This is a genomic window from Pontibacter locisalis (assembly GCF_042684605.1).
Classification (GTDB): Bacteria; Bacteroidota; Bacteroidia; order Cytophagales; family Hymenobacteraceae; genus Pontibacter; species Pontibacter locisalis.
Map to the genome: position 1 here is coordinate 12,961 of NZ_JBHULU010000009.1, position 57,671 is coordinate 70,631.

The 57,671-nt window shown below is 43.7% G+C and carries 53 protein-coding genes (1 of these 53 running past the window's edge); 30 read left to right on the forward strand and 23 right to left on the reverse strand.

The genetic code is table 11. The features are described 5' to 3' along the window. Positions 1-112: 112 nt before the first annotated feature. From ACFSRY_RS05730 to ACFSRY_RS05740, 3 genes are all read left to right on the forward strand, one after another. Entirely contained in the window at positions 113-1,060 is a 948-nt protein-coding gene (locus ACFSRY_RS05730; RefSeq protein ID WP_377504415.1) for a bile acid:sodium symporter family protein, read from the forward strand. A 103-nt stretch (positions 1,061-1,163) separates the two neighbouring features. Further along, positions 1,164-1,895, forward strand: a complete 732-nt coding sequence (locus ACFSRY_RS05735) for a GLPGLI family protein (RefSeq protein WP_377503954.1) — start codon at positions 1,164-1,166, stop codon at positions 1,893-1,895. Between the two features lie 24 nt (positions 1,896-1,919). Further along, a complete protein-coding gene (locus ACFSRY_RS05740) occupies positions 1,920-4,688 on the forward strand; it encodes an outer membrane beta-barrel protein (protein WP_377503956.1) in 2,769 nt (922 codons plus the stop codon). A 74-nt stretch (positions 4,689-4,762) separates the two neighbouring features. Here ACFSRY_RS05740 and ACFSRY_RS05745 read toward each other — a convergent pair whose 3' ends face one another. The 5 genes from ACFSRY_RS05745 to hemG all read right to left on the reverse strand — a co-directional run bounded on the left by ACFSRY_RS05745 (position 4,763) and on the right by hemG (position 9,884). Next, positions 4,763-5,089, reverse strand: coding sequence for a DUF3817 domain-containing protein (locus tag ACFSRY_RS05745; RefSeq protein WP_377503958.1), 327 nt, complete (start codon positions 5,087-5,089; stop codon positions 4,763-4,765). A gap of 202 nt (positions 5,090-5,291) precedes the next feature. Next, positions 5,292-6,383, reverse strand: coding sequence for a chorismate mutase (locus tag ACFSRY_RS05750; protein WP_377503960.1), 1,092 nt, complete (start codon positions 6,381-6,383; stop codon positions 5,292-5,294). 262 nt (positions 6,384-6,645) lie between these two features. Beyond that, positions 6,646-7,620 carry a TerC family protein gene (locus tag ACFSRY_RS05755; RefSeq protein WP_377503962.1) on the reverse strand — a complete coding sequence of 325 codons (975 nt, stop codon included), beginning with the start codon at positions 7,618-7,620 and terminating at the stop codon, positions 6,646-6,648. 159 nt (positions 7,621-7,779) lie between these two features. After that, complete coding sequence (locus ACFSRY_RS05760; protein WP_377503964.1) at positions 7,780-8,520, reverse strand: polyprenol monophosphomannose synthase; 741 nt, start codon at positions 8,518-8,520, stop codon at positions 7,780-7,782. A 17-nt stretch (positions 8,521-8,537) separates the two neighbouring features. Further along, positions 8,538-9,884, reverse strand: a complete 1,347-nt coding sequence (gene hemG / locus ACFSRY_RS05765; RefSeq protein WP_377503966.1) for a protoporphyrinogen oxidase — start codon at positions 9,882-9,884, stop codon at positions 8,538-8,540. 150 nt (positions 9,885-10,034) lie between these two features. On the opposite strand from hemG, the gene ACFSRY_RS05770 reads away from it, so the two are divergent. Both ACFSRY_RS05770 and ACFSRY_RS05775 read left to right on the forward strand, forming a co-directional pair. Next, positions 10,035-10,550 carry a D-glycero-alpha-D-manno-heptose-1,7-bisphosphate 7-phosphatase gene (locus tag ACFSRY_RS05770; RefSeq protein WP_377503968.1) on the forward strand — a complete coding sequence of 172 codons (516 nt, stop codon included), beginning with the start codon at positions 10,035-10,037 and terminating at the stop codon, positions 10,548-10,550. Positions 10,551-10,812: 262 nt separating this feature from the next. Beyond that, entirely contained in the window at positions 10,813-12,204 is a 1,392-nt protein-coding gene (locus ACFSRY_RS05775) for a vanadium-dependent haloperoxidase (protein ID WP_377503970.1), read from the forward strand. Positions 12,205-12,332: 128 nt separating this feature from the next. Here ACFSRY_RS05775 and ACFSRY_RS05780 read toward each other — a convergent pair whose 3' ends face one another. The 5 genes from ACFSRY_RS05780 to ACFSRY_RS05800 all read right to left on the reverse strand — a co-directional run bounded on the left by ACFSRY_RS05780 (position 12,333) and on the right by ACFSRY_RS05800 (position 16,719). Continuing rightward, positions 12,333-13,040, reverse strand: coding sequence for a LytR/AlgR family response regulator transcription factor (locus ACFSRY_RS05780; protein WP_377503972.1), 708 nt, complete (start codon positions 13,038-13,040; stop codon positions 12,333-12,335). Positions 13,041-13,063: 23 nt separating this feature from the next. Continuing rightward, positions 13,064-14,110, reverse strand: coding sequence for a sensor histidine kinase (locus ACFSRY_RS05785; RefSeq protein ID WP_377503974.1), 1,047 nt, complete (start codon positions 14,108-14,110; stop codon positions 13,064-13,066). Positions 14,111-14,789: 679 nt separating this feature from the next. Then, a complete protein-coding gene (locus ACFSRY_RS05790) occupies positions 14,790-15,392 on the reverse strand; it encodes a hypothetical protein (protein WP_377503976.1) in 603 nt (200 codons plus the stop codon). Continuing rightward, positions 15,379-15,870, reverse strand: a complete 492-nt coding sequence (locus ACFSRY_RS05795) for an RNA polymerase sigma factor (RefSeq protein WP_377503978.1) — start codon at positions 15,868-15,870, stop codon at positions 15,379-15,381. The genes ACFSRY_RS05790 and ACFSRY_RS05795 overlap by 14 nt, the downstream gene beginning before the upstream one ends. Positions 15,871-15,873: 3 nt before the next feature. Then, a complete protein-coding gene (locus ACFSRY_RS05800) occupies positions 15,874-16,719 on the reverse strand; it encodes an alpha/beta fold hydrolase (protein WP_377503980.1) in 846 nt (281 codons plus the stop codon). Positions 16,720-16,920: 201 nt separating this feature from the next. Here ACFSRY_RS05800 and ACFSRY_RS05805 point away from each other — a divergent pair, with 201 nt between their 5' ends. Beyond that, a complete protein-coding gene (locus ACFSRY_RS05805; RefSeq protein WP_377503982.1) occupies positions 16,921-17,838 on the forward strand; it encodes an NmrA family NAD(P)-binding protein in 918 nt (305 codons plus the stop codon). Between the two features lie 92 nt (positions 17,839-17,930). Here ACFSRY_RS05805 and ACFSRY_RS05810 read toward each other — a convergent pair whose 3' ends face one another. Next, positions 17,931-18,092, reverse strand: coding sequence for a hypothetical protein (locus tag ACFSRY_RS05810; protein ID WP_377503984.1), 162 nt, complete (start codon positions 18,090-18,092; stop codon positions 17,931-17,933). Between the two features lie 90 nt (positions 18,093-18,182). Then, the gene (locus ACFSRY_RS05815; RefSeq protein WP_377503986.1) at positions 18,183-19,577 is read right to left on the reverse strand and encodes an arginine decarboxylase; all 1,395 of its coding nucleotides are present in this window, start codon (positions 19,575-19,577) and stop codon (positions 18,183-18,185) included. 175 nt (positions 19,578-19,752) lie between these two features. On the opposite strand from ACFSRY_RS05815, the gene rocF reads away from it, so the two are divergent. From rocF to ACFSRY_RS05835, 4 genes are read left to right on the forward strand one after another with little or no spacing between them, the layout of a single operon-like run. Continuing rightward, the gene (rocF, locus tag ACFSRY_RS05820) at positions 19,753-20,724 is read left to right on the forward strand and encodes an arginase (RefSeq protein ID WP_377503988.1); all 972 of its coding nucleotides are present in this window, start codon (positions 19,753-19,755) and stop codon (positions 20,722-20,724) included. Then, entirely contained in the window at positions 20,724-22,514 is a 1,791-nt protein-coding gene (gene argS, locus ACFSRY_RS05825) for an arginine--tRNA ligase (protein WP_377503990.1), read from the forward strand. The genes rocF and argS overlap by 1 nt, the downstream gene beginning before the upstream one ends. A gap of 18 nt (positions 22,515-22,532) precedes the next feature. Beyond that, positions 22,533-23,132: a glutathione peroxidase gene (locus ACFSRY_RS05830; protein ID WP_377503992.1), complete on the forward strand. Its 600-nt coding sequence runs from the start codon at positions 22,533-22,535 to the stop codon at positions 23,130-23,132. 51 nt (positions 23,133-23,183) lie between these two features. Beyond that, the gene (locus ACFSRY_RS05835) at positions 23,184-24,116 is read left to right on the forward strand and encodes a 1,4-dihydroxy-2-naphthoate polyprenyltransferase (protein ID WP_377503994.1); all 933 of its coding nucleotides are present in this window, start codon (positions 23,184-23,186) and stop codon (positions 24,114-24,116) included. A gap of 129 nt (positions 24,117-24,245) precedes the next feature. On the opposite strand, the gene ACFSRY_RS05840 is transcribed toward ACFSRY_RS05835, so the two are convergent. Next, positions 24,246-25,652 (reverse strand): DEAD/DEAH box helicase, encoded by a 1,407-nt coding sequence (locus ACFSRY_RS05840; protein ID WP_449301366.1) that lies wholly within the window; start codon positions 25,650-25,652, stop codon positions 24,246-24,248. A 709-nt stretch (positions 25,653-26,361) separates the two neighbouring features. Between ACFSRY_RS05840 and ACFSRY_RS05845 the strand changes: the two genes are divergently transcribed. The 3 genes from ACFSRY_RS05845 (at position 26,362) to ACFSRY_RS05855 (ending at position 29,203) form a co-directional block, all read left to right on the forward strand. After that, on the forward strand, positions 26,362-27,114 hold the full coding sequence (locus ACFSRY_RS05845; protein ID WP_377503998.1) for a YebC/PmpR family DNA-binding transcriptional regulator: 753 nt from the start codon (positions 26,362-26,364) through the stop codon (positions 27,112-27,114). A gap of 140 nt (positions 27,115-27,254) precedes the next feature. Further along, positions 27,255-28,370 (forward strand): CaiB/BaiF CoA transferase family protein, encoded by a 1,116-nt coding sequence (locus ACFSRY_RS05850; RefSeq protein WP_377504000.1) that lies wholly within the window; start codon positions 27,255-27,257, stop codon positions 28,368-28,370. Positions 28,371-28,522: 152 nt separating this feature from the next. Further along, entirely contained in the window at positions 28,523-29,203 is a 681-nt protein-coding gene (locus tag ACFSRY_RS05855) for a hypothetical protein (protein ID WP_377504002.1), read from the forward strand. A 60-nt stretch (positions 29,204-29,263) separates the two neighbouring features. Here the strand turns inward: ACFSRY_RS05855 and ACFSRY_RS05860 are convergent, their stop codons facing one another. Beyond that, positions 29,264-30,004 carry a phenylalanine 4-monooxygenase gene (locus tag ACFSRY_RS05860; protein ID WP_377504004.1) on the reverse strand — a complete coding sequence of 247 codons (741 nt, stop codon included), beginning with the start codon at positions 30,002-30,004 and terminating at the stop codon, positions 29,264-29,266. A gap of 500 nt (positions 30,005-30,504) precedes the next feature. Here ACFSRY_RS05860 and ACFSRY_RS05865 point away from each other — a divergent pair, with 500 nt between their 5' ends. Then, positions 30,505-31,488 (forward strand): sulfatase-like hydrolase/transferase, encoded by a 984-nt coding sequence (locus ACFSRY_RS05865; protein ID WP_377504006.1) that lies wholly within the window; start codon positions 30,505-30,507, stop codon positions 31,486-31,488. 72 nt (positions 31,489-31,560) lie between these two features. After that, complete coding sequence (locus ACFSRY_RS05870) at positions 31,561-32,715, forward strand: hypothetical protein (RefSeq protein ID WP_377504008.1); 1,155 nt, start codon at positions 31,561-31,563, stop codon at positions 32,713-32,715. A 40-nt stretch (positions 32,716-32,755) separates the two neighbouring features. On the opposite strand, the gene ACFSRY_RS05875 is transcribed toward ACFSRY_RS05870, so the two are convergent. From ACFSRY_RS05875 to ACFSRY_RS05885, 3 genes are all read right to left on the reverse strand, one after another. Continuing rightward, the gene (locus ACFSRY_RS05875; RefSeq protein ID WP_377504010.1) at positions 32,756-34,645 is read right to left on the reverse strand and encodes an ABC-F family ATP-binding cassette domain-containing protein; all 1,890 of its coding nucleotides are present in this window, start codon (positions 34,643-34,645) and stop codon (positions 32,756-32,758) included. A gap of 89 nt (positions 34,646-34,734) precedes the next feature. Continuing rightward, positions 34,735-35,124: an SPW repeat protein gene (locus tag ACFSRY_RS05880; RefSeq protein ID WP_377504012.1), complete on the reverse strand. Its 390-nt coding sequence runs from the start codon at positions 35,122-35,124 to the stop codon at positions 34,735-34,737. Between the two features lie 90 nt (positions 35,125-35,214). Further along, complete coding sequence (locus ACFSRY_RS05885) at positions 35,215-35,718, reverse strand: RDD family protein (RefSeq protein WP_377504014.1); 504 nt, start codon at positions 35,716-35,718, stop codon at positions 35,215-35,217. Between the two features lie 299 nt (positions 35,719-36,017). Here ACFSRY_RS05885 and murI point away from each other — a divergent pair, with 299 nt between their 5' ends. From murI to ACFSRY_RS05900, 3 genes are all read left to right on the forward strand, one after another. Beyond that, positions 36,018-36,833 carry a glutamate racemase gene (gene murI / locus ACFSRY_RS05890; RefSeq protein WP_377504016.1) on the forward strand — a complete coding sequence of 272 codons (816 nt, stop codon included), beginning with the start codon at positions 36,018-36,020 and terminating at the stop codon, positions 36,831-36,833. A 141-nt stretch (positions 36,834-36,974) separates the two neighbouring features. Continuing rightward, on the forward strand, positions 36,975-37,523 hold the full coding sequence (locus ACFSRY_RS05895) for a hypothetical protein (protein ID WP_377504018.1): 549 nt from the start codon (positions 36,975-36,977) through the stop codon (positions 37,521-37,523). Positions 37,524-37,538: 15 nt separating this feature from the next. Beyond that, complete coding sequence (locus ACFSRY_RS05900; protein ID WP_377504020.1) at positions 37,539-38,729, forward strand: glutathionylspermidine synthase family protein; 1,191 nt, start codon at positions 37,539-37,541, stop codon at positions 38,727-38,729. A 99-nt stretch (positions 38,730-38,828) separates the two neighbouring features. Here the strand turns inward: ACFSRY_RS05900 and ACFSRY_RS05905 are convergent, their stop codons facing one another. Then, a complete protein-coding gene (locus ACFSRY_RS05905) occupies positions 38,829-39,536 on the reverse strand; it encodes a hypothetical protein (RefSeq protein ID WP_377504022.1) in 708 nt (235 codons plus the stop codon). Between the two features lie 145 nt (positions 39,537-39,681). Between ACFSRY_RS05905 and ACFSRY_RS05910 the strand changes: the two genes are divergently transcribed. The 9 genes from ACFSRY_RS05910 (at position 39,682) to ACFSRY_RS05950 (ending at position 51,401) form a co-directional block, all read left to right on the forward strand. After that, positions 39,682-40,785 (forward strand): complex I subunit 1/NuoH family protein, encoded by a 1,104-nt coding sequence (locus ACFSRY_RS05910; RefSeq protein ID WP_377504024.1) that lies wholly within the window; start codon positions 39,682-39,684, stop codon positions 40,783-40,785. A gap of 9 nt (positions 40,786-40,794) precedes the next feature. Next, positions 40,795-41,400, forward strand: a complete 606-nt coding sequence (locus tag ACFSRY_RS05915) for a NuoI/complex I 23 kDa subunit family protein (RefSeq protein WP_377504026.1) — start codon at positions 40,795-40,797, stop codon at positions 41,398-41,400. A gap of 24 nt (positions 41,401-41,424) precedes the next feature. Then, positions 41,425-41,940, forward strand: coding sequence for an NADH-quinone oxidoreductase subunit J family protein (locus ACFSRY_RS05920; RefSeq protein ID WP_377504028.1), 516 nt, complete (start codon positions 41,425-41,427; stop codon positions 41,938-41,940). 3 nt (positions 41,941-41,943) lie between these two features. Continuing rightward, positions 41,944-42,252, forward strand: coding sequence for an NADH-quinone oxidoreductase subunit NuoK (nuoK, locus tag ACFSRY_RS05925; RefSeq protein ID WP_377504030.1), 309 nt, complete (start codon positions 41,944-41,946; stop codon positions 42,250-42,252). 138 nt (positions 42,253-42,390) lie between these two features. Continuing rightward, entirely contained in the window at positions 42,391-44,634 is a 2,244-nt protein-coding gene (gene nuoL / locus ACFSRY_RS05930) for an NADH-quinone oxidoreductase subunit L (RefSeq protein WP_377504032.1), read from the forward strand. Between the two features lie 130 nt (positions 44,635-44,764). Then, the gene (locus ACFSRY_RS05935; RefSeq protein WP_377504034.1) at positions 44,765-46,510 is read left to right on the forward strand and encodes a complex I subunit 4 family protein; all 1,746 of its coding nucleotides are present in this window, start codon (positions 44,765-44,767) and stop codon (positions 46,508-46,510) included. Continuing rightward, positions 46,511-48,016 (forward strand): NADH-quinone oxidoreductase subunit N, encoded by a 1,506-nt coding sequence (locus ACFSRY_RS05940; protein WP_377504036.1) that lies wholly within the window; start codon positions 46,511-46,513, stop codon positions 48,014-48,016. A gap of 7 nt (positions 48,017-48,023) precedes the next feature. After that, a complete protein-coding gene (locus ACFSRY_RS05945; protein WP_377504038.1) occupies positions 48,024-49,916 on the forward strand; it encodes an amidophosphoribosyltransferase in 1,893 nt (630 codons plus the stop codon). Between the two features lie 195 nt (positions 49,917-50,111). After that, a complete protein-coding gene (locus tag ACFSRY_RS05950; protein ID WP_377504040.1) occupies positions 50,112-51,401 on the forward strand; it encodes a T9SS C-terminal target domain-containing protein in 1,290 nt (429 codons plus the stop codon). Between the two features lie 57 nt (positions 51,402-51,458). On the opposite strand, the gene ACFSRY_RS05955 is transcribed toward ACFSRY_RS05950, so the two are convergent. The 4 genes from ACFSRY_RS05955 to ACFSRY_RS05970 all read right to left on the reverse strand — a co-directional run bounded on the left by ACFSRY_RS05955 (position 51,459) and on the right by ACFSRY_RS05970 (position 53,969). Next, entirely contained in the window at positions 51,459-51,785 is a 327-nt protein-coding gene (locus ACFSRY_RS05955) for a HesB/IscA family protein (protein WP_377504042.1), read from the reverse strand. Positions 51,786-51,798: 13 nt separating this feature from the next. Continuing rightward, the gene (locus ACFSRY_RS05960) at positions 51,799-52,206 is read right to left on the reverse strand and encodes a hypothetical protein (RefSeq protein ID WP_377504044.1); all 408 of its coding nucleotides are present in this window, start codon (positions 52,204-52,206) and stop codon (positions 51,799-51,801) included. A gap of 13 nt (positions 52,207-52,219) precedes the next feature. Next, on the reverse strand, positions 52,220-52,633 hold the full coding sequence (iscU, locus tag ACFSRY_RS05965; protein WP_377504046.1) for a Fe-S cluster assembly scaffold IscU: 414 nt from the start codon (positions 52,631-52,633) through the stop codon (positions 52,220-52,222). A 121-nt stretch (positions 52,634-52,754) separates the two neighbouring features. After that, positions 52,755-53,969 (reverse strand): IscS subfamily cysteine desulfurase, encoded by a 1,215-nt coding sequence (locus ACFSRY_RS05970; protein WP_377504048.1) that lies wholly within the window; start codon positions 53,967-53,969, stop codon positions 52,755-52,757. 115 nt (positions 53,970-54,084) lie between these two features. Here ACFSRY_RS05970 and mce point away from each other — a divergent pair, with 115 nt between their 5' ends. The 3 genes from mce (at position 54,085) to ACFSRY_RS05985 (ending at position 56,659) form a co-directional block, all read left to right on the forward strand. Next, positions 54,085-54,486, forward strand: coding sequence for a methylmalonyl-CoA epimerase (gene mce, locus ACFSRY_RS05975; protein WP_377504050.1), 402 nt, complete (start codon positions 54,085-54,087; stop codon positions 54,484-54,486). 61 nt (positions 54,487-54,547) lie between these two features. Beyond that, positions 54,548-55,120 carry an L-threonylcarbamoyladenylate synthase gene (locus ACFSRY_RS05980; protein ID WP_377504052.1) on the forward strand — a complete coding sequence of 191 codons (573 nt, stop codon included), beginning with the start codon at positions 54,548-54,550 and terminating at the stop codon, positions 55,118-55,120. A gap of 96 nt (positions 55,121-55,216) precedes the next feature. Next, a complete protein-coding gene (locus ACFSRY_RS05985; RefSeq protein WP_377504054.1) occupies positions 55,217-56,659 on the forward strand; it encodes a CCA tRNA nucleotidyltransferase in 1,443 nt (480 codons plus the stop codon). Positions 56,660-56,766: 107 nt separating this feature from the next. Here the strand turns inward: ACFSRY_RS05985 and ACFSRY_RS05990 are convergent, their stop codons facing one another. Continuing rightward, positions 56,767-57,671 carry the end of a PspC domain-containing protein gene (locus ACFSRY_RS05990; RefSeq protein ID WP_377504056.1) on the reverse strand. 1,606 nt of this gene lie beyond the right edge of the window, so only the last 905 of its 2,511 coding nucleotides appear in the window; its start codon lies beyond the right edge, outside the window — the gene reads right to left on this strand; the stop codon is at positions 56,767-56,769.

Here is a 57,671-nt window from a genome sequence, read left to right on the forward strand (position 1 = left end):
CGACAAACAGCAAACGGTAAAAGAAGCTGGGAAAGCGGTAGGTCTTATTCCGCGCGTGGGCGCTGCAGCGGCACGTTTCGGGCTGGATTGGTTCTTGCTGGCCCTGATCCTGATGATACTGTTCGCCTACCTGTGGCCCCAGATAGGTTTGGATCGGGAGCCAATATCGCTAGGAGATGTCGCGAACTATGGTGTTTCTGCTATCTTCTTTTTTTATGGTTTGCGCCTGAGCCCGGAGAAGCTCAAAGCGGGCCTAAGCAGCTGGCGCCTTCACCTGGTGGTACAACTCAGCACATTTGTTCTTTTTCCTTTGCTGATATTATCCCTGCACCCCTTCTTTGAAGGGGGAAACAAAGAGCTACTTTGGTTAGGCACTTTCTACCTGGCTGCTTTGCCATCCACAGTGTCCTCTTCCGTTGTGATGGTCTCTATTGCTGGTGGCAATATACCGGCGGCTATCTTCAATGCCAGTATCTCTAGCCTGATGGGAATTTTTATTACCCCGCTCTGGATGGGTCTTTTCCTTACTTCCAGCACCGAAAGCTTTGATCTGGGAAGTATAATGGGCAAACTGATATTACAGGTGCTGATGCCGGTAATAGTAGGCATACTTCTGCACCGGTACTGGGGAGGCTTTGCCGAGCGAAACAAAAGCAGGCTTCGTGTTTTCGATCAGGTGATCATTTTACTCATCGTTTATACCTCCTTTAGCGAGTCGTTTGCCCGTAAAATGTTCAGCGGCTATAGTTTCATAGATATCCTTGCACTTGGAGCTGCTATGGTTGCTTTATTCTTCCTGGTGTATGGAGTTATACATGCCATCAGCAGCGTGCTGGGCTTTAACCGCGAAGACCGCATTACTGCCATCTTCTGTGGCTCCAAAAAGTCATTGGTGCATGGTACTGTCATGTCAAAGGTGCTTTTTCCTGATGCTAACATGGTAGGTATCATTCTGCTCCCCATCATGCTTTACCATGCGCTGCAGCTTTTGGCCGCCAGTGTTATCTCACAAAGTATGGCGCGTAAGGCTACTGCTGATAATGCCATAAAAGAAGGATAATCTGAACTCCTGCAAACTTTAACTTTTCTTTAACTTCTTGTTAACAGATATTAACTACTTCGCATATTCATAACCCATACTTTTACTTAAAAAAAGAAAGGTTATGAAAAGTATACTTACCATTCTCGGAGCATGGATGCTGGTTATAGTGTCCCCGTTCGCTTCAGCCCAGTCGCAGGGGGCAATTACGTTCGAAACAAAGATCAACATGCACCGCAACCTTCCCCAGGAGCGTGAAGCAATGAAGGACAGGATTCCGGAGTTCAGAACCACAAGGCAGATACTTACTTTCAATGATACTGAATCTCTTTACAAGCCATTGATCGATGAGCAGGATGACATGGCTGCAGCAGGTAACGGAGGTCAGATGGTGATAATGCGGACCCCTCAGAACCAGACATACCTCAACACTGCCGAAGCTAAGAAAGTAAGCCTTCGGGAGTTCATGGGGAAAAACTATCTTATCCATGATTCCCTGACGATCCTTCCGTGGAAGTTTGGAAATGGAACTAAGGTTATTCAAGGCTACACCTGCAGACAAGCTTTCTACACAGACGAAAAAACAAATAAGACCACCGTTGCCTGGTATACAGATCAATTAAGGCCTTCATTGGGTCCGGATAACTACAACTCGCTGCCAGGTGCTGTGCTTGAAGTTGATTTTGACAATGGGTTAAGGATAACCAAGGCTACGAAAGTTGAACTCAGGAACCTGAAGAAGAATGATCTGGTGCAGCCTGCCAAAGGAGAAAAAGTAACAGAAAAAGAATACCAGGAGCTTATTGCCGAGCAAATGAAGAAGATGGGTAATGGCAACTTTATAATCAGAAACTAATCTGCGCATATTAAAAGTAAGACTATGAAAAAGCTACTACTATTAACCTTTCTGATGATTGGTCACGCCTCCTCCGCCCAAAAATTTACGCTGAAGGGGCGTGTACTGGATAACACTGATGCCGCTTTACCGTCTGCTACGGTACTCCTTCTGCAGCCTAAAGATTCTTCACTGGTAAGCTTTGGCGCTACAGATACACAAGGTGTTTTTGAGTTGAAGAACGTAAGCAGAGCAGAATACCTGTTTAAAATCTCTTTCCTTGGCTTTGACACATACTTTAAGAAGATAGCGCCACCCACAGATTCTGACATGGTTGACCTTGGTACTATAAAACTAAAGCCGGCATCCAATGAACTGAAAGAAGTGTTGGTGGAAGGCGAGAAGAGTCCTGTGGTGATAAAAAAAGACACAATAGAGTATAATGCAGGATCTTTTAAGACGCAACCAAACGCAGCTGCAGAGGAACTGCTCAAGAAGCTGCCAGGTGTAGAGATGGATGCAGAGGGGAATTTCACAGTAAAAGGGGAGAAGGTGCAGCGGGTAACGGTTGATGGCAAAGAGTTCTTTGGCAAAGATCCCAAAATGGCAACCAAGAATCTGCCAGCCGATGCCATAGACAAAGTACAGGTATTTGACAAAAAATCTGACCAGGCCATGTTCTCAGGTATTGACGACGGAAAGCGTGAGAAAACAATAAACCTGCAGCTAAAAGAGGAGAAGCGGAACAGCGCCTTCGGTAATGTGATGGCTGGAGTAGGTACAAATGAGCGTTATCAGGCAAAAGGTAGCCTTAACCGGTTTAGCAAAGGTAAGCAACTTTCTTTTCTGGGAATGGCAAATAATGTGAATAGCCAGGGGTTTGGCTTTGATGAATACATGAACTTTAGTGGAGGAGGTGCTACTCAAATGGGCGGTGGCAGGATCATGATTACTACTAACAACACAAATGGCGTCCCTCTCAATTTCGGCGGACGAATGAATGGGATGATGGATACCCAGGCAGCAGGCCTCAACTTCAACAATCAGTTTACAAAGAAAACAGAGGCGAACGGAAGCTATTTTTTTAATAACCTGGACCAGAACATTAGCCGGGATGTAACGCGTGAGACTTTTTCGCCACGCGGCAGCTTCCTGTCTGATGAGAATACCCACCAGGAAACTTCTAACCTGAACCATCGTGGTAACTTCTCGCTGGACCAGAAAATTGATTCTCTCAACTCACTCAAGCTTACTGGTAACTTTGGCTACACAGAAACGGTGCAGAATGAGAGAGGGCAGAGCCAAACCTTTTCTCCGGAGGGGTTACTGCAAAACAAAGGTATTCGCAATGCTACAGCAACAGGAAATGTATTTAACCTGAATTCAAATCTTTTGTACCGCCACAGATTCGGAAAACCGGGAAGATATTTTTCAGCAAACATACAGTTTTCATTAAATCAAAACGATAGCAAAGGCCAGCTTGATGCGGTAAACGAATTCTTAAACAGACCCAGTAACATTTTAAAACAAGAAAGCGAGCAGGATAACAATGCCCAAACCTATGGTTTAACCTTATCTTACACAGAGCCTCTTGGTAACAGAATGTACCTGGAAACAAACTATAGCTTCAGGCAAGATTTAAATCAGGTAGATCGTGAAGTATTTGATCTGGAAAGTGAGCAGCGAGAACTGAACATGGCACTGAGCAATAAGTATAACAGCGACTTTTTATATCATAAAGCAGGACTAAACTACAAGGTCAACCGTGAGAAGTATAACCTGACAGTTGGTTCGAGTTTGCAGCAAAGCAAATTGGAAGGTGAGATGCTGCTGTTAGATACGGACGTAAAGCGTTCTTTCCAGAACGTGTTGCCTACTGCACAGTTTAACTATGACTTTGCGAATAACAGGCGCATGAACTTTAACTATGAAACTAATGTGCAGGAGCCAACAATACGTCAGTTACAGCCCATTGTAGATAACAGTAATCCCTTGAACCTATACGTTGGTAACGAGAACCTGAGACCAGCTTATATGCATAACTGGAGGCTTAACTATAGCAGCTTTGATGCTGGTACGCTCTTGAGCTTCTTTGGAATGATAACCCTGAACTATACTACTAATGCCATCACGAATGCTCAAAGCTTTGATGAGAACTTTGTGCGGACAACGCAGCCGGTAAACGTTGACGACAACACGATGGTGTCAGCCTTTGGTAACTTCAGCTTTCCGATCAAGAAGTATAACAGCCGCTTTACCTTAGGGACTAATTTACGCGAACAACACACTGTAAACGTGCAGAATGATGTGGAGAATGATATCAACATCAGAAGTGCAACAGGTAATATCCGGTATTCATACCGCCTGAAAGAGGACTTCGAGTTTAGTTTGCGTGCTGATCTGACAGCTCAGCGTACAAAGTCTGAGCAGGCTGAAATTGCGAACCAGCTCTTTTTTAACAAAACATATGCAGGTGAAGTAAACTACCGCTTCCTGAAGACTTTCAACTTTAACACAACGTTTGATTACCTGGTGTACAATAACCCAGATTCAGACTTTAACCAGAGCATCCCACTCTGGAACATGTCAATATCAAAGCAGCTTCTTAAGAACAATACCGGAGAGTTGAAGCTAGCAGCTATAAACTTACTGGACAGAAGCATGGGCGTAAACCAAACTGCTAACTCACTTTATGTTGAAAGGGAGACACTCAATTCACTGGGGCAGTACTTCATGTTAAGCTTTACCTACACCATTAACAAGCACCTGAATCCAATGGAAGCAAGATCAGGTGGCATGCGAATCTTTAGATGAGTTATTGGTTACAACAAAAAGCAAGGGGCCCATTCGTGAGAATGAGCCCCTTGCTTTTTCTGTTATAAATCAGGCTAAGCTACCTGCTTTACCGGTTTCTCCTGTGCCTTTGTCTCCTCCTGCTGCAGGAGTTTCCTGTCGAGTACAAAAGGACCGAATGGCAGGAGAGAGGCAATAACTGCTACCGCGACTTTGGCAACAGACCAGCGATGTACTAAAGTGACCTGTAGTACCGCCGCGATATATAATATAAACAAAACGCCGTGTGCCCAACCAACATATTTAACAACCTCGGGAATGCCTGCCATATATTTAAGTGGCATACCAATTCCGAGTAGTACCAGGAAAGAGATCCCTTCGTAGATGCCGATGGTGCGGAGACGGGAAATAGGTGTTTTCATAATTTGAAAAATATCTTTTTTAGATGATGCTGCTACTTAACACAGCAAAGTTATAAAACGTGCCCGGTTCATCTTCTATAAACTATAGTTTTTAACTGTCACTCCTTTATTGCCAGTTAATCCGCAGAAAGTATGGATTTATACTAAACACAAGGTTAAAATAAGCACCTGCAGGAATTAATTCCTGCAGGTGCTGTTGCTTTCATGCTTTTAAGCGATAGGTTTGAGCGTAGTGCTCCCGAACCACCTGAAATATGTTCTGCAGTAAGTTTTGGTCTACACCAGCCTGGTTTGCCTCTTTAACAAGGCTCTCCAGTACCTGGTCCCAGTTAACGCTTTGTGGAACACTTTTAACATTTGCCTTCTGATAGCTCCCTAACCTGGCAGTTACTTCAGTTCGTTTCAGCATAAGCTCCAGCATAGCATCATCAAGGCTGTCTATCTGCTGGCTGAGCTCATCTAACTCCTCAACCAGTTCATTAGTACCTGTTAACTTAACATTCGTGTGTACCGCGTTTATAAGTAAATCCAATTCCTGAGGCATTAACTGCTGCTGTGGACTACTCAAAGCTTCCGCAGGGCAGTGGTGTGCCTCAAATAATAAACCGTTAACGCCCAAGTCCACTGCTTTCTGGCTTACAGGGTATAGCAGGCTTCTTCTTCCTGCAATATGTGCTGCATCACAAAGTACAGGCAGTTCAGGAAAAAGTTGTTTCAGGTGCAGCATATGGTCCCAGCGTGGATGGTTACGGTAAATACACTGCTCATCTGCTGTAAAGCCTCTGTTAATAGCCGCTACATCTGTCAAGCCTGCTTTATAGAATCGCTCTATTGCTCCCATCCACAGGTGCAGGTCAGGGTAAACAGGGTTATTGATCAACAGAGGTGTTGCTGTGCCTTTCAGAACAGCAGCTATCTCTTCTAAAGCGAAAGGGTTTACAGTTGTTCTGCCGCTTATAATCAGCATGTCAACACCGTACTTCAGGGCCTCTTCAGCTTGTTGGGCGTTAGCTACATCGCAGGCAGTTTTCAAACCTGTTTCCTGCTTTACTTTATCCAGCCATTGCAAGCCCACAGTGCCAACACCCTCAAAGCTATTAGGGCGCGTGCGTGATTTCCAGATGCCGGCTTTGAATACTGAAATACCATTTACATTTTTCAGAAGTTGAGCTGTTTTTAGCATCTGTTCCTCACTTTCGGCACTACATGGTCCAGCGATCATCACGAGTTTGCCGTCTGCCTTTCGGAAGCTACTCTGTGGTAATTGATCGATGGTTTTTCTACTTGCTCTCATGACTACATTGATTAAAATCGGATTACTCTTTTTGCATTTGTTTTAAAATTGATTCCAAATAAAGATGTAAAACAAAAAGGGGCCCCGCTGCTTGCGGGGCCCCTTTGGTATGTTCTTGTACTTCCTGTACGCACAAAATATCTACCACCGGAGCCCCGCAGGAGGAACCTTCATAGAATTGGTAAATAGAATGGCGTAAGATAAATACATGTTTCTTTCGTTTTGAACTGTAATTAAAAGGAATAAATTTTACAATTCCAAATTATGGGTTCACTATTTTTTTGTTCTCAGGCTCATCCTTAATTGGTGGCTCCGGTAATTCTTCTGGTTTCTTTGGGAAAAGGAGGGAAGCAATAACGGAGATAGCCAGAATTGCACCAACTACCAGCAAGGCGTACCGCATGTCTATTTCCACAACATCACTTAATAAAAGTTTGGCTCCGATAAAAACCAAAATTACCGACAGTCCATAATGCAGGTAGTGGAATAGTTGCATGATTCCAGCCAGTGCAAAGTACAAAGCACGTAACCCCAATAGAGCAAAGACATTAGAAGTATAAACAATAAAAGGGTCCTTGGAAATAGCGAGAATGGCCGGAATGGAGTCTGCTGCAAAAACCACATCTGTGCTTTCAACCATGATCAGGACCAGGAAAAGCGGTGTGGCAAACCACTTCCCGTCTATTTTGGTAAAGAACTTGCCTCCTACAGGTTGCTTCGTGATCCGGATATGCTTACTAACCCAGCTTACCAGCGGATTATTCTCAGGGTGTACCTCTTCGTCGCCATGAGAGAAAGCCATTTTAATACCGGTAAACACCAGGAAAAGCCCTAAAATGTAAATGATAAAATGAAATTTAGCAATAAGCGCGACCCCTACCACAATAAATATGGCCCGGAGAACTAAAGCTCCTATAATTCCCCAGAAGAGTATTTTGTGTTGGAACTTAAGCGGAACTTTAAAGTAGCTGAAGATCATGATAAACACGAACAGGTTATCTACGCTCAGCGACTTTTCGATTAGGTAACCTGTGAGAAACTCCAATGCAGGGGCAGGTCCGCGCCAGTAATATATCAGAAGGTTAAAGCCCAGCGAGAGCAGGATCCAGAAAAGGCTCCATAGTAGCGCCTCCTTTATTTTCACCTCATGCTCTTTTCTGTGAAACACAAAGAGGTCCAGCCCTAACAGCAGGAGAACAAAAACATTAAATATGATCCAGAAAAGAATATCGTTCATAAGGGTGAAATACTCAGCGTGTTAACTTTAGCAAGTAACTCTACTATACCACTATACCTGAACCTGTAAAAGTAGTTCAAAATAGCATTTGTTCTACCACTAAAGTAAAATACTTTATGCTAAACCGAAACGAGTAAAGGTCAATATTGAAGGCTGTTGCTATACCTCGTATCTGTCGAAATGGCGGAAAATGCTGTTTACTTTCATTTGCAGCACACCCATTACTGCTTCTTTAAAAATACCCGACGACATTTTTGATACACCCTTTGTGCGGTCGGTGAAAATAATGGGCACTTCCTTTATCTTGAATCCATACTTATATGTCAGGAACTTCATCTCGATCTGAAAAGCGTAACCTACAAAACGGATCTTGTTCAGCTGGATTGTCTCCAGTACTTTGCGGCGGTAGCACTTAAAGCCGGCTGTTGTATCCTGAATGGGCATACCTGTAATCACCCGCACATAGTGGCTGGCAAAATAAGACATCAGTACACGGCTCATCGGCCAGTTTACTACATTTACCCCCTTTATGTAGCGGCTTCCTATAGCCATGTCGTAGCCTTCCTTGGCACAAGCGTTATAAAGGCGTAAAAGATCCTCAGGATTGTGTGAGAAATCAGCATCCATCTCAAAAATGTATTCATAATTGTGACGGAGCGCATACTTAAAACCGTGTATATAAGCGGTGCCAAGTCCTAGTTTTCCGGAGCGGGTCTCGAGGTGAAGGCGGTTAGAATACTCTAACTGCAGGTCGCGCACGATGTCGGCGGTGCCATCCGGTGATCCATCGTCGATGATCAGGAGATCAAACGGGTGGCTCAGCGACATCACCCTCCTAACCATTGCCTCAATATTTTCCCTTTCGTTATAGGTTGGGATGATGACAAGTGCGTCTTTCATGGCCCAAATATAGTTAATCAGCTATTCAAGACTAGGGGCCTCTTTAAATTAATTTTGTAAGCGAGCTCTTTTGCATGTCGGATACATGCCGTTACAGAAACACCAGCTTGCCAGTTTGCCGAGATAAACATTCCATCCTGCTCCAGCTCTTTTGCCATGTTATGGGCATCCTCTATGTACAGATCATACTGCGGAATAGAATGCTCCCAGAGGTGTGCATACTGGAAAATTGGCTTCTCAGCTTTGATGTCATAAAGATGACTTAATTCATTGTGCACGCGTCGCATTAGCTGTGAACGCTCCGTCAGGGCGTTCTGCGCATACTGGGTGCCCCCTACAAAAGTAGTGAGGAGTACCTCGTGCGGTCTGCACCGTCCGTCGAAAACGGAGCTGGTCCAGAAAGAGCCTGCCGCAAAGGTATTCTCTACCTTGGGGTGCAGTGCCCCAAAACCGTTTAAAGGATGTCCCACCTCATGGCGGTTGTACACGGAGTATACCATGGCAAGTGGCGGGTAGTTGATGTTCTGTAGTGCTGCAGCCATACCAGGAAAGGTAAAGTGCATCAGGTCTGCTGCCTGGTGAGCAGGTAAAGCCAGTACTACCATGTCATATTCTTCTGTGTCATGGTCGCCGGAGGAGGCGCAGGAGATAACATACTTCCCCTGGCTACGGGTAATTATTTCTACGCGGTGCTCCGTGTGCAGCGATACAAGTTTACCGGCAATGGCATTAGGTAACGTACCGATACCTTCTACAAACGAAAAAACATCATTAGCACCCAAACCATCTTTCTGATGTACCAGGCCTTTTAAAACAGACCCATACTCGGCTTCCATTGCTTTTAGGTGCGGCATTGCTTTATTAATGAGCAATTTTTCGGGGTCTCCGGCAAAAATGCCTGTGATGAATGGGTTAACCGCATATTCCAGAATACCTTTTCCAAACCGGCGCTCAAAGAATTGAGCTACCGTTTCATAATCAATGTCAGCGGGCGGTACGTCTTTCTCCTGTAGCAGGCGGTACTTTGTTTTCCAGGAGAAGAAATTGTTAGATAACAGGGAGAAAGGTGAGGTTGGTAATTTATGGTAGCTGCCATCACGGAGTATGTACTGATGATCTTTTGCCGGGGCAGCAGCCATCACCTCTTTTTCCAGCTTTAGTTCTCGTACCAGGTCCTGTAGTTCCCGGGAATACTGAAGCGAGTTTGGCCCCAGTTCCAGCAGGTAACCACCTATTTTCAGAGTCCGCAAAGCACCACCCACCTGAGAACTGGCCTCAAACAAGTCATAAGCTACTCCCAGTTTCTGGAGGTAATACGCTAAAGCCAAACCCGAAATGCCTGCACCTATAATTGCAACTCTCATACGCTTACCTCTCACAAACTAATAGAACCTGTGGCTTGGGTCTATTTATATAAACAGCTTTTTTGTACATCTGTTACGCTCTTACCTAAAAAGGTAGTGCTCTTCCAACGAAGTTTTGTTTAATTTAGCGCCCTCACTATTATTTAACTTATGCAAAAGCAGAAATGCGTTTTCCTGGACCGCGACGGCGTACTTAACCGCGAAAGGGGTGACTATACCTATAAGTTGGATGAGTTCGAAGTACTGCCAAGGGTGCCGGAGGCGCTGGCGCTGCTGAAGAAGAACGAGTTTCTGCTGATCGTGGTTACAAACCAGGCAGGCATCGCTAAAAAATTGTACAGAAAAGAAGATGTTTTAGCCTGTCATGAGAAGCTGCAGGGCACTTGTAGCTCATTAATTGATGCAATTTACTATGCCCCTGGCCATCCTTCCTTTTCTGAGTCCCTATCCCGAAAGCCAGACAGCCTCATGCTGGAGCGAGCCATTGCCAAGTATAATATAGACCCCGCCCAAAGCTGGATGGTTGGCGACTCGGAACGTGACTTACATGCTGCTGACAAAGTAGGAGTGCGATCTATACTTGTGGGGGAGAAGTATAGGCCGGATTTACATGATTACCAGGCAAAAGATTTGTGGGAAGCAGCGCAGGTTATACTTAAGGGGTGAATTAATTTAAATGCATGTCTTGTCTTCCCTTCCCTTCCATGCAAGACGACCAATTCACGACCAGTTATTACTTTGAGGGTTGTATATAATTAATGGTAGAAACATCACTTGTTAAGCTTGCTATAAGTTTTTCTCAACCTCAGATCAATGCTTTTATCTACCTAAAATGATTATATAACTCTTAGAAATTGCCATTTATCTACAATAAAAACTTCACTTTGTTTATCATGTTATATTTGGTTAAATCAAATTAATCAAAGCCATGAAAACAAAATTTAAACTTTTATGGGGGCTACTACTACTTGTAAGTATGGGCTCATGTCAAAAGGACGAACTTGAGTTCTTAAATCCCAAATTATCAAACTCAGCCGATGTTAAAGGTGTCCAAAACTTTAATAACGGTATGATTAACTCGTACAGCAGTGAGGTTGTACTTCAGTGGAACGAGTTTTTAAGCCAAGCTATAGACACTAAAATGCCACTGCCAGCAGAAGCAAAGGTCTATGCCATGGTCACGTTGGCGATGCACGATGCTTTAAACAATGTAGTGCCCAAATACGAAACCTACGCACTTGACAATTCAGGAGTCGATGCCGGGGATATTTCAAAAAAGAACATTCATGCTATTGCCGATGCTGCCGTTTCGCAGGCAGCGAGGGATATGATTGCCCAGCTTGCTTCTGGGTCCACAGCTGCTGCCGATGAAAGGTTAAATGAGGTTCTTGCAAGCATTGAGGATTCAGACCTCAAAACCCGGGGTATTAGTATTGGCAAAGCCGCAGCAGCAGCCGTACTGACCAAAAGAGCGAATGATTTTCCGCTGCGCTTTGTAACATACATTGGAGGTACTGCACCGGGAGAATATCGAGTTGATTACATGCCCTTCGTGGTTGCTAACCCACCAGTATGGCCTGCGAATGCGGCATACGCTCCAAATATGGGTGAACTTACTCCATTTGGTATACGATCCTCAGATCAGTTCAGGGATGAAGCTCCTCATCCTTTAAGCTCCAATGAATACCTAGCTGATTATAATGAGGTCAAATCCCTTGGCTGTGACGCATGTCCCTTAAGAACTGAGGAACAAACAGAAATTGGTGCCTTCTGGATTGAGAGTAATGCAAGTTCTATGAACAGAATGGCCAGGACTTTAATTGAGGATAGAAAACTGGATGGCTGGGAAGCTGCAAGGTTACTAGGGCTTGTTGAAATGGCAGTGGTTGACGCCTATATAGCCTCTTTTGAGGGAAAAGCCTACTACAAGTTCTGGAGACCTGTTACAGCTATAAGAGCCGGGGACTCTGACGGGGTTGATGCTACCGTGGGGGATGTAACCTGGACATCAAGTTTCTTCACTCCACCAACAGCAGAGTTCCCTTCCACGCACGCTTATGCCGGAGGTGCTGCTGCAGCGGTTTTTAAATCCTTTTTTAAATCTGACCATATTAACATGAATGTTACCAGCCCCTACTATCTTCCTGGAGTTGAACGCCACCTTAGCAGTTTCTCGCAAATGGGCCATGAGAATGCTATATCCAGGATCTATATAGGCTATCATTTTAGACATGCTGTAGTAGTTGGTGAAAGACAAGGCAGAGAGCTTGGAGATTATGTTTTCGAGAACAATTTAAGGGAGCTTAAAAAGGTTCTATAAGTTTCAGCGGACTTTTCATAAATAGTCCGGTTCCCAAAGGCCGGACTATTTATACTTGGAATTACCATCAAATCTAAAAAAGGCGTTAAAATGTAATTTAATTATTGCCCTTTACTATTTCTAGTTGGTCATCTTTCGGCCATACCACTAGGTAAGTCCGATTTATTAGGAGTCAATTTCAAAAAGATATTGGTGAAACTCTTACCAATAGGAAGTTCATTTCTACCAATTTCGACATCAGTTTTAGTGAAGGCCGTGATTTTATTGATAGAAACGATGAAGGACCTATGAATCCTTAGAAACTGGTTGCTAGGTAACATGCCTTCCACATGGTTTAAAGTAATCTTAACTCTAAGCTCGGGTGCATTATCCATATGGATAATCACATAATCCTTAAAACTCTCGATATACTGAATTTCATTCAGGAAGACTTTTATCATCTTTCTATCAGCCCTGAAATAAACAAAGCTGACGGTGGAAGCAGGGGATTCAGGTAGAGGATGATTAATTTGTAAAACTTTATTGACCGCTTTTAAAAATCTTTCAAAAGAGATTGGCTTAAGCAAATAATCAACTGCATCAAGTTCAAAGGCTTCAATGGCAAAATCTTTATAAGCCGTTGTGAAAATTACTTTTGGTGGATGAGGTAATGTTTTTAACATCTCTGTCCCAATTAGCTTGGGCATATGAATGTCCAGGAAGATCAAGTCAATTCTCTCCTTTGTAAGCAGGTCCAAGGCTTCAAAGGCATTTTTACACGAGCCAGAAATATCCAGTTGCGGAACCGAATCGATATATTTTTTCAGAATCTTTATTGCCGGGGGTTCATCATCCACAATAATACATTTGCAAGCCATAATTAAATGATTTTGGATAATTGTAAACGGTCTCTATACTGCTCTTCCAGCAATTCCAACTGAAGCTCAAGGTTTACCACATAAACTTCCTCCATCTTTTGGGTATGCAGCTTATACTTTCCCTGATACAAAATTTCGAGTCTTTTCATTACATTTTCCAGCCCAAGCCCACCAGGCGCGGCCAGTTCTTTATCGCTTGCCGGGTCTATACTGTTAACAAGCTTAAAGCTCATATATGAGCCATTCATTGCCAGATCAAAGCTTATCCAACATTGATCAATCTGTTTACTTGTTCCATGTTTGAATGCATTTTCTAGAAAAGGGAGCAGTAAAAGGGGGGCTATCTGAAATTTTTCGATATCTCCGGTAATACTTACAGACATATCCAGCCTATCTCCATAGCGCAATTTTTCCAGAGAAATATAATTCTTCAACAGGTCGATTTCTTTTGCCAAAGAGATTCTCGGAGAGTTGCTTTCATAGATCATAAACCTTAGCAAATCAGAAAGCTTTAAAACGATCTCAGGTGATTTCGGGGAAAATTCAAGGGTATGTGAGTACAGGTTATTTAATGTATTGAATAAAAAGTGGGGATGGAGCTGTGCCTTCAATAATTTGAGTTCAGCAACTGTTCTTTGCTTCTCAGCCTCGAGCGTTTGCTTTCTTTGGATATACCAGAATTTTAGGAGTTTGATAGAGGTAGCAATACCACCAATATGAATGAACGGCAGGATATTTCTCCCCACTGAAAAACTTGCGCCCTGAAGTCGTGGGTCTGAGGTAAGTGACAGTTGAGCCACAACAGTATAGATTCCGCAAAGGATAACTAAGATGACTATACCCAAAAAGAATTGCCAGTACTTTCTATGTAAGAGGAACGTTGGAACCAAAAAATAAAGCAGGCTGTAGACCATAATTAAATGGCCTGGAAGGAAAAACACTGCATTGTAGATGGATTTCATTGGTTCGACACCCAGACCAAATCCCCATGCAAAATATAAAACGACGAATATCCAAAAGAGAATATGCAGAGTTATTGTTTTAAGCATTTTACCTGCTTTTCATATTTAGGCTATACTTTTAAATCATTTCGAATCAATAAAACTAGTATGGGAAGTAATTTAAATAGGAATTAGCGTCCTGTTAAGAATAAATTAAACTTATCAGAGTGTGTAATTCTAATTGTATAAAAATAATACGTATCTGGACTTAGAATTGATTATTGTTTTTTTTTAGTACTCTAGTTAAAAATTATTCAATAAACCTGTAGCGTAATAGGCTTAGAATCAAATTACTTAAAGTCTGTTTGTATCTATATGCCTGAGTGCATAAATGCTAAAAAAGAAATTCTATGTAACTATTAATGAGTAGCTTTGTTACGTGAAGCCCACCGGACTTTCTGCAGCGCCTGCCACAGCCACCTATTAACTTTACAGGATATGCAACAAGTCTACATATCCTTACCCAATTGCTTATCTGTGAATTTCATAAGAAAAAACTAAAGTACATAAAGACTAATCTTGTTGACTTGATTGCTCCGAGCTGTACCAATTCTAAGGTTCGAATTAGAATGTAGTTTAACTTGCTTTGCCAGCGTGAGCGTGCGCTTTATAATAATGGGACAGAAATTTGACGTAGGGACTTATACTCTACAGGTAAAGTACTTGTGGGTGGCACCGCAGCTTATAGTTAGGGAGGAGCTGGCTTAATAAACCTGTGGTCAACAAACTACTCCGACAGCTGTTTGCTTAAATTATGCAGCTCTGCAATAACACTTTCAATTCTGTTTCTTTCTCTCTTAAGCAAGCGCTTGCCCATGATAAGGTAAGCAAAGATCATCCAACCAACATAAATGGTCCCAAACACCAACAGAAACGTTGCCGAAGCACCGTCTAAGACTTCTATCAAGTATAAGCCCATGGCCAGGTTAAGCAGCACGAAGTATAATGGCTTATTCCATTTTAACTGTCGCTGCCTGAAAGTGTAATATGCTTCCCATTCGGCTAGATGCTTACGTGGAGCTGCGGTATCATTTATTCGTTTAACTTTTAAGTAAGTTGATAACATTATAAAAGCTTGGCTCAGGCAAATTAAACAAACTAGGGCCATGGCAGCATAGGTATACCAATGCTCAAAATCAAAACCACCCCAAATTGCTAGTGCCGCAATAAAAGCAGCTGTTAATAGGAGGCAGACAGCGCCATTTCTTTGCTCATTTTGCAGCTTCTTTTTTGTTTGAGCCGAAGCTTTTGCTAAATCCGGCATTTTTGGGGCAGGCTTTTCAGGAATACTTTGCTGCCATATATGTTTTAGTTCATCAAACTCTTGCATAGGTATTGTAAGTTTCTGTGAGTTGTTTCTTGATGCGATGTATTTTTACCCTTAGGTTGTTCTCTGAAATGCCCGCAATGGTGGCAATGTCTTCGTAAGGCAGGTCTTCAAGCACCATTGATATAATGAGTCTATCGGTTTCTGGTAGCTTGCTGATGCTTTTGTAGAGCAACTGCACCTCATTTTCTTGATTGCCTTCTTCCTCTGCGAAGTTGCTTAAAATTTCAGCATCCACCTTCTCCGGATTCTTTTTCTCTTTGCGGAGGTACATGAGGCAGGTATTTACTGCGATGCGGTATATCCAGGTGCCCCAGTTCGCTTCGCCTCTGTAATTTTGCATGTTGTTCCAGACGGCTATAAACGACTCCTGCAGCAAGTCATCTGCCTGTGCGGCTGTGCCCGTATATCCCAAGCACAGCTTCCGTATGCCCGGCCCATATTGCGTGTAGAGTTGAGTAAATAATTCCCGCTGCGACATAACTTATTTTAAAAAGGTATCAATCTCAGCATAAAACCACTGTGGTGTATCATACATTATAAAGTGCTTGCTGTCGGCAACATGTATGGTTTTGTTTTGAAGGTTGGCATATTGCGCTGCCAGCACTTTCAAGGAGTTTTCTTTTGTGTTGTAGATGCTCCCTAGAACCAGTACTGGTTGCTTTATCCTAGCTATCTGCTCTCTTAGATCTGTAGTAGACATTTCGATAAGTGTAAGACCCAGCGTCCTTCTGTCGCTCTTAAACTGCCAGGTAGCAATCTGTTTTGCCCTTACGCTATCTTCTACCTGGTACTTCATAGCTTTGGCGGTTCTGCCAATAAATCCTTCGCTAGGTAAATCCTCGAAATTTTTTACCACCTGTTCAGCATTCATGTATGGACTGTTCTTCATGGCTTCGGCCGTTACAGCAGGGTCATTCATTGCCGAGATAAAGGGTACACCATCCACACAAATCACTTTTCCAAACAGATCAGGAGCCTCGCTGCTAGCCCAAAGACTTATGAAAGCGCCTAAACTGTGGCCTATCAGTACAGGGCTTTTAAGTTTATTTTGCTTTACGTATCCAATGATATCATTTTTGACGGTCTGCAGGATTGGCGCATCAATGGCAGGTACGCCTGCAAAGCCCGCTAAAGTTAAAATATGACACTCGTACTTATCTTTTAAATGGTCTACTGTTTCTTTCCATACTTCTCCGCTGCAGCTGTAGCCCGGTATCAGTAAGATAGGTTTGCCTTTGCCGATTACCTGTACCTTAAAAGCGCTACTCTGCGCAAATGTAGTAGTCAAAGTAAAAAATGCTAAAACTAAAATTAGTGCCTTTTTCATAACAGATGTCGTTTTATGTTCCCTTTGTTTCATTTACATCTATTTGATGCAGCGTTTCCTGAATTATTACACCTGCAAAGACATTTTTATAGGATTAATTATTTCCTGGGAAAAAGAAGCTTCTGTAATTAGTAGAGGTATTGTGTTAGCAAGACTAACAAAGTTGTGCGTATGCTGTTAAGGTTGAAATGCTAAAATCAGATGATGACACAAAACAATAGAGCCACTAGCGGACAGGTAATTGTTCTGGCAGGTGCTACCGGAGACCTTGGTAGTCGGATAGCGCAGTCACTTCTAAAGCGCAGTGCAAATATAAGGGCAATTGTGCGGGCAGGAAGCTCCAATGATAAGGTTACAGCTTTACAAAAGCAAGGGGCAACCATTGTGGAGGTAGATTATGGTAGTGCCTCTGATTTAGTAAAAGCCTGCCATGGTGCATCATGTGTTGTGTCTGCTTTGTCCGGACTGCGGGAGGTCATCTTAGATGTGCAAACCAAGCTTTTGGACGCGGCAGTTGAGGCCGGTGTACCTCGTTTTATTCCTTCCGATTTCGCTATTGATTTTACTAAGCTACCTTATGGTACTAATAGGAATCTGGACCTCAGAAAAGAGTTTCACGAGCGGCTTAATAAAGCTCTGATTGCTCCGACATCAATCTTGAATGGTATGTTCTCTGACTTGCTTACCGGTCAGGCACCGCTGGTGCAGTTCGGGCTAAAGAAGGTAATCTATTGGGGAGACGCGGATCAGTTGCTTGACTTTACAACGATGGATAATACAGCAGAATATACGGCTGCAGCCGCTCTTGACCCTCACACACCACGTTACCTGCGGATTGCCGGAGATGTACTAAATGCCTATGGGTTAAGAGATGCTGCAAGTGAGGCAACAGGTAAAAAGTTCGGTTTGATTCGGGTTGGAGGACTGGGAGTGCTTGATACAATGATAAAGGTTACAAAGTTTATAATACCTGGCAACGATGAGGTTTATCCGCCTTGGCAGGGCATGCAGTATATGCGCAACATGTTAAGCGGACTTCCAAAGTTAGAACCGCTCGATAATGACCGTTACTCAAGTATCCAGTGGACACCTGTACGGGAGGTGCTGGCGAATCGGTGAGTAAAAATTAGAGAGTTTTATACATAACAAGAAAAGCCGGTTGTGAACCGGCTTTTCTTGTTATTATCTCTTACTAGTAGCGGGCAGCCTTATTAGCTGTTTGCTGTGCTTGTAGTTTCTACTGTAGCATCAGTTGCTACGGTAGTCTTTGCGTCTGACTCAACTTGGGCATAGTTGTAGGCCGGGCAATATGTTTTACAAGACGCCATGCCAAGCGCTAAGAATAAACTACCCACTGCTAATACTCTTTTCATATTAATGTTTGTTTGGAGATTTAAACCAAAAATAGTATTTTTCTATTAAATGCAAAATTCTTCGGCTAAAAAGTTCTGCTAAATCCGTGTCTATACTTCGTAGCCTAGTATTCTTAGCATTGCCTCGCTGCTTTGCTCTGGCGCAAACTGCCAGGTTTTCAAATTGCCTTCTTCGTCACGGTCCACCAGAATATGTTGAGGCGATGGGATCAGGCAGTGCTTTATACCGCCATAACCGCTTAATTGTTCCTGGTAAGCACCTGTATGGAAGAAGCCGATGTACAAAGGCTCTTCCTTAGGAATCTTCGGCAGGAACACCTGGAAGGAGTGCATCTCCGAATTATAGTAGTCCTGGCTATCACAGGTCATGCCACCTAACTGTATTTTACGGTACTCCTTGTCCCAATGGTTGATCGCCAGCAAGGGCCAACGCTGGTTAAGAGCCCAGGCATCCGGCAGGTTCGTAATGAAAGAACCATCGATCATGTACCACAACTCCTTGTCGTTCTGTAGTTTCTCATCCAGAATAGAGTAAATGTTAGCGGCACTTTCACCTACAGTAAAAATACCGAACTCCGTGAAGATATTTGGCTCTGGCACACCTTCCTCATTACAGATACGCTTGATCGTACGAAGGATCTCCTCAGTCATGTACTTGTAATCGTAATCTGCCTGGATAGAAGTCTTGATCGGAAAGCCCCCGCCAATGTCAATCGTATCAAGCTCCGGGCATACCTTCTTTACCTCTGCATACTTATGCACAAAGCGGCTAAGCTCAGACCAGTAATAAGAAGTGTCTTTTATACCAGTGTTGATAAAGTAGTGCAGCATCTTTAGTTCAAACCTGTTATCAGGCTTTATTTGCTGCTCATACAGGTCAATTACATCGTTGTAACGAACACCAAGCCTTGAGGTATAAAACTCAAATTTAGGTTCTTCGTCTGATGCAAGCCGGATACCTACCTTTGTTTTGGCATTTACGTGCTCTTTGTAGTAATCTATCTCCCCAAGGTGGTCAAGAATAGGCATACAATTAACAAAGCCCTCGTTAATGAGCTCAGTTATCCATTGGCGGTAACGCTTGCGCTTAAAGCCGTTACAAACAATATAAGTGTTCTTGTTTATTTTTCCTTTTTTGTAAAGAGCCCGTACGATTTGCATATCATACCCCGAAGAAGTTTCGATGTGAATATCATTCTTCAAGGCCTCCTCCATAACAAAGGAAAAGTGCGATGCTTTGGTACAATAGCAGTAAGTATAGGTGCCGTTATAATCGAGCTTTTCAATAGCCTCGTTAAACAGGCGCTTAGCACGCTGTATCTGAGAACTGATCTTTGGCAAATATGTTAGCTTAAGAGGAGTGCCATACTTTTTGATGATATCCATTAGCGGAATACCATTAAAATGTAGTTCATTATTTTCTACGGTAAACTCTTCTGTAGGAAAATCGAATGTTTGGTGAATCAGATCAGTGTATTTATCCATTCTGTGGTGCTAGGTTAAGAAAACATGCAATATTGATTGTATTTTACCATCTTTGCAAAAACTTTGTTCAGATTATGTGAAACGTTCATTAATTTATACATATCACACCTAAATAAAGGCGATAAATAAATAAATGTTCAGTTTCATGTGGTTAGGTAAAATCTAAGTAAAACACATGAAAAAAATTAAACTGATAGAAGTAAGATCGGAGTTAGGGGCCGGAACAAGAGGAGCCAGTATGGGCATTGATGCGCTGCGTGTAGCCTGCTGGGATAAAGGCTCTGATTATTTCAAACGTTTTAACTCTGTAAGTGTTCCTGATCTTAACTATACACTTTTTGATAAGGATGTTTTTCCAAATGCACACCGGATTGACAGTATCCTTGCCGTACAGAAAAATATTGCCAATGCCGTAGAGCAGACCATCAACATGGGCATGTTCCCGTTGGTGCTGGCCGGTGATCACTCCAATGCACACGGTACCATTGCGGGAATCAAAGCGGCTTATCCAGAAAAAACGTTAGGCGTGATCTGGATAGATGCCCATGCTGATATTCATTCTCCTTACACTTCACCTTCGGGTAACGTGCACGGTATGCCACTGGCAATGGCCTTGAACGTGGATAACCTGGACCGCCAGATAAATGATCCTGCGCCGGAAACTGTGTTTTTCTGGAACTCACTTAAGAAGTTAGGCTTTGACGGACCTAAGCTGAAGCCGGAGCACCTGGTGTACATTGTTGTTCGAGACACTGAGGAACCAGAAGATTACTTTATCAGCAAGTATGGGATTAAGAACTTTACTTATGATGAGGTGAACCAGAAAGGAGTGCCAAGGATAGCTGAAGAAGCGCTGGAGCGCCTGAAAGATTGTGATATAATTTATGTATCTTTTGACGTGGATAGCCTTGACTCCAAGTTTTCGAAAGGGACAGGCACACCCGTTGAGGTTGGCCTTACGGTAACGCAGGCGAAAGAGCTTAACCACTTACTGTTGCAGGACCCGCGCGTAGTCTGCTACGAAATGACAGAGATCAACCCGACACTTGATACAGAAAACACGATGGCCGAAAACGCCTTCGATATACTAGAAGCTGCCACCGACGCAATTTTACACCGAGAATTTAGCAAAACAGCCATACATTAATGCAACTTCAAAACGCCATTAGCCAGAGTATAAGCCAGGCACTCCAAGACCTGTTCAATGTTTCAGTGGATGCTTCGCAGATTGCGCTGCAACCAACAAGAAAAGAGTTTGCCGGCTCCTTTACGTTTGTTACGTTCCCTTATACCAAACAGGCTGGCAAAGGCCCTGAGCAGATCGGGCAGGCACTGGGAGAGTACCTGAAGGAGAATACCAGTGAAGTGAAAGATTTTAACGTAGTGAAGGGCTTCCTGAACCTGGAGGTAAAGGAAACAGAATGGCTGAAGTTGTTCCGCGGCCTGATGCAGAACCCGAGCTTCGGGCAGGGCGAGCCGAGCGGCCGTAATGTGATGGTGGAGTACTCTTCTCCAAACACAAACAAGCCATTGCACCTGGGTCACCTGCGCAATAACTTCCTGGGCTATTCTGTTTCAGAAATTCTGAAGGCAAATGGTCATGAGGTGATGAAGGTGAACCTGGTGAACGACCGTGGCATCCATATCTGTAAGTCAATGCTGGCTTATGAGAAGTTGGGCAATGGTGAAACTCCGGAAAGCAGCGGCATCAAAGGCGACCATTTGGTGGGCAAATACTATGTGCTGTTCGACAAAGCTTATAAAGAGCAAATCGATGAGCTGGTGACGCAGGGTATGGACAAAGAGGAAGCCAAGAAGAAGGCTCCCTGGATGCTGGAAGCGCAGGATATGCTACTGAAGTGGGAGCAGGGCGATGAGCACGTGGTAAACCTTTGGAAAACCATGAACAGCTGGGTATACGCCGGTTTTGATCAGACCTACCGTACCATAGGAGTAGATTTTGATAAGTTCTATTACGAGTCTGAAACCTATACCTTAGGCAAAGAGCGCGTGGAGGAAGGCCTTCAGAAAGAGGTGTTCTTCAAAAAAGAGAATGGTTCGGTTTGGGTTGATCTGACAGATGAAGGCCTGGATGAAAAGCTGCTGTTGCGTGCTGACGGAACATCTGTGTACATCACCCAGGACTTAGGAACCGCAGAACTGAAGTACAATGACTTTCCGTACGATCAGTCGGTTTACGTGGTGGCTGATGAGCAGAACTACCATTTCCAGGTGCTTAAAGCTACCCTAAAGAAGCTGGGTAAGCCCTATGCGGAAGGTATTTATCATCTCTCTTACGGCATGGTTGACCTGCCCTCGGGTAAAATGAAGTCCCGTGAGGGAACTGTTGTAGATGCTGATGAGCTGGTGCAGGAGATGATAGACACGGCGCGACAGCAGACAGAGGAGTTGGGTAAGATTGATGGGTTTACACCGGAACAGGCAAAAGAACTTTATTATACGCTTGCCATGGGGGCACTTAAGTATTTCCTGCTAAAAGTGGATCCTAAGAAGCGCATGTTGTTTAACCCGCAGGAATCAATTGACTTCCGTGGAAACACTGGCCCTTTTATCCAATACACGCACGCACGTATCTCGGCTATACTTCGTAAGGCAGGGGAAATGGATATAAAGGTTGATGTGGCCTCTTTTAATGATATTGAAAAGCTGCACGAGACAGAGCAGGAGGTAATTACTCAATTGGTAAATTATCCTGCTGTGGTAAAAGAGGCAGGCAGCCTTTTTGCGCCTTCCGTAGTTGCCAATTATGCCTATGAGCTGGCAAAAGCTTATAACCGTTTCTACCAGGAGATATCCATCTTCAACGAGACGGATGAGCAGGCAAGAAACTTCCGTGTTGCACTGTCGGCAATGGTAGCGCGCCTTATACGTGAGAGTATGACTCTGCTTGGCATTGAAGTGCCGGAGCGGATGTAAGAAATTCTAAATTTAAACATGAAGTGTTTAGGAAAACTTTTGGGACTAGTGTTTGTATTAGGTATGACAGTGGCCTGTTCAGGAACCACGAGTAATAACACTATAACAGATAACTCAACAATGGCAACAGAATCTACCGCAAACACTCAGACCAGCAACTTCTATAACTTTGAAATGGCTACCCTGGATGGAAAAGAAGTTGATTTTTCGAAGTATAAGGGTAAGAAAGTGCTCCTGGTAAACACAGCCTCTGAGTGCGGGTATACCCCACAATATGCTGATTTGCAGGAGCTGCATGAAAAACACGGAGATAAAGTGACTGTGTTAGGCTTTCCGGCAAATAACTTTGGTGGTCAGGAACCAGGAAGTAGTGAGGATATTGCGGCCTTCTGCCAGAAAAATTATGGAGTGGGTTTCCAGATGTTCGATAAAATATCAGTAGCAGGAGAAGACAAACACCCACTTTATACCTGGCTGGCTCAGAATGCACCGAACCATGAAGAACCTAACTGGAATTTCTGTAAGTATCTGGTTGACGAGAATGGAAAGGTGGTAGCGTTTTATCCTTCTAAGGTAAAACCAACGGACCAGGAGATACTTACTGCTATTCAAAAATAAACCTTAGCTTTACAGCTAAACAGGCATAAGGTCTGTACAAAGTTAATTGCATTGAATACCACTGAACATACTTCCCAAAGTCCAGGTCTGGTAAAGGCCTGGATTTCGGCTTTTAGGCCACGTACATTGCCATTGGCGCTTTCCTGTATAGGTATGGGTGGCTTTATGGCAGCGTCTAAAGGCTTTTTTGATGCTACTGTTGTGGCACTTTGTATATTAACCACCCTCTTTCTACAGGTCTTATCCAACTTGGCTAACGATTACGGAGACACCAAGCACGGAGCTGACAGTGAGCATAGGGAAGGACCCATGCGTGCAGTACAGGCTGGCCATATCCAGGCAGAGCATATGAAAAAAGGTATGCTACTGTTCAGTATGCTGTCGCTGACGTCTGGTTTGTTGCTACTGTGGATAGCTTTTGGCTCTGAAGGACTACTACTTTTCCTAATATTTCTTGCTTTGGGTTTAGCGTCTATATGGGCAGCTATCAACTATACTGCTGGCGATAAACCCTATGGGTATGCTGGTTTGGGTGATATATTTGTCTTCATATTTTTTGGCTTGGTAGGGGTGTTGGGTACTTATTACCTGCAGGCCCGGGAACTGCAGCCTGTAATTATCCTGCCTGCTCTTATCTGTGGGTTCTTCTCTACGGCTGTTTTGAATGTCAACAATATCCGGGATATCAAGTCAGATATGCTAGCAGGCAAACGTTCTATACCGGTTAGGCTAGGGCCAGAGCGTGCCCGGATTTACCACATTCTGCTGCTGTTGGGAGGCGTTTTAAGTGCTTTTGCTTATGTGCTGCTAAACTATGAAAGCCCTTGGCAGTTCCTGTTTATCCTGGTCCTTCCTTTGGTGGTTATAAATGGTGTGAATGTGTGGCAGAAGCAAAATTCAAAAGAGCTTGACCCCTACTTAAAGCAGATGGCTATTACTACCTTATTTTTTGTGCTGCTGTTCGGGATAGGGCAGGTGCTATAGCCTTAAATCCAGTTTTCCGACACAACAGGAATAGGTGCTTAAGTGAACATAGGAGCACTTGTAGCTTGTATAAAAAAGAAATAGCCGCTCTCGGGCGGCTATTGGTAAGGAGAATAAAGCTGATCAGATTTATGAGTTCTGTTGTTCGCCTCCTTGTGGCGTAGAACCTGCGCTGTTATCTCTGTCTCTGCTCTTATTTCTATTCCTGTTTCGGTTCCGGTTGTTATGTTTGCGTGGAACTCTTTCCTGCGACTGACCTTCTGCCTGTGCAGCAGGTTGTTGCTGGGAGCGTTCTGTGGGTTCAGTGTTTTTGCCTCCGCCTCTTTGCCTGTCACGAGGACCTTTACTACGGTCATTGCGTCGCTGACCACCGCCTGCACCACCATGGGTTCTGCTGCCGCCTCCGCCATGTCTGCCGCCGCCTCTGCTGTCGTGGCGTTTAGTCGGATCGTAAGCCGGGCCAGGACCGAAATCTTCAGGAAGAGGTAGCTTTGGCAGATCACGCTCAATGAGTCGCTCTACCTTCTGCACCCGGTGCATGTCCTTTTCGTTCACAAAAGTAATGGCAACACCTGTAGACGCTGCACGCGCAGTACGTCCAACACGGTGTACATAATCTTCCGCATCCTGGGGCATATCGAAGTTTACCACATGGCTAAGGCTATCGATATCTATGCCTCTGGAAAGGATGTCTGTTGCTACTAAAATCTGGTACTGCTTATTTTTGAAGCCTTGCAGCGCACGTTCACGCTCCTCTTGCGTCATGTCTGATTGAATACCCTCAGCTTCGAAACCCATTTTGCGCAACGAGCGCACAATTTGATTCACATTAGACTTCCGGGAAGTGAACACGATCATGCTTTGCACTTCCTGCTCCTGTAGTAAGTGCTCCAGTAAAGGGAGTTTTTGGTTGTCATAAGCCAGGTACAGGCGCTGATCTATACCTGCTGCTGGTTTTGAAATAGCAAGGTTTACTTCTGAAGGGTTCTGTAAAATCTGTTGCGCCAGATCCCTTATTTTTTTAGGCATAGTAGCCGAAAAAAGCAGCGTTTGACGTTCCTTAGGCAACTGCTGAATGATCTTAAGCAGGTCATCCATAAAGCCCATGTCCAGCATCTTGTCTGCTTCGTCGAGTACAAGGTGGTTTAGCTTGTCTAGCTTTACGTAGCCCATGGCCATGTGTGCCATTAAACGACCTGGAGTGGCTATGATGATATCTGCACCAGTGGTTAAGGCACGCTTCTGCTGATCCCAGTCACCGCCTTTGCTGCCACCATAGATTGCGATAGAGCTTACAGAGGCAAAATAGCCAAAGCCTTCCACCTGTTCATCTATCTGTTTTGCAAGTTCACGGGTAGGAACAAGAATCAGGGTGCTGGTATGGTCGTAATTGGCATGGGAAATCCTGTCTATCAGAGGAAGCAGGTAAGCCGCAGTCTTGCCAGTTCCGGTTTGGGCACAGGCAACGAGGTCTTTTTGCTCAAGAATAATGGGTATAGCTTGCTGTTGAACAGGAGTAGGGTTGTTGTACCCCATTGAGTCTATACCGGTAAGTACATTTTCGTGTAAGTTGAAGGAATGAAAATCCAAAGTATGATTAATTAATTAACAGACATTTCTAGGGGCAATGCGATAAATCTCAATACCCATTCTTATGTAAATATACGATAATTAAGACTTGTGCAACAGTATTAATATTTCAGGTGTCTTAAACCTTGTATATTCCAATTTTTATATATTTGTATTATACGATTATTTGCTTGTGTAAAATACTGTAATGGTTATAAATATTAAATAAACTTAATGTTGATGTTTTTGATGGATGGAATGTATTATTAGTGCTTTTGTGGTTAATGTAGTGATGGGGTAAGTTCTCTTGGTTTTGGGTGTGTATATGAAAAATCATATTTATGTGCAACATTTGTTAAGGGCGTGGCGTAAATTTATTTAGAGCTACACGCCAGTGTGGTCTGGATAAAGTATAATAACCCTTTATTTTTTACGTTATGAAAAAAATTGTACAAGAATCCCCTAACTTCTTTTTATTGTTAGGGCTCAATATTATAAACGCCATTTTTATGCTCATCTAAGTAGAGCGTATATATAAAGAATCTTAAGCAAGAGCAGCCTGGCCCGTAAGCCAGGCTGCTCTTTTTAGAAAGAAACAGGAAATTTTAACTTATTTTGTCCTGTTAGATAATGAAATGCTGTTTACCCAATACACTCAAAGAACGCCCGCAAAATTATGGCTGGACATAATAAATGGTCGCAGATAAAGCGCAAGAAAGGAGCACTGGATGCAAAACGTTCCAAGATATTTACGAAGCTGATAAAAGAAATAACAGTAGCAGCTAAAGAAGGTGGTCCGGATCCGGATGGAAACCCACGCCTGCGGCTGGCCATACAGTTGAGTAAGGCCGCTAATATGCCTAAGGATAATATTGAACGGGCGATAAAGAAGGGTGAAGGTAGCGAAGGAGATTACAGTGAAGTGACATACGAAGGGTATGCATCTAATGGGGTTGCTGTATTTATAGAGTGCCTGACTGATAATATAAACCGCACCGTTCAAAACCTGCGCACCATTTTTAATAAAGGCAATGGAAGCCTCGGCACAAATGGCTCAGTGGAGTTTCTGTTTGACCGAAAAGGAGTCTTTGTTATAAAAAAAGATCACGAAAAGCAGTTGGATGAAGGTAAGTTATTGCTTGAATTAGCAGATGGCGGGGCAGAGGACGTGGAGTTTGAGGAGGAGTACGTTACTGTTTACTCTGCCATGGAAGATTTCGGGGCTTTACAGAAAAAAATAGAAGACCTTGGTCTTAAGCTGGAGAGTGCGGAGTTGCAGCGGATACCTCAAACTACGGTTACTGTAGAAGATCCGGAAGCTGTTCGTAAAATTCTGAAATTAATAGATGCCCTGGAAGATGACGATGATATTCAGAAAGTATATCATAATCTGGAGCTGAGTGAAGAGGTGCTTGCAGAGCTAGAATAAAACTCTGGTAAAGAAACTGAAGGAGCCGTTAGATAATATCTGCGGCTCCTTTGATTTAAGACCCGGATTATCTCTTGCTCCTAAATTAATATGTGGCATGTGGTTCTGATATGTTGTGATAAATAGAAGAGATTTAGACTATGGTTGATTCAATATTTAAGGATTTACTGGTGCTTGAATTAGCAAGCGTTTTAGCTGGCCCAAGTGTTGGTCAGTTTTTTGCTGAACTGGGTGCCAAAGTAATAAAAGTGGAAAATCCTCTTACACATGGCGATGTAACCAGGAGTTGGAAACTGAAATCTGAATCAGAAGACACAGAAAAACCTGCTTATTTTTGTGCAGCTAACTGGGGTAAAATCTCATTGGCGCTGGATCTAACACAGGAGCAGGATTTGCAGCAGCTATATTCTTTAGTAGAGAAAGCTGATATTGTGATAGCCAGTTATAAGCCTGGTGATGCTGAAAAGCTAAAGGTGGATTATCAGACCCTCCAAAGCATAAATACTCGTTTAATTTACGGGCACATTACCGGCTATGGGCCAACGGATAAACGTGCCGGATACGATGCAGTAGTACAGGCCGAAAGTGGGTTCATGTACCTGAATGGTGACTTTAACAGCCTTCCTACTAAAATGCCGGTTGCTCTTATGGATATTCTTACAGCCCATCAGCTTAAGGAAGGGCTTTTAGTGGCATTACTGCAGCGGGAGCGTACGGGAAAGGGAGAGCTAGTGCAGGTTTCTTTACTGGCATCAGGTGTATCTGCACTGGCAAATCAAGCTACAAATTATCTTGTTGCAGGATATGAGCCGCAACGGATGGGGTCAGAGCACCCTAACATTGTTCCTTATGGTAAGGTGTTTTATACAAAGGATCAAAAGCCACTGGTCTTAGCTGTTGGTGATGACAGGCAGTTTAAAAAGCTTTGTGTTACTCTGGGAGCTCCCGAGCTGGCAGAACAGCCTCAATTTAAGACCAACTATAACCGGGTGCAAAACAGAGAGAAGCTAAATAAAACTTTGTCTGAGCTGATCAGAAAGCAGGAGAGGGTGCAGTTTCTGGAGCAGTTACACGAGCAGCGTATACCTGCCGGTGCTGTTAACAGTATTCCGGAAGTATTTGAGTTGCAGCAGGCACAGGAAATGCTTTTGAGACATCCTGATACTCCTCCTGGTGTACGGCAGGTTGCATTTCGGCTGGAAGGACAGGAGCTCCCTATGCCTTTGGCTCCTCCAACATTTGACCAGGGGCTTTAAACATGCCAGTAGCCGCAGGATATATCGTATAATGTGTAGAGGGAATTTGTGAAAGTAGTACGGATGCTACTTTGATTTTTAGTGTTTTTAAACAAAGTATCTGATAAACCGGTACAAATTACATCTGGCAAACCAACTGACGCAGAAAAAGAATGGAAGATAGATTAGATGATATAATTAACGGACTTCACCAAAAGTCTGTCACAAAGCAGGCAATCTACCGCAACACCAAACAAACCTTCGATAGAATGAAGGAAATTTCACAGCAGTTAATTGAAGACCTTTTGGATCGGATTTCGAGCCAGGGTGCAAAACTTGTGATAGAATACAGAAATGTGAATGAACATGAGTTTCAGATAAAGTTCTCTGGTGACCTGCTGGTGTTTGTGATGCACTCAAACATTGTTACTTTCCCGGATGATTATGAGATCATGCGGAATGACTACGTAGATGAGGACTTCAGGCGCAGGTTCTTTGGCCATATCATGGCATATAATTTTATGGCAGATACCATTAAGTATAACAGATTAGATGACCCGGGATATCTGGTAGGGCGGATGCTTATTAATATAGATAATCATTTCTGTATAGAAGGTGTGAAACAGCTGGATCTGCCACAGGATGAGATAACTAATATTGCAAAAAATAAAGTTACCGATCGCACATTACGGATCATTGTAGAAAGCGCCATGGTGGCATCTGTAAATAACGACTTGATGGGGCAGGATGTAAGTGACATTGAGCGTATCACTCTTAAACAGAAGCTTGAAAATACACACCTAAATAAACCTCATAAGCTTGGATTTCAGATTAGTCCTGAATTAACGCATTGATAATTTAAACTATAAAATATTAAGGCCCGGATAACTAGCCCGGGCCTTAATATTTTAATCCTATGCCTCTTCAAGTTCCTTTCGCAATACTTCCAGGGACTCCCTTAGCTTTGGCAGGCTTTCCAGGAGTTCCTCAAAGCTGCTTATGCAGAAGTACTGGCTTTGGAAAGTTTCTTTGATATAGCCTGTTCCCAGAATATGATCTACATCGAAATCAAACTTAGTGCTATCATCTGATACAGAAAGCCTGCTCTCGCCTACAGAAGAAAGTATTCCCGCTCCATATATACGTGCTTCACCTCCGGGCTTACGGAACAAGCCAAATTCAATTGTGTACCAGTAAATACGTGTAAGGCGGTCAATAATATCAGGTCTGTCAATGTGTTCCAGCGCCATAGCGGAGAGCTGAGCCAGGAAATCACAGTATACAGGTATTGTTAGCAGGGGCACATGGCCGAATACGTCATGGAACATATCCGGCTCTTCCAGGTAATCCAATTCCTCCATTTTTCTGATCCATACTGTGGCCGGAAACTGCTTGTTAGCGATTAGGCTGAAGAAGACCGCATCATCTACAATGCCCGGTGCCGGTACTACCTCAAAGCCTGTCAGGGGCTTCAGGCGTTTGTTTACTTCGTTAAAATTAGGAATCCTGTCTGGCTGAAAGTTAACGAGCTTTAACCCTTCAAAGAACTCAGGAATGGCTTTATCAGGCAAGTTTTCCATTTGGCGCTCAAACAGAATGGCCCATACTTTATGATTATCTTCTGTATAGCTGCTGTAGTTTTGTACTAGGTTCATGGGTTGTTTTATTAATATGTAATAAGATTTTATGAAAATGAAAAAAGCAGAGGATTGCTCCACTGCTTCGGCAGGTTCACCTATGTTTTGAAGCTTTTAACGCTTCTTAAACTTTATTTCTTAGATTTGGTGATTGCCTTAGCAGTAGCGGTAATAGCAATAATAATAGCGATAATAGCTATACACGCTAAGGCAATAAGAATAGGCAGCAGACAGCAGCACCTGGCCAAGAGAATTTGGCAGTGTAAGTGTGGTTGCTATGGCTGTCGGTTGATGCATTGGTTATTAATGTGATGCAATAATGTGAACTTCTACGGACAATTACAAAAAAAGAATGTCTTTTCTCAAAGATTATTTTTGTAGTTATACTCTAACTGCAATGCCTTAAGCTTTTCCTGTATCGTATAATATATTATCTTTTATAGGAGGGTAAGTGGATGAAAATTAATATGTTAACTGATTGTCTGAATGGTGCTCCAGAGTATAAGGGCAGCCATTTTATGAATAGGTTTCTGTACTTATCGATCCTTATTTTTATTACTTCCTGCGCATCCTCCTCCTCAGTCGGAAAGCTTAAGCCACTGCGGACTCAGAATGTAATTGTTGTGGTCATTGACGGCCCAAGATACTCTGAGACATGGGGAAATGTACCGGGGCTGATACCTAACATGTCTACTAAACTACGATCTAAGGGAGTTTTCTTCAGCAATTTTTTGAACGATGGTTATACCTACACAAACTCCGGCCATGCCGCCATCACTACAGGTGTAAACCAGCCTATAGATAATTATGGTGATGAGCTTCCTGCTAATCCTTCTATATTTCAGTACTGGCTGAAAGAAACCGGAAAGCCTGCTACAGCAGCCTGGATAGTTGCCAGTAAAGACAAGCTGCACATTCTTGCCAATACCCAGGATTCGGTTTGGTATAATAAATTTCAACCCTCTACCAATTGTGGTATAAACGGACCTGGTACTGGTTACAGGGCTGATTCGCTCACACTTTCAGAGGTTAAGAGGGTATTAGCTTCTCACCGGCCTAACCTTATGCTGGTTAATTTTATGGAGCCAGATGGTTATGCACATGCCGGTAATTCTGAGTTTTACCTAAGAGGGATTTCCCGCTCAGACAGGTACGTGAAGGAACTGTGGGATTACCTTAGAAAAGATAAGTATTACAAGAAGAACACCACGCTCCTAATTACAAATGACCATGGCAGACACTTGGATGGTATAGATGGCGGCTGGATGGAACATGGGGATAATTGCGAAGGATGCCAACATATCAGTCTTCTTGCTCTGGGGCCTGATTTTAAAAAAGGAAGTACAGTGGCAGAAAGATATACCTTGGTGGATATTCCTTCTACCATTGCTGTTATGATGGGATTTAGATTAGACCAGTCAGAAGGGCGTGTTATAATGGACCTGTTTTCGAAGAAGGCTTTGAAAAGTGTAGGGGGAAATGATTCTATCGTTAAGAAGTAGGCTGGATGATTTGATGATAGATGCTGCGCCTGGCGGCCTAAACAACAATAAAGCAGGATAAGTGTTACGGAGATGTTAGTTTTTGAGAGTTGCGACAGGAAAAAGATCTCTTTCTATGTAGTGTCTTTTATTGTCTGTCTGGCTCTAACAGGCCATTCTGCCGCTTCTGTTTATGTTCAGCCTCAAGCTGAGTCTATCACGCTGCCTTATACCCCCGATTCTGAATTCTTATCTCTTAGTGTTGAAGAAAAAGATCTTTTCTCTAGTGAAGAAGTTTTGCACTTTAAACTTATTGTTGACTACAAAGAGTTGCTAAAGGACCGGGGTGAAGAAAGAGGATACCATGCGGCCGTCATTTCTTATAAGGATAAAAAAGGTGCGGTTGTTACAGAAGAGCTAAAGGTAAAGGTAAGGGGAAACAGACGCCGTGATCCGGCTGTCTGTAAATTTCCGCCTTTGCAACTCAACTTCAAGCGGAGCACGGTAAAGCACACGGTGTTTGGTGATGTTAATAAGTTAAAGATGGTCACGCATTGTATCGGAGATGATTATGTACTGCGTGAGTACTTGGTTTATAAACTGTACAATATTGTTACGGACAGGAGTTTTAAGGTAAGACTTTGCCTGGTAAGTTATGAGGACCTGCATAATAAAAGAAAAACCGAGATAAGGTATGGGTTTCTTATAGAAGACGATGATAGTATGGCAGGGAGAAATGGTGGAGTAATCGTAGCAGATGAACTAAGGATCAGGATGGACAGAACGGACTCCTTGTCTATGGCTATGCTGGCTGTTTTTCAATTTATGATTGGGAATACAGACTGGTCTGTACCTTACAGGCACAACATCGAAATTATTCATGTCGCTCCTGATTATGTGGCCGTTCCCTTTGATTTTGATTATTGTGGTATGGTGAATGCACCCTATGCTCAGCCGCCACCTGAATTAGGTATCTCGTCTGTGCAGGAGCGTTTGTTCAGGGGGTATGGGTTTTCTGATGAAATTTATAAGAAAGTTATCGATTTCTTTAATCTACACAGAGGCGAAATCTATGCAGTATACAACAACAGTGGTATGCTGAGCAAGAGAAGCAAAAAGTACTCATTAAAGTACCTTGACAGTTTTTACAAAACCTTAAACAGACCTAAAGACTTTCAGCGGGAGATAGTAAGTGCCGGTGATTACAACCAAAAGAATATTATATCAATAAAGGGGCTGGAGAAATAATCTTTCACCAACCCCTTTTAATGTACTGCCTGACTTTGGTTTACATTAGTTCTGCTAATTCAAGCCAACGGAACTCCTTTTCTTCCAGCTGCTCGTTTATATCTTCCAGTTCTGTGGCGAGAGCGTTCAACTCCTCATGATCAGTAGTGCTACCACTGTTCATTGTTTCTATTATTGCTGTTTTACGGGTTTCTAAATGTTCAATTTCCTGCTCTAAACGCTCGTACTCCTTTTTTTCGTTAAAGGTGGCTTTGCGTTTGTTTTCTGGCTGTTGCGGTTTTCTCTCTGCAGCAGGTGCGGGTGCAGCGGCTTGTTTAACTTCTTGCTCCAGTTTATCCTGCTTTTCCTGTTCCTTTTGCCATTCCCTGTAATCTGTATAATTACCCGGGAAGTTACGTATATGTCCATCACCCTCAAACACAAAAAGGTGTTCAACCAGCCTGTCCATGAAATAGCGGTCGTGTGAAACAATAATCAAACAGCCGCCAAAGTTTAGAAGGAAGTCTTCCAGGATATTTAAGGTAATGATGTCCAGGTCGTTGGTTGGCTCATCAAGAATAAGAAAGTTCGGACTTTTTATAAGTACCCGCAGCAACTGCAGTCGCCTTTTCTCACCGCCACTTAGCTTACTAACAAAAGTGTACTGCTGTGGAGGTGAAAACTGGAAATGCTGTAAGAATTGGCTGGCGGTAATTACTTCACCGTTTGCCATTTCTACTACTTCAGCTATTTCTTTTACAATGTCTATTACACGCTGATCATCCTTATATGTTAGCTCATCTTGTGTATAGTAACCAAATACCGTTGTCTGGCCTGCCTCAATTATTCCTGAGTCTGGTGCCAATTTACCAGTTAGCATGTTCAGGAAGGTAGATTTACCAGCTCCGTTAGGTCCAACAACTCCTATCCGGTCCTTCTTTTTGAAGACATAGGAAAAATCATCTACGATTTTTTTCTCACCAAAGGATTTAGAGATATGGTCTACTTCTATGATTTTTCCGCCTTGCCGGGTTGTCTTTACTGATAGCTCTAGTTGTGGTCCGCCTGTTTTCTTTGCGGCCTTCTCCTTTAGCTCCTCAAAGGCATCTACTCTATACTTTGCTTTTGTTCCGCGCGCTTTCGGCATCCTACGTATCCACTCCAGTTCCTTGCGCATCAGGTTACGGGCCTTCTCAGTTTCGGCAGCTGCATTTTGCTCTCGTTCTGCTTTTTTTTCCAGAAAGTAGCTGTAGTTGCCCTTGTAGCTAAAGATTTCACCGTTATCAAGCTCTGCTATCTCATTGGCTACTTTATCTAGAAAATAGCGGTCGTGGGTAACCATTAGCAGTGTGGTATTTTGGGTGCTTAGGAGCCCCTCAAGCCATTCGATTGTGTCTAAATCAAGGTGGTTGGTAGGCTCATCGAGAATAAGCATGTCAGGCTCCTCGATCAGTACTTTTGCCATGGCTACTCGTTTGCGCTGCCCTCCGGAGAGATGCTTGATCTTTGTGTCGAGGTTATTGATGCCTAGTTTGGAAAGAATCTGCTTTACTTTAACCTCAAAGTCCCATGCCTGCAGTTCATCCATGCGCTCCATCAGTTGCTGCATCTTATCAGCGCTTGTGCCCGAATCCACAATGGCTGCCTCGTATTGGCTGATCAGGTCCAGCGTCTCGTTCTGCATCGAGAAAATATTCTGATGCACTGTCTGTTCCTCATCTAACTCAGGATTCTGGCCCAGGTAACCGATGCTAATTTCTTTCCTAACGCTAACGCTCCCTTCATCCGGGGGTAATTTACCTGCCAAAACATTAAGTAAAGTTGTTTTACCCGAGCCGTTTACGCCTACCAATACTATTCGCTGGCCCTGACTGATGCCGAAATTCAGGTTTTTAAAAAGCCAGCGGTCGCCAAAACTTTTTGAAATATTTTCTGCTGATAGATAATTCATATGCAAATTTAGCATTTAATCTTAAGAGCCGCAGTAAGAAAAACAGGCTGACCTTTTGGGTCAGCCTGTTTAAAAGAGCTTTAATTTTTTTAACGTACAGTTTCCTGGTGCGGATGTTTTGCCATGTAGGAACTACTTGGAACCCGGTGAGTAGTTAAAGATGCCAGAATGGCAAAAATACCAGCGATTAGATGCGGGATAAATACCCTTTCATCAAAATTGAACATCCATGGGGATAGCGCCAGTATAACACCTAAGCCAAAGTCAACCATTAAATGCGTCTGCATTGGTATCTTATGTATCACACCTACCTCAAAATCGGTAAAGATAGTCTGTAAGAGTATCAATATACCAGCAGCCACTATCGTCCAGGTAGCATAACTGACATCCGAAAAATCAAAAAGCCACGGCGAAATAATTAATACCAGTCCAACTATATAGTCCAAAATTCCGTGAAAACGGGTTGGAATAAATCTCATAATAATCCTCCTTTCAATTGTTTGTTATGTTCTTTTATACGGAAGGAGTATGTAGTGGTGTTAAAACAGTGCAATTTTTTTAGTGAATGGCTAGTCTGTAACGACCACTGTGCGTGCTATATAGTCGTGTAACATTTGCCTGCGCCTGGTAGAGAGAATAAGAAGGAATCCAAGGCAAACAGGGATGACGGATATAATCTTAGAGAAATACCTCAGGTTAGCCTGAGCAAAGCTTATTCGTTTGCCACGCAGGTCAGTTACCCGGAGGCCTAACGTAAACTTACCGATAGTAGCTTGCTTTGGCGATGACTCCAGTAGGGTATAGTACAACCAGTGCAGGACAGGTAGGTAAATGTTGAAGAACAATGTTTGAATAATTACCCATACCTCAGCAGAACTCATCGTATTATCGTGAAAGAGTTCTTTCCAGGTATAAAGTTGCTGAGGCTCATTTACGGTAGAGTAAAGAATTATAGTATACCAGAAAATGAGCAGAGAAGTGTCTACCAGGAAAGAAACAAAACGAGTTGCTAAACTGCCATACAAAGATGACCTTTGAACAGTAGGGTTCGGTACGGTAAGGGCAGTTTGCATATAGGTTTAAGTTAAGGGTCGGGTAAGGTTAATTTAAATCATTGCATTTAGCCTTTAGCAGGCTCACCTACGGAAAATAAGTCAGGGTGATTTAATAAATGTTAAATTAAAGATATAGATTTTAAACAACAAATAATTTAACAAAAATAATATTTTGGTAACACAGGTTGCAGTATAAGGCTCTTTGATATAACTAATTTGCTGTCCTTAACATTCATACTGCGTCAAATTTTTTTGTAAACGTACTTATTTAGCGGGTTAACGTTGTTTTTGCCCCATTTTATATAAATTCGCTACTTATGGCACCAGATATAACAAACCGCCCAATAGGGATTTTTGATAGTGGCATTGGGGGACTCACTGTGGCTAAGGCAATTATTGATGTGTTGCCGCATGAGCGCATTATCTATTTTGGAGATACTGCACATTTGCCTTATGGAGATAAATCTACTGCGGCTATACAGGCTTATGCAGTAAAAATCTGCAACCTCCTGATCAAACAGCATTGCAAATTAATTCTGATTGCCTGTAATTCTGCTTCCGCGGCGGCTTATGATCTGGTAAAAGAATATGTAGGCAGTAAAGCGAAAGTACTGAATGTAATTGATCCGATAGTAAACCACATCGGGAAAACCTATCCTTCCCAAACAATTGGTCTCATTGGCACGAAGCAGACGGTTAACTCTAATGTATACCGGAAGAAGGTTGACGAACTGAACCTAAATATTGAGTTGAAATCGCATGCCACGCCACTTTTGGCCGCAATGATAGAAGAGGGGTTTTTTAATGATTCTATTTCTGAGAGCGTTATTCACACCTATTTGTCAGATCCGGACTTGTCTGGTATCGAAGCTCTTATTTTAGGATGTACCCATTATCCTCTTATTAAAAAGCAAATAGAAGGGTTTTATAAAGGAGAGGTAGATGTGCTGGATGCAAGCCAGATTGTGGCACAGCATGTGAAGAGCTATTTGGAGAGTAATGGACTGGCTGCAGAAAAGTTAATTGGCGAGCACCATTTTTATGTATCGGATTTTACCCGCTCTTTCGAGGAAAGCACCCGTATTTTCTTTAAGCGGCAGGTTCACCTGGAGCATTACCCTCTCTGGGAGTAGATATAGTATTACAACAGCAAATTGCTATAGTATAGTATTTTCTTTATACGGCTCTAGCAGCTAAAGTGCCCAATCTCCATTTAAATCGGGCTGTACTCTTTTGGTTTGCCGTACAAAGTGTACCCCTTAAGAATTTTTGTTATGAAAAAGCGATACCTGACCATAGGTGATTTTAAGCGAAACGCATTTATTGTGGCTGCTGCTGCTTGCATGGGTTTAACAGGCTGTGAAAGTAACAGCCGGCAAGATGAGTGGAATGCTGATAGCGAGGTGCCTGTTCCGGATGGAGTTATAACTGAGATGACAGAGGAAACCTCTGGTCAGTGGAAAATTACTGATGAACGAACAACTGCTCCCGGTAATAGCATGGCAATTTTGAAATACAACGATGGGCGCGTAGATACCTTACAAGGGCTTGAACTGGAGAATCAGCTTCAGAATCTGGCTGCGAATCAGGAGAGGTATCAGCAGGGTGGCTTTGGAATGGGAAATGTGCTCTGGTGGAGTGCGTTGGGATATATGGCAGGACGCAACATGGCTCCGCGGTCAGGATACTATGCTAACCCTAATATCATGAACAACACAAATGCCTGGCGGCAGGATGTACAGACATACCGCCAGCGAACGACTGCACCACGTTCGGGCAGGAGTGGGTTTTTCAGAGGGCGTTCTGGTGGTGCAGGGGCTTAAACACTGCTTTTAAACATGATAAATAGAGAGAGAGGCTCGGTAAAACTAGTAGTGCACCGAGGCGACGTGGAGGCTGCTGTCCGTGGCCTGGGCTGGGAGTGGTGTGTAGAGGACGGGTGCGCTAATTATGTACCTGGCGAGGCTATCGTTTTAGCCGAAACGGAAGCTGACGTGCTTTTAGAGGCTGCTGATACACTTTACAACATGATGGTGCAGGCTGTGCCTGACGATTTGCCTGATGCCTTTCTAAACATTCTGGGAATTCCTGAAAACCTATGGCCGCTGGTGCGTCAGTCGTGGAACGACGACAGGCACTGGCATTTGTATGGGCGTTTTGACTTAGCTCAAACTCCGGACGGGCCAAAACTTCTGGAATTTAATGCTGATACAGCTACCTCTATACCTGAAACGGCGGTAGTACAATGGGCAAGCCTGGCGGCCGCTGGTAAAAATGAGGCAAATCAATATTCCGGCTTATACGAGGCACTGGTTGAGCAGCTAAGAACCTGGCGGATTAAAAATGATGATCTTGCACCTGCCTTGTTGCTAACCTACCTTGGTGGCAGTGCCGAGGATGAGACGAATTGCTCCGTGATAGCTCAGGCGGCTCAGGAGGCGGGCTTTGAGGCGCACCTTTGTCCTGTGGAGCAAATAAGTGTTTCTACAGAAGGTGATGAGAAAGGAGTATGGGCACAGGTTAGTGAAGAACAATGGCGGCAGTTTCCATTTGTCTTTAAGCTGTTACCCTGGGAGCAGATTGCATGGGAAGAACCACAGCTATTAGAACAGCTGACGCTGCTTTCAAAAATGCGTACTGTGGTTATCGCTAATCCAGCATATAGTTTATTATTTCAGAGCAAAGGTATGCTGGTGTGGCTTTGGAAAGCTTACCCCTACCACCCATTGCTATTAGAAACAGACCTGGAGCCCTTAAGTGGCAAGTATATCCGGAAGCCATACTTTGGCCGTGAAGGACAAAGCGTAGAGGTAGTAGATAAAAAAGTGAGCCTCTTAAAAAAGGAGGGCGAGTATAACACGCAGCAACAGGTGTTCCAGCGCTGGTGCGAACTACCCATGGATGATAAAGGTTTTCAGTACCAGGCAGGCGTTTTTTGGGCCGGAGAGGGCTGCGCTATCGGCTTTAGGCGTGAGAAAGGAATAATTACGAATATGTCCCAGTTTGTTCCGCACCTGGTTGAGAGATAGAAATAACAGTTTAATTTCTATCTCTCTTTAAATATAGCATTTTGGTAGCACAGTGGTGTCCTATTGCTTAGGTAGGGCAGCCCCACCAAGACATCAGCTCTACTGAGCTGCAGCTAGATTTTTATTGTTCAGTTTGACTTTCCCGTCCACTCCTTCTTTGCCCTCTGTTTTGCCATATCGGCCTGGCTTTCCTCCCTTGCCACCTTTATAGAGAAGTATGATCGTATGCATGTTGCGATGCCGGTTGAAGTTGGGAATAAATCCCTCTGTACTGTAGGTAAGCGTTATGTTGCCTCCATTCCCACCATTGCCTCCGGCACCTCCTGCTCGTGCGGGAGATCCGGAAGAGATTGCTTGGTAGGTACCATCCCCATCTGTTTTTTTAGTAGATGATACTCTTTCTGCGGTCCCATCTTCTCCATTGTCCCCATTGCCGCCTCGTGTATCTATGGTTAAGCTTCCTAAGGCCTCAAAATGTATATCCATCTCAATAGGGTCCCCATCATGACCATTTGAGCCATAGATTCCGACTCTTCTAAATGACCCATCTAATCCCTTGGTAACAAGCTTGCAGCTCTTCCCTACGTAGGCATTGTTTACACCTATGAAGGCAGGCAAGCCAGGATTGAATTGTATCACAGCCTTGTCGTGCATCACTAATGTGTCTACTAATAAGACATTGTCAGGACCTACAACATAGGTTTCCTTTTCCTTGATTTCCAGGCGTGATATAACCTCCTGAGCCTTTAGGCTAACCGGAATAATGAGAAGCAATAGTAGAGCTACGTAAGCAAGGTTCTTTTCCATGAAGTAGGCTACGTTGATGAGTTTTAGAAGATGGATTGTTGTAAATATAAGAGATCCTGAATAAACTGCCACCATCCTTATTTACTGCCTTCAATTCTCCAAATTAAAACCCTACATTTGTACTGACAAAGAAGACTAATTGCCTATGCTCGCTTTCCTGCTTACACTTGCTGCCCTGCTGCTGATAGTCATTGTATTAGCTTATGCAGAGCGAAAAGTGGCGGCTTTTATGCAAGACAGGTTAGGGCCAACAGAAGCAGGGCCTTATGGCTCACTGCAGCCTGCCCTGGATGTGCTTAAGCTGCTGCAAAAAGAAGACATAGTACCTGCCGCTGCCGATAAAACTCTTTTTAAGCTGGCACCTGTTCTGATTTTTGCTGCTGTATTTGCAGGTTTTGCCGTTATCCCCTTTACGCCATCTTTAGTACCTGCCGGAATCGGTATAGGAGTGTTTTACCTGCTTGCCATTATATCATTGGATGTAGTGGGTTTGCTGATGGCAGGTTGGGGCTCAAACAATAAATTTGCCATGCTGGGAGCTATGCGTTCCGTAGCGCAGATTGTATCTTATGAGATCCCGGCTGGCCTGGCTATACTTTCTGCCGTGATGATTTGTCAGTCATTGGACTTCCAGGAGATAAGTTACCAGCAGGGCGCACTTATGAACCGGTTTCCGGGGATGGAATACGAAATGAACTGGCTGTTTGGAATTCGTGATCTGGGTATAAATACCACTACAATCGGAGGTATTACGACCTGGAATATTTTCCGGGCACCAATGCTGCTGGTTGCTTTCATAATTTATTTTATCGCTTCGCTGGCAGAAAGTAACCGTGCTCCGTTTGATATCCCAGAGGCTGAGTCGGAATTGGTGGCAGGTTTTCATGTGGAATATTCGGGCTTCCGGTTTGCTGTGCTGTTTCTGGCGGAGTACAGCATGATGGTGTTGGTTAGCCTGGTTGCAGTAGTGTTGTTTTTGGGGAGCTGGAATACCCCTTTCCCAAATTTAGGCCCGGTTAGCCTTGCCTACTGGACGACAGGTACTGTCGGAGAGCTTTCTGGTATTCTTTGGGGAGCTTTTTGGCTATTGTCCAAAACGTTTTTACTGCTGTTCGTGCAACTGTGGCTTCGTTGGACTTACCCCCGCCTGCGTGTGGACCAGCTTATGCACCTGTGTTGGAAAGTGCTAACGCCAGTGGCCTTAGGTGTTGTGCTCCTAGCGGGCATTTGGCGGCTTTTAATGATTTAAATTAGAGTTGTGGAGAAAACCCTAAAACATAAAAACGGATTTTGGGATGTGGTGAAATCGCTGCTGAGCGGTATGCGTTTAACCTGGCAACATTTTATAAAAGCCGGGAATCGCCGTACTCCAGAATACGTGTCACATGATAATTATTTTAAACAGCCAGATGGACTGGTGACACTGAAGTACCCTTATGAGGCTATTCCAGTGCCGGATAATGGCAGGTATCGGTTGCATAATGAAATAGATGATTGCATCGTCTGTGACCTATGTGCAAAGATATGTCCGGTTAATTGCATCACGATTGAATCAGTGAAGGCCACTGAAGACATTGGTGTTACCTCTGATGGTACAAAAAAGCGTCTTTATGCGCCGGTATTTGATATTGACATGGCTAAATGCTGTTACTGTGGCCTTTGTACTACCGTCTGCCCTACGGACTGCCTTACCATGACACCTGTATATGATTTCCCGGAGGTGGATATCAGAAATATGATCTATCATTTCACAGATTTAACACCGGAACAGGCAGAGGAAAAGAAGCAACTATTTGCTAAGCAGCAGGAAGAAATGGCAGCTGCAAAGGCGGCGGCTTTGGCAGCCAGGAAACAGCAGGGTTAATTTCAGGATCATAAAATAAAGAGAATGCTTTTCTACATCTTTGCTGCACTGGCAGTAATTTCTGGAATTTACATGGTGCTGACACGCAACCTGCTGTATGCCGGTTTCTCGCTGTTGGTAACGCTGTTGAGCATTGCCGGGATATACGTATTGCTTTTTGCTGATTTCCTGGCTGTAACACAGTTAATGGTTTATGTGGGTGGGGTGTTGGTGTTAATCCTGTTTGGTATTATGCTTAGCAGCCGTGTTAGTGATAAGTCGGTTCTTTCGGAAAATACAAACACCGTGTGGGGCCCTACTGTGGCTGGGCTGATCTTAATCGGGTTAAGCTACGCCATAATAAAAGCTAATGTTGGCGCTTTGCCCTGGCTTCAAATTGCAGACACAAATGTGCTGGGGCAGGGGAAGAGTACGGTGCAAAGTATAGGTATCAAAATGATGACTGATTTTGTGGTTCCTTTTGAATTAGCCTCTCTGCTGTTGTTAATTGCCCTTATTGGAGCTGCCTATGTTGCCACAGATAAAAAGGAGGAAGTATAACCAATGGAGCAGATTCCAATAGAACATATCCTTTTGCTGGGCGCAATCTTGTTTAGTCTGGGCATTTTAGCCGTTATAACCAAACGACATGCGGTAGTAGTGCTGATGGGGATAGAACTGATTTTTAATGCAGCCAATCTAAACCTGGTTGCCTTTAGCCGCTATGACCCACTGCTGCTGCAGGGGCAGATGTTTTCCTTATTTGTTATTGTGGTCGCAGCCGCAGAGGCTGCCGTTGCGCTGGCTATAGTTTTGCGCGTGTACCAGCACTTCAAAACAGCTAATTTAAATCAGATAGTAGGTAAGGAGTAGGGTATAAATTGGGTAAAGCGCTACTTGAGTACATTTGGAAGGCTCTTTGTACTTGCTATTATGCTTTCTGAATATCTGCCTTCTTCTATTAATCCTTAAATCCTATAAATCTTAGTTCTTAATCCTTAACTTTGGTGCTTGTTACAACCTGCAGCTGTTGCTGTAGGACCCAAAGCAGCAACTACGAAGTATAACTTGGAGCTATCCGCACTATTAGAGCCTTTAGCTGGCACACCGCAGACTACAACTGCAATGGTGGTGCTGTTTCTGCCTCTCCTGGCTTTTGCAGTTTTATACTTTTTCGGGAGGTACTTGCCTAGGAAAGGCGACTGGCTTGCTATTGGCATAACAGCCCTTGCTTTTGGAGTGGCTGTATGGCTGTTCCTGCAAACATGGAATGTAACTACCTTCCATGCCCGCACCAATTGGTTCAGTATTGCATCTATTACCGGTTCTGTCGCAAACTTTACTGCCGGCATCCTGCTCGATAATCTGGCTGTTTTGATGCTGGTAATTGTTACCTTCATTTCCCTGCTGGTGCAGCTCTTCTCGGTAGGCTACATGCAGGGCGACAAGGGTTACAGTCGTTATTTCGCTTACCTGGGGCTGTTTACATTCAGCATGCTCGGTATCGTTTTGGTGGATAACTTGCTCCTTTTGTTCATGTTCTGGGAGCTGGTGGGCTTCTCTTCCTATTTGCTTATCGGATTCTGGTACCATAAACCTGCAGCTATTGCAGCAAACAAAAAAGCTTTTCTGGTGAACAGAGTAGGGGACATTGGGCTGTTGCTTGGGCTGTTTGTCTTTTATACTTACTTCCGCACCTTTGATCTGGAGGCTCTTCGCTCCCTGATCAGCACCGGTATCTGGGCGGATAATGGCTTCGTCCTTCGTTACACGCTTTATGAGCAACCTTGGGTAGTAGAGCTTAGCCCGGTTATGTTAACACTGGCAGGGTTGGGATTATTTATGGGTTGTGTGGGTAAGTCAGCACAGTTTCCGTTGCAGGTCTGGCTTCCTGATGCCATGCAGGGGCCCACGCCAGTTTCATCCCTTATTCATGCGGCCACCATGGTAGCGGCAGGTGTGTACCTGTTGGCTCGCTGCTACGCTTTTTTTACAATTGATGCGCTAACTGTTATGGCTGTTGTAGGCGCTGTTACTGCCTTACTGGGTGCGCTTGCCGCACTTACACAATATGACATCAAAGCCGTCCTGGCTTTTTCGACCATCTCTCAATTAGGCTATATGGTGATGGGCATGGGAACCGGCGCGCACGATGCTTCCCTGTTTCACCTGACGACCCACGCTTTCTTCAAAGCTGCCCTCTTCCTGAATGCAGGCATTATCATTCATGCCATGCACCGGGGACTGCATGTTGCCCATCCGGCAGAACACATAGATCCACAAGATATACGCAATATGGGAGGCCTGCGCAAGGCAATGCCGCTCACGTTTTACACTTACCTGTTGGCTGCTGCCTCTCTGGTTGGCATTCCCTTGTTCTCCGGGTTTCTATCTAAAGATGCTATACTTTCCGTTACCTGGGCCTGGGCACAGACGATGAGTGCAAATGGTAACAGCGTGTATTATCTGGTGCCAATAACTGGTTTTGTCGTGGTGGTGTTAACGGCCTTTTACATGACCAGGCACATGTGGTTTATTTTCTTTGGCGATTTCAGGCTTCCATTTGATGTGCGTAGCTTAAGGCTAGCCCCAGAACGTGAAGTGGAGCGGGTGATGGCACTGCCTGTGATTTTGCTGGGTCTCCTCTCCCTCGGTATTTTCTTTTCGCTAAACCCTCTTAGTTTCAGTGACAGTTGGGTTGTGAAGGGTATTCATTTAAACATACTATTGCCTGTAAAGGCGCTGCTTTCAAACAGGTTTGTGGAGGCTGTTATGCTTAAGGATGAGGGTAATCATGTAATTCATATTATTATTGGTGTGCTTTCCGCCATGTTGGCATTGGCAGGTATAGTTCTCGCCTTAATTAGGTATAACAGGAAAACTGCTCTCGAGCTGTTGCAGCAGGAGCCCAAAAGCTCTGTTGCGCGGTTATCATATAATCATTTCTATCTTGATGTTTTCTATAACAAAGCTTTCGTGCGCCCGGCTCTGCTGTTGGCCCGTGGTTTATACAGAGTAGATAAGCGAATGATAGATTATACCCTGGACTACAGCAGCAAATGGGTGGTGGTATTTTCTAAGATTGTAGCTTGGTTTGATAGGCTGGTTGTGGATGGAACGGTGTGGCTGATTGGTGGTCTATCAAAAGCTGTTGGCTGGATAGGCCGGAATTTGCAGAATGGTAAGGTGCAATCTTATTATGCATACTCTCTTTTCGGATTTATTTTGATAATACTATACATCGTCCTGTTTTGATGTTAATTTCGAAGCACGGATGAGAAGTGGTTTGGGAATGGCAGGATAAAGTATCGGAAGAGGATCATATCCAGATGCCGAATAGAAAATTTAATGATCAGGAAATAAAGATCAACAAGATACACAGTTGATGGATTTTATACTTAGTGGCCTCATCTTCACACCCCTGTTAGCAGCGCTTGTTGTACTGCTGATGCCCTCACACCTGAATAAACCCATAAAGGCCTTAGCTTTGCTGGGAGCAGTAATACAGTTGGGGCTGGCTGTGTTTCTGTATTTCACCTTTGATGGAAGTGCCTTTGCTAACGGAAAGGTTGGCTACCAATTCGTGGAGAAGCTAAACTGGATTGGATTTCCACTTGGAAGCCTGGGCCGTTTACAAATCGATTATTTTGTTGGGGTAGATGGTGTAAGTGTGGGCATGGTGCTCCTGACAGGAATTGTTGGTGTGATTGGTGTCATATCTTCCTGGACCATCACGAAAAATATCAAAGGATACTTCCTGCTTTACCTGCTCCTCCTTACCAGTGTAATGGGCTGTTTCCTGGCTCTTGACTTCTTCCTGTTTTACCTGTTCTTTGAGTTTATGCTTCTGCCGATGTATTTTCTGATCGGTATATGGGGTGGTCCGAGGAGGGAATATGCAGCCATAAAATTCTTCATTTATACTTTAGTAGGTTCTCTTTTCATCCTGATCGTGATGATCGGGCTTTACACTTCAGTTATAGATCCGGAGGCAACGGCACTTCAACTGGAACTGCTTGATTCAGGTAAACCTGCATCATCGGAAGTTATTGTTCAGGTACAACGGCTACTACAGCAAAGCGCAATAAGCAGCTCTGATATGGTGCGTACCTTTAGTATTCCGGCCATGATGGAATCTGCTAATTTCATTCCTGGCAGCTTTCTGCACTCCCTTTCAGGCGTAGTTCTATGGGATCTGCCGATCAGGTTTGTCGCTTTCCTGTTGCTTTTTGCAGGCTTTGCCATCAAAGTACCCTCAGTGCCGGTGCATACCTGGTTGCCTGATGCACACGTGGAGGCTCCAACCCCGATTTCGGTTTTACTGGCCGCCATACTTTTAAAAGTAGGAGGGTATGGGTTGATCAGAATTGTTTACCCTGTTTTTCCGGATGCGGGAGCTTATTTTTCTACACTTGTAGGTGGCTTGGGAGTACTTTCTATAATTTATGGTGCATTCTGTGCACTCGCCATGAACGACCTGAAAAAGCTGATTGCTTACTCGTCGGTTTCACATATGGGCTTTGTATTACTAGGCTTGGCTTCCCTTACAACAGAGGGTGTGAATGGTGCCATTTTTATGATGTTCAGTCATGGTATCATCTCTGCTATGCTTTTCCTGCTGGTGGGGGTAATTTATGATCGGGCACATGACAGAATGATACTCAATTTCCGGGGACTCGCCAGCAGGATGCCAGCTTATACTTCATTTGTGGTGATCGCTTTCTTTGCCTCTTTGGGATTGCCGGGTTTTTCAGGTTTCATCTCAGAGCTGCTGGTGTTGGTAGGTGGCTTTAGTGCACCGGATGTCAATGGCTTGTTGCCTCGTTGGTTTACAGTGGTGGCAGTGTTCGGCCTTCTGCTATCAGCAGGTTATTACCTGTGGGCATTGCAGCGTATGTTCTTCGGGAAATACTGGATTTTTCCGGACCTAAGAGGAAAAGCTCTGATAAGCGACATGAACCTGCGGGAATACCTGATGCTTGTGCCATTAGCCGCTCTGGCTTTACTCTTCGGTATATTCCCACACCTGCTGTTAGATAAAATAGGAGTTTCGGTAGCCGGTTTTACTGAATTGGTACTTCAGAATGGGCAGGAGCAGCTAAATTTAGTTTTATCTTCTATTCTCCCATAAGTGAACGAGCAGGCATTATACCTATCCGAAAAGATTGATGCCCTTATAGCAGGTGCAGGCTCCTTGCTGCCAGAGTTTATGCTGGCAGTTTTCTTCCTTCTGCTTGTTACGCTTGACCTTTTCAGGTCAAGAACAATAAAGATGCTGCTACCATGGATAGCACTGAGTGGCTTATTTGCCACACTGGTCATTCAAATACTTGGGGGCTATGCTTCCGATGGTGGGGCATTTTTGAACCTGCTGCTATCAGATGGGCTAGCACAATTCGCGGGTATACTTTTTAGTGCAGCGGGTATATTCACCATACTTTTGTCTGTATTAAACAAACCTTTAGAAAAATTAAAGTACGGCCACGGGGAGTACTACGGACTTATTTTAATGCTGGTGCTGGGGCTGAACCTGATGGCAAAGTCTGTTAACCTGTTGATGGTTTTTGTCTCCATCGAAACCGTATCGATAGCCTCCTACATTCTTACCCTGATTCTTAAAGAAAATCGCCGGTCAGTAGAGGCTGCTATAAAATACATTCTTTATGGTGCCTTATCGGCAGGAGTAATGCTATATGGCATGTCGTTCTTTTATGGCTTTACAGGTACTCTTAATTTTACTTCTGAAGCATTTGGACTCGGCTTGCTGCAGGCGGATCCACTTTTGGTAACAATAGCTGCCGTACTTGTTTTTGCCGGCCTCTTCTTTAAAATATCAGCAGCACCTTTTCACTTCTGGGCACCGGATGTGTACCAGGGTGCACCAATGCCAATTGTTGCCCTTTTTTCCACTGGGCCTAAAATGGCTGGAGTTGTCGTAATTCTACGATTCATAACCGTATTTGCAGAGCCATTGGCTTTTGCAGATGTACAATTGTTTTTCGCAATAGCGGCAGTTGTTACATTGGTTGTTGGTAATTTTACCGCCATCTGGCAAAAGGTGCCCCGTAAGCTTTTAGCTTACTCCTCTGTTTCGCATGCTGGGTTTCTGTTGGCGGCACTACTTGCATTTGGTACAGGATACAGTTCAAGTGTACTGTTTTATCTGACTGTGCTGCTGTTCATGAATTTTGGCATTTTTCTGTTTCTCCAGATCTTTGAGGATGAGCTGAATGTAGTGGAGTTGGAACAATTTTCTGGTCTGGGCAAAGTATACCCCTTTATGGGAGTGATGGCGTTGCTATACCTTCTTTCACTAACAGGCTTGCCTCCTTTAGCAGGATTTATGGGGAAACTGCTCATATTTACCAACATTTGGGAAGCATATAGTCTAAGTAACAGCTCCATGCTGCTGGTGCTGCTGGTAACAGGAGTCTTACTTACCGGCGTTGCTCTGTTCTATTACATCAAAATTCCTTACTACCTTTTCCTTAAAGGGAATTATAGAGAAGAAAATTTAGTTATTTCACTGTCGAATAAACTGCTGCTGACGTTGTTTGCTGTTCCGTTGCTGGTTCTGTTCTTTAAGCCGGAACTGCTGCTGAACTGGATTGAACAATTGTTGGCACAGACACTATAAAAGCACCATGAGCGACTCTATTAAGCACGAATGCGGCATTGCCCTGATCAGGCTCAGAAAACCGATCGAATATTATGTAGAGAAGTATGGCACTCCTATGTATGGCGTTAACAAGCTGTACCTGCTAATGCAAAAGCAGCATAACCGTGGTCAGGACGGTGCGGGAGTTGCCAGCATTAAGATTGATGCTCTGCCGGGTATCGACTATATAAATCGTTTTCGCTCCGTAAAGAACCGTGCGATTGACAGTATCTTCGGTAAGATTGGAAAGGAATTTAAAAACCTGAAAGAAGATCATCCGGAACGTGCAGAGGATACTGCCTGGATCTGGGAAAACATGCCCTTTCTGGGAGATGTTTACCTGGGACACCTCCGCTACGGTACGCATGGTGTAAACAGCGTAGACAATTGCCACCCGATGGTACGTGAGAATAACTGGCGTAGCAGAAGCTTAGCTGTTGCCGGAAACTTTAACATGACCAATGTAGATGAGCAATTTCAAAAGCTGATCGAGCTGGGTCAGCACCCCAAGCATAAAACAGATACCACTACTGTGCTTGAGAAGATCGGGCACTTCCTTGATGAGGAAAATCAGGAGCTCTTCGACTCCTATAAAAACGATTTCACCAATAAAGAAATAACAGGTCTGATTGAAAGTAACCTGGATCTTCAGCGTGTTCTGAAACGTGCCTGTAAGGATTTTGATGGTGGTTATGCCATGGCAGGTTTAACAGGCTATGGTGCTGCTTTTGTTGTCCGTGATCCTAATGGGATACGTCCTGCATATTATTATGCTGATGATGAAGTTGTGGTTATAGCCTCTGAAAAGCCTGCTATTAAAACCGCTTTTGATATTGATTACAGCCAGATTAAAGAAATCTCACCCGGACATGCCCTGATTGTGGATAAAGCAGGTAACCCGGACATGAAAGAAATTCTACCGCAAGGAGAGAAGCTTTCCTGTAGTTTCGAGCGCATTTATTTCTCTCGCGGTAATGATCCTGAGATTTATAACGAGCGTCTGAACATGGGAAGATTGCTTTGCCCACAGATTTTAGAGGCGATCAATTATAACCTGAAGGATACGGTGTTCTCTTATATCCCGAATACAGCTGAAACCTCCTGGCTTGGTATGATGAAGGGAATAGAAGATTACCTGCGGGGCTATCGGAAGAAGGCGATCTTGAATAACAAACTGACAGAAGATGAACTAGATGAAATTCTGCAGTATAAACCAAGGGCACACAAGTTAGTTATTAAGGATGCTAAGCTGCGGACTTTTATTACGGATAATAACAGCCGTGATGATCTTGTTACGCACGTCTATGATACTACTTATGAGGTTATCAAAAAAGGAGTAGATACACTTGTTGTGCTGGATGATTCGATTGTGCGCGGTACGACCTTAGAGAAGAGCATTATTAAGATGCTGGACAGGCTGGAGCCAAAGAAGATTATCATTGTTTCTTGTGCTCCTCAGATCCGTTATCCTGATTGCTATGGCATTGACATGTCAAGGATGAAAGAGTTCGTAGCATTCAGAGCGTTGTTAGGGCTGCTAAAAGACAATGGTAAGGAAGGTATGTTGCAAGAGGTGTACCAACAGTGTGTAGAAGCACAGGAAACATCCGCCTTTTATGAAAAGAATTTTGCGCAGAAGCTTTATGATCAGTTTAGTGCCACTGAGATTTCCCGAAAAGTATCTGAAATCGTTAAGGCGCCAGAGGTGCATGCTGATGTAGAGGTAATTTACCAAACAATAGAAGACCTGCACCTGGCATGTACTAACCATAAAGGAGACTGGTACTTTACAGGAAACTATCCTACTCCTGGCGGAACAGGTGTTGTAAACAGAGCCTTTATGAATTTTGTAGAAAATAAAGCCGGAAGAGCTTATTAGTAAGTAAATTTTGTAAAAAGGAAAGCCTGCTTCTGTTAAAGAAGCAGGCTTTCCTTTTTATTGGTTACATACTTATATGTTCTCTGTTAAATAAAAGGAGAAAATTGAACTTAAGTAAGAATACGTAAGTTGGTGCATTAATCTAAAGCCGCAGGTAAAGAGATCGACTGTAGCCATTGCACTGTACTTAACTATATGATAACAAATTTTACTCTTTTCACTAAGTGCCTCCTTCTTATTATTTTCATTGCTAATACTTGGGCGGTTGCACAGGTAAGTATGGGTAAGTATAATTCCCATTATAACCAAAACTTCGATGCGCTGCCTGTTGCAAACACCGATATCTGGAAGAGTGGAGCATATTACTTACCTGGTTGGACAGTACAGCGTACTGTAGCGGACTCTCTTATTGAAGCAAATACTGGTTCGGGTAATACAGGCGGCTTATTTAGTTATGGTTCTGCAGCATCGAAAGATCGTGCTCTGGGATCTATAAGCTCATTGAAGAAGGGGGAGTTTGCTTACGGCTTACTGCTGGTTAATAATACTGAGGCTACCATACAAGCACTGGATGTTAGTTATATAGGAGAGCAATGGCGTATATCAAACTCGACAGCAGGTGAACACCGCATTACCTTCTGGTATGCTATTAGTGGTGACAGAACTTCTTTTAACTTATCTCCTGCATCAGACAAAGGTTGGACACAGGTGCCGAACTTGACCTTCTCTTCCCCCTTCTTTTATACAACAGGCAAAGCTTTAGATGGTAATGCTGCAGCTAACAGAAGGTATGTGTCACAGACAATCTCTGTGAACATTCCAGCAGGGCATTTTATTATGCTTCGATGGAAAGATTCTGACGAGCTGGAGGCGGACCATGGCCTGGCAATTGACGATGTTAGCCTTACCTGGAGAGTAGAAGCAAATACTGTGTCTACACCACTTCCTGTGGAGCTTATAAAGTTCATAGCAAAAGTGGCTGACAGGGAAGTGGTCCTGCAATGGCAGACAGCTATGGAAGAAGGAAACGATTACTTTGTGATTGAACGAAGCGTTGACGGGCGCCATTTTGAAGGAATTGGTATGGAGAAAGGGAATGGTACTACCACGCAGAGAAGTAAATATGCATATACAGATGAGAATCCGCTGACGGGTACATCGTACTACAGACTTAAACAGGTAGATGAAGACGGTAGCTATAGCTATTCCCCAGTGATCAGCATAATGCGGCAAAGAGCGAGAGAAGACGTGGTAGTGTTTCCTACTACCACGTCAGACACCATTCATATTGAATGTGAAACAGGTACCGAACTGAAGCAGGCATCAGTGTTTGACGTGATGGGTAAAAAGGTGTTTGAGGTATCATTGCCGGTATTAAAGCAAAAGCATCTTTTGAATGTTGCCAGTCTAGGCAGCAGTATGTATGTGTTGGTGTTACAAGATGCTAACGGAAGGACCTTTACAAGGCGCATTAGAAAGATATAATAAAAGAAATGGCTGCTAAGAGATTAGCAGCCATTTCTTTTATTATAGTAAAATAGTTTATACTGAGAAGCTGTCGCCGCAGCCACAGGTACGGGTAGCATTCGGGTTGTTAAAGAAAAAGCCTTTGCCATTTAAGCCGTCTGAGAAATCAAGCTCAGTGCCTGCCAGGTATAAAAAGCTTTTCATATCCACCACAACCTTTATCCCTTTATCTTCAAACTCCTGGTCCATTGGCTTCACTTCATCATCAAAGTCAAGATTATAGGATAGTCCGGAGCAGCCACCACCCGCAACAGAAGCACGCAGGCGAAATTTATCATCAAGCTGCGCATCCTGCTTCAGCTTGAGAACCTTTTCTTTTGCTTTGTCTGAAACTGTGATCATAACATATTTATTTTTAGGAGACAGGATTTAACACAACACTAAAGACAGTGATGGTGTTAATGTCTCGGCCATAGTATAATTTATCAAGTGCTTCGTACATATTGCGTGCCCTGAAATAAGAGGTCTGTAACTCTTTGTCGTCGCGTGACATCCATTGCACGGTATATGAACTCTCCTGATCACGATAGCTTTGGACATAGTCCAGCATCTTGCGCAGCACATCTTTCCTGTCATATCCTGTTTCGGAGTGAAACAGGAACGACTGGTGGTGGCGAGGATTGACCGTAATCAAGTCGAGGCGCAGCTTGTTGTCTATCTGCCTGAATTCAAAAAGCAGACTGTTACCACTTATTCCTAAATGGTCCTCGATCTGCTTCTGAATGCGTGCACTTTCAACATGCACATCTGTAGATGACTCCATTGAGTCCTAGTTCTTAGTGATGAGACTTAGGCATCTCCAGTTCAGGAAGCCCGTTTTTCACTCTATAGTCGTTGATAGCTGTTTTGATCGCATCTTCGGCAAGTACAGAGCAGTGAATCTTTACTGGCGGTAGAGCCAACTCTTCCACGATGGCCATGTTATCAATTGCCAAAGCCTCATCCACGGTCTTACCTTTTAGCCACTCAGTAGCCAGTGAAGAAGACGCGATTGCAGAACCACAACCGAAAGTTTTGAACTTAGCGTCTGTGATTACCTGGTTCTCATCTACCTCAATCTGCAGGCGCATAACGTCACCGCACTCAGGAGCGCCAACAAGGCCAGTACCTACATTTGTTTTTGATTTATCAAGCGTACCTACGTTACGTGGGTTGCTATAATGATCGATTACTTTATCTGAATAAGCCATAGCTTCTGTTTAATTAGAAATTAAAAATTTTGAATTGGAAATTAAAGGTAGAAGTGAAAAATCAGAAAGGCTATATTAATACCATTTCTAATTTTCTAACTTCTAAATTTTAATTTAAGTCCTAGTGTTCTGCCCACTCAATAGAGTTCAGGTCTATACCTTCTTTAAACATTTCCCACAGTGGAGACAGTTCACGAAGTTTATGTACAGCCTCTTTTACGTGGCCAATAGCAAAGTCGATTTCTTCATCCGTAGTGAAGCGGCTCAGGCCGAAACGCAGCGAAGAGTGTGCAAGATCATCACTTAAACCCAGTGCCTTCAGTACATATGATGGCTCCAGAGAAGCAGAAGTACAGGCAGAACCCGATGACACTGCCAGGTCTTTCACACCCATCATCAAACCTTCACCTTCTACATATTTAAAGGAGATATTCGACACGTGTGGCAGGCGGTGCTCCGTAGAGCCATTTACGTAAGACTCTTCGATTTTAGTAAGTTCACGCTCCAGTCTGTCACGCATGGCAGCGATACGCTTGGTATCTTCCTCCATATCCTGCTTCGCAATTTCAGCAGCTTTGCCTAAACCAACGATACCTGGAACATTAAGTGTACCTGAACGCATACCACGCTCGTGTCCGCCGCCATCCATCTGGGCAGTAACTTTAACACGTGGATTTTTACGACGCACGTAAAGTGCACCAACGCCCTTAGGGCCATACATCTTATGACCGGAGAAAGCCATCAGGTCAATGCCATCTGCCTCAACATCCACAGGAATTTTACCTACTGCCTGCGTTGCATCTGTAAAGAACAGGATGCCGTGCTTTTTAGCGATGGCAGAGATCTCACGGATTGGCTGAATTACGCCAATCTCATTGTTTGCATACATTACAGAGATAAGGATAGTCTTATCAGTGATGGCTTCTTCCAACTTCTTTAGATCGATAAGACCTTTCTCATCTACCTGCAGGTAAGTAACCTTGCCCCCGATTTTCTCGATATGCTTGCAGGTATCCAGTACTGCTTTGTGCTCTGTAGTAACCGAAATGATATGGTTACCTTTTGAAGCATACATTTCAAAAACTCCTTTAATTGCAAGGTTATCTGACTCAGTGGCACCAGAAGTAAAGATGATTTCCTTTGGAGAACAGTTGATAAGAGCGGCAATCTGCTCGCGTGCATAATCAACAGCCTCTTCAGCCTGCCAACCAAAAGGGTGGTTACGGGAAGCAGCGTTACCAAACATGTTAGTCATGTATGGCATCATCGCATCCAGCACACGTGGGTCTAGCGGCGTAGTGGCATTGTTATCCAGGTATATAGGTAATGTTAGCATATAAGTCGAATTTCTAATTTTTGTCCTGTATCTAAACAGTTTAAAGAAATTATTAGTTTTGAATCGGGGGCAAAATTAACAAAAAAACCTTACTTAGACTAATTACAAATTGAAAATGAAAAACGTAGAACATATTGGCATAGCAGTAAAAAACTTTAGCGAGGCGAATGCTTTATACTTTAAGTTGCTAGGTGTGGAGCCTTACAAGACTGAGTTTGTTGAGTCAGAAAATGTAAATACATCCTTTTTTAAGGTTGGAGCGACAAAAATTGAACTGTTGGAGGGTACTACACCGGATAGTGCTATCAGTAAGTTTATCGAAAAGCGTGGAGAGGGTATCCATCATATCGCTTTTGAGGTAGAAGACATTTACGCTGAAATGGAACGCCTTAGAAAGGAAGGGTTTACTCTTTTGAATGAACAACCGAAGAAAGGGGCCGATAATAAATTGGTTTGCTTCGTACATCCAAAGAGTGCTACCGGTGTGCTGGTAGAACTTACGCAGGAGATTAAGTAAGATGTTGATTGTTGCGAGCAGAAAATAACAATCAGCAGTTAACAGTCAATGATATAAAACTATGAGTCAATTAATTAAAGAAATACAGGCAGCCGAGGAAGAAATCATTCTAGGCAATGTCATTTTGTATCCTACTGATACTGTATGGGGCATTGGGTGTGACGCTGAGAATGCGGAGGCAGTGAAGAAAATTTTTGAAATAAAGGAGCGGGAGGAATCCAAATCCATGATCCTGTTAATGGCCGACCTGGATATGTTGCGGCACTATATTAATGAGGTGCCGGCAGAATTAGAGAAATTGATTCAGGAGCAACAGCGGCCAACTACTTATGTGCTTACCGGGGCGAAGAACCTTCCGGAAGAAGTTATTGCCGAAGATGGAAGCATAGCGATTAGAATCACGAAGGATGAATTCTGCCACAGGCTGGTGCGCCAGGTAGACAGGCCAATTGTCTCTACATCAGCTAACATAAGCGGAGAACCTGCGGCAGCTTCTTTTAAGGATGTCTCTGACAAAATCAAAGAACGGGTAAGCCATATCGTGCGTTGGCGGCAGGACGAAGAGGTTGATGCAAAACCTTCCCGTATAGTTAAAATTGAGCCTGGTGGAAAGCAGACTGTAATTCGTGAGTAGTAGTCTGCTCTCAATGTAGGACAACGCTTTCAATTTAATACCTTATTTTTGCACCTCAGGCCGCTAAGCTGTAGCCTGAGGTGTTTAATTTTACTGATGGATAAGATACAATTACCAGAACATTCTATATTTGAAGTGGTAGCCGAGGCAGCTGCAGAGTTGAAGGTTGATGCTTATGTGATAGGTGGCTTTGTGCGGGACCTGGTGCTAAAGAGGCCTTCTAAAGATATAGATGTGGTTTGTGTAGGTGATGGTATTGCATTGGCTGCTACGGTTGCACAAAAGCTGCCACACAATCCAAAAGTTTCCATCTTTAAAAACTTTGGTACAGCCATGCTCCGTGCCGGAGATTGGGAAGTGGAGTTCGTAGGTGCCCGCAAAGAGTCCTACCGCGAGCACTCCCGAAAGCCTGAAGTAGAGCAGGGAACATTGAATGACGATCTTAAGCGTCGTGACTTTACCATAAATGCACTTGGTATCAGCCTTAACAAAAAGAATTATGGGGAGCTGATAGACGAGTTTGAGGGGGTCAAGGACATGAAGCGCCAGATAATTAGAACCCCTCTGGAGCCGGGTATCACTTTTTCTGATGATCCGCTGCGAATGATGCGTGCAATCAGGTTTGCATCGCAGCTAGGGTTCGATATTGATCCGGATACCTTTGATGCCATCATGGATAATAAAGAGCGCATCAAAATAGTGTCGCAGGAACGGATAACTGATGAATTAAATAAAATCATTCTCTCCCCAACTCCTAGCTATGGCTTTAAGTTGCTGTTTGCTTCAGGGTTGTTGCACCTGATCTTCCCGAAGATGGTGGAATTGCAGGGAGTAGAGACAAAAAATGGGAATACCCACAAGGATAACTTCTATCACACGTTGCAGGTGCTGGACAATGTGGCAGTAGTTTCAGATGATCTGTGGCTGCGTTGGTCAGCTATCATGCACGATATTGCCAAACCCGATACAAAGCGTTACCATCCCAAAGCCGGCTGGACCTTTCATGGACATGAGGACCGGGGTGCCCGAATGGTGCCAAAGCTGTTTCGGGATCTAAAGCTACCTTTAAATGAACACATGAAGTTTGTGCAGAAGCTTGTGCGCCTGCACTTGCGCCCGATAGCTTTGGTAAAGGAAACCGTAACAGACTCTGCTATTCGTAGACTGTTGTTTGAGGCTGGTGATGACATTGATGCTCTTATGAAACTTTGTCGTGCGGATATCACTTCTAAAAATGATACAAAAGTTAAGCGTTATCTGCAGAACTTTGACAGGGTAGAAAAACGCCTTGTAGAGGTAGAGGAGAGCGATAAACTGCGGAACTTTCAGCCAGTGATTACCGGAGAAATCATTATGGAAACTTTTGGTTTGAAGCCGTCTAAAGAGGTGGGGCAGTTGAAAGAGTTACTCACTGAGGCTATTCTAGAAGGAAAGGTAAAGAACGAGTTTAAGGATGCGTATGCCTTTTTAAGAGAAAGAGGGAAAGAGATGGGGTTAACGGTAGTTAAGGTTCTTACTCCGAATGAAACAGGAGAATAGCTGCACAGCTATTCTCCTGTAATATTGTTTGTTGCAGGATATACAAAATTGACTCTGTCTTTTTTATAGTTTTATTTTATACTAAAAGGCAATGGTTAGTGGTGGAATCATCTGCGCTTAATGCTGCTTGGCCCGGAACTGTCTGTAATCAAATTCTCAGGGTTACCCCGGTAAGTAATGCGGCTGGCTCCAGTAGCATCGGCACGTAAAGTAGAGATTGCGTATACTTCAGCCACACTGGCTCCCGTCACATCTACATCAACAACGTCTGCTCGTAAATCACCAGCATCTATGCCCGAAGCACCTGTTGCATCCAGTTCAAATCTATTGGCACGGCCAGTGAATTTACTAATAGAGGCTCCGGCAATATCAACCTTCAGGTCCCGCACGTTAATATTCGCCACAGATTTGATGGCACCAGATAAACTCATGGTCAGATTATCTGTTTCAATTCCCACTATGTCAGCTTTTATAGCACCTGCCAAATCAATATTATTCATGTTTGGAGCTGTTATCTGTACTAACACCGGGTCACTATCATCAAAAAGGTTGAAGAAACGTTCCTCAGTTCGGATGGATAATTCATCTCCTTGTTTTTCAATCTGTATGTGCTTTAAATCACTACGGTTACCGCGTATCTTAACGCTGTAGTTATTCCCCTGTATTAGCTGAACGTGGTATGGCCCAGAGATCTCAACTTTACTAAAGTCTCTGTAGTCATAAGAGCGTACGTTGGAGCTGTACTCACTGTCGTTTAACAATGCACTTCCACTAATTCTGACAGAGCTTTCATTAATATCAACGTTAAAGTCACCCTCTTCGCGGTAACCCGTGTTGTAGTCAGAATCCTCTGTGTCCAACGTGTCAGCTGCGCAGGTGAGGCACTCCAGTTGATCTCCCTTTACCTGCCAGGTATTGCGCACAATTTTATCACGGCTATAGTCTTCCATAAATGTTGCGCTAGGCAGCATATAAGTGAATTCACGGGTCAGGCGAAGCGGCTTGTCTTTTG

Coding starts and splice junctions, on each gene's coding strand:
- ACFSRY_RS05745 (WP_377503958.1), bottom strand. CDS start 5,089: ATGAAAACACCTATTTCCCGTCTCCGCACCATCGGCATCTACGAAGGG.
- ACFSRY_RS05785 (WP_377503974.1), bottom strand. CDS start 14,110: ATGCTTAAAACAATAACTCTGCATATTCTCTTTTGGATATTCGTCGTT.
- ACFSRY_RS05830 (WP_377503992.1), top strand. CDS start 22,533: ATGAAGTGTTTAGGAAAACTTTTGGGACTAGTGTTTGTATTAGGTATG.
- ACFSRY_RS05770 (WP_377503968.1), top strand. CDS start 10,035: ATGCAAAAGCAGAAATGCGTTTTCCTGGACCGCGACGGCGTACTTAAC.
- mce (WP_377504050.1), top strand. CDS start 54,085: ATGAAAAACGTAGAACATATTGGCATAGCAGTAAAAAACTTTAGCGAG.
- ACFSRY_RS05850 (WP_377504000.1), top strand. CDS start 27,255: ATGGTTGATTCAATATTTAAGGATTTACTGGTGCTTGAATTAGCAAGC.
- ACFSRY_RS05755 (WP_377503962.1), bottom strand. CDS start 7,620: ATGAACGATATTCTTTTCTGGATCATATTTAATGTTTTTGTTCTCCTG.
- ACFSRY_RS05775 (WP_377503970.1), top strand. CDS start 10,813: ATGAAAACAAAATTTAAACTTTTATGGGGGCTACTACTACTTGTAAGT.
- ACFSRY_RS05900 (WP_377504020.1), top strand. CDS start 37,539: ATGATAAATAGAGAGAGAGGCTCGGTAAAACTAGTAGTGCACCGAGGC.
- ACFSRY_RS05905 (WP_377504022.1), bottom strand. CDS start 39,536: ATGGAAAAGAACCTTGCTTACGTAGCTCTACTATTGCTTCTCATTATT.
- ACFSRY_RS05960 (WP_377504044.1), bottom strand. CDS start 52,206: ATGGAGTCATCTACAGATGTGCATGTTGAAAGTGCACGCATTCAGAAG.
- ACFSRY_RS05800 (WP_377503980.1), bottom strand. CDS start 16,719: ATGAAAAAGGCACTAATTTTAGTTTTAGCATTTTTTACTTTGACTACT.
- iscU (WP_377504046.1), bottom strand. CDS start 52,633: ATGGCTTATTCAGATAAAGTAATCGATCATTATAGCAACCCACGTAAC.
- ACFSRY_RS05730 (WP_377504415.1), top strand. CDS start 113: ATGATACTGTTCGCCTACCTGTGGCCCCAGATAGGTTTGGATCGGGAG.
- argS (WP_377503990.1), top strand. CDS start 20,724: ATGCAACTTCAAAACGCCATTAGCCAGAGTATAAGCCAGGCACTCCAA.
- ACFSRY_RS05795 (WP_377503978.1), bottom strand. CDS start 15,870: ATGTCGCAGCGGGAATTATTTACTCAACTCTACACGCAATATGGGCCG.
- ACFSRY_RS05855 (WP_377504002.1), top strand. CDS start 28,523: ATGGAAGATAGATTAGATGATATAATTAACGGACTTCACCAAAAGTCT.
- ACFSRY_RS05885 (WP_377504014.1), bottom strand. CDS start 35,718: ATGCAAACTGCCCTTACCGTACCGAACCCTACTGTTCAAAGGTCATCT.
- ACFSRY_RS05980 (WP_377504052.1), top strand. CDS start 54,548: ATGAGTCAATTAATTAAAGAAATACAGGCAGCCGAGGAAGAAATCATT.
- ACFSRY_RS05805 (WP_377503982.1), top strand. CDS start 16,921: ATGATGACACAAAACAATAGAGCCACTAGCGGACAGGTAATTGTTCTG.
- ACFSRY_RS05955 (WP_377504042.1), bottom strand. CDS start 51,785: ATGATCACAGTTTCAGACAAAGCAAAAGAAAAGGTTCTCAAGCTGAAG.
- ACFSRY_RS05970 (WP_377504048.1), bottom strand. CDS start 53,969: ATGCTAACATTACCTATATACCTGGATAACAATGCCACTACGCCGCTA.
- ACFSRY_RS05760 (WP_377503964.1), bottom strand. CDS start 8,520: ATGAAAGACGCACTTGTCATCATCCCAACCTATAACGAAAGGGAAAAT.
- ACFSRY_RS05870 (WP_377504008.1), top strand. CDS start 31,561: ATGTTAGTTTTTGAGAGTTGCGACAGGAAAAAGATCTCTTTCTATGTA.
- ACFSRY_RS05815 (WP_377503986.1), bottom strand. CDS start 19,577: ATGGATAAATACACTGATCTGATTCACCAAACATTCGATTTTCCTACA.
- ACFSRY_RS05790 (WP_377503976.1), bottom strand. CDS start 15,392: ATGCAAGAGTTTGATGAACTAAAACATATATGGCAGCAAAGTATTCCT.
- ACFSRY_RS05910 (WP_377504024.1), top strand. CDS start 39,682: ATGCTCGCTTTCCTGCTTACACTTGCTGCCCTGCTGCTGATAGTCATT.
- ACFSRY_RS05935 (WP_377504034.1), top strand. CDS start 44,765: ATGGATTTTATACTTAGTGGCCTCATCTTCACACCCCTGTTAGCAGCG.
- ACFSRY_RS05880 (WP_377504012.1), bottom strand. CDS start 35,124: ATGAGATTTATTCCAACCCGTTTTCACGGAATTTTGGACTATATAGTT.
- rocF (WP_377503988.1), top strand. CDS start 19,753: ATGAAAAAAATTAAACTGATAGAAGTAAGATCGGAGTTAGGGGCCGGA.
- ACFSRY_RS05735 (WP_377503954.1), top strand. CDS start 1,164: ATGAAAAGTATACTTACCATTCTCGGAGCATGGATGCTGGTTATAGTG.
- ACFSRY_RS05985 (WP_377504054.1), top strand. CDS start 55,217: ATGGATAAGATACAATTACCAGAACATTCTATATTTGAAGTGGTAGCC.
- ACFSRY_RS05950 (WP_377504040.1), top strand. CDS start 50,112: ATGATAACAAATTTTACTCTTTTCACTAAGTGCCTCCTTCTTATTATT.
- ACFSRY_RS05750 (WP_377503960.1), bottom strand. CDS start 6,383: ATGAGAGCAAGTAGAAAAACCATCGATCAATTACCACAGAGTAGCTTC.
- ACFSRY_RS05810 (WP_377503984.1), bottom strand. CDS start 18,092: ATGAAAAGAGTATTAGCAGTGGGTAGTTTATTCTTAGCGCTTGGCATG.
- murI (WP_377504016.1), top strand. CDS start 36,018: ATGGCACCAGATATAACAAACCGCCCAATAGGGATTTTTGATAGTGGC.
- ACFSRY_RS05875 (WP_377504010.1), bottom strand. CDS start 34,645: ATGAATTATCTATCAGCAGAAAATATTTCAAAAAGTTTTGGCGACCGC.
- ACFSRY_RS05865 (WP_377504006.1), top strand. CDS start 30,505: ATGAATAGGTTTCTGTACTTATCGATCCTTATTTTTATTACTTCCTGC.
- ACFSRY_RS05895 (WP_377504018.1), top strand. CDS start 36,975: ATGAAAAAGCGATACCTGACCATAGGTGATTTTAAGCGAAACGCATTT.
- hemG (WP_377503966.1), bottom strand. CDS start 9,884: ATGAGAGTTGCAATTATAGGTGCAGGCATTTCGGGTTTGGCTTTAGCG.
- ACFSRY_RS05920 (WP_377504028.1), top strand. CDS start 41,425: ATGCTTTTCTACATCTTTGCTGCACTGGCAGTAATTTCTGGAATTTAC.
- ACFSRY_RS05845 (WP_377503998.1), top strand. CDS start 26,362: ATGGCTGGACATAATAAATGGTCGCAGATAAAGCGCAAGAAAGGAGCA.
- ACFSRY_RS05860 (WP_377504004.1), bottom strand. CDS start 30,004: ATGAACCTAGTACAAAACTACAGCAGCTATACAGAAGATAATCATAAA.
- nuoK (WP_377504030.1), top strand. CDS start 41,944: ATGGAGCAGATTCCAATAGAACATATCCTTTTGCTGGGCGCAATCTTG.
- ACFSRY_RS05740 (WP_377503956.1), top strand. CDS start 1,920: ATGAAAAAGCTACTACTATTAACCTTTCTGATGATTGGTCACGCCTCC.
- ACFSRY_RS05945 (WP_377504038.1), top strand. CDS start 48,024: ATGAGCGACTCTATTAAGCACGAATGCGGCATTGCCCTGATCAGGCTC.
- ACFSRY_RS05840 (WP_449301366.1), bottom strand. CDS start 25,652: ATGGGGTACAACAACCCTACTCCTGTTCAACAGCAAGCTATACCCATT.